This window comes from Streptomyces sp. NPDC048523 (assembly GCF_043199815.1).
In the GTDB taxonomy this organism is placed as follows: Bacteria; Actinomycetota; Actinomycetes; order Streptomycetales; family Streptomycetaceae; genus Streptomyces.
In genome coordinates, this window is sequence record NZ_JBICWQ010000003.1 from 42,550 (window position 1) to 98,686 (window position 56,137).

At 70.6% G+C, this 56,137-nt stretch carries 51 protein-coding genes (1 of these 51 cut by a window edge); 33 read left to right on the forward strand and 18 right to left on the reverse strand.

Annotated features, from left to right (window positions below):
* Positions 1-73: 73 nt before the first annotated feature.
* Positions 74-1,417 carry an MFS transporter gene (locus ACGFWE_RS15965; RefSeq protein WP_393600243.1) on the reverse strand — a complete coding sequence of 448 codons (1,344 nt, stop codon included), beginning with the start codon at positions 1,415-1,417 and terminating at the stop codon, positions 74-76.
* A 149-nt stretch (positions 1,418-1,566) separates the two neighbouring features.
* Here ACGFWE_RS15965 and ACGFWE_RS15970 point away from each other — a divergent pair, with 149 nt between their 5' ends.
* A complete protein-coding gene (locus tag ACGFWE_RS15970; protein ID WP_393600244.1) occupies positions 1,567-2,214 on the forward strand; it encodes an RNA polymerase sigma factor in 648 nt (215 codons plus the stop codon).
* Positions 2,211-3,257: a CU044_5270 family protein gene (locus ACGFWE_RS15975; RefSeq protein ID WP_352390753.1), complete on the forward strand. Its 1,047-nt coding sequence runs from the start codon at positions 2,211-2,213 to the stop codon at positions 3,255-3,257. The genes ACGFWE_RS15970 and ACGFWE_RS15975 overlap by 4 nt, the downstream gene beginning before the upstream one ends.
* 4 nt (positions 3,258-3,261) lie before the next feature.
* On the opposite strand, the gene ACGFWE_RS15980 is transcribed toward ACGFWE_RS15975, so the two are convergent.
* From ACGFWE_RS15980 to ACGFWE_RS15995, 4 genes are all read right to left on the reverse strand, one after another.
* Complete coding sequence (locus ACGFWE_RS15980; protein WP_352390752.1) at positions 3,262-4,293, reverse strand: LacI family DNA-binding transcriptional regulator; 1,032 nt, start codon at positions 4,291-4,293, stop codon at positions 3,262-3,264.
* A 76-nt stretch (positions 4,294-4,369) separates the two neighbouring features.
* A complete protein-coding gene (locus ACGFWE_RS15985; protein WP_352390751.1) occupies positions 4,370-5,206 on the reverse strand; it encodes an ATP-binding cassette domain-containing protein in 837 nt (278 codons plus the stop codon).
* Complete coding sequence (locus tag ACGFWE_RS15990) at positions 5,203-6,216, reverse strand: ABC transporter permease (RefSeq protein WP_393600245.1); 1,014 nt, start codon at positions 6,214-6,216, stop codon at positions 5,203-5,205. The genes ACGFWE_RS15985 and ACGFWE_RS15990 overlap by 4 nt, the downstream gene beginning before the upstream one ends.
* Positions 6,217-6,520: 304 nt before the next feature.
* Positions 6,521-7,537 (reverse strand): sugar ABC transporter substrate-binding protein, encoded by a 1,017-nt coding sequence (locus tag ACGFWE_RS15995; protein WP_352390749.1) that lies wholly within the window; start codon positions 7,535-7,537, stop codon positions 6,521-6,523.
* Positions 7,538-7,852: 315 nt separating this feature from the next.
* On the opposite strand from ACGFWE_RS15995, the gene ACGFWE_RS16000 reads away from it, so the two are divergent.
* Entirely contained in the window at positions 7,853-10,414 is a 2,562-nt protein-coding gene (locus tag ACGFWE_RS16000) for a GH32 C-terminal domain-containing protein (RefSeq protein WP_393600246.1), read from the forward strand.
* Positions 10,415-10,429: 15 nt separating this feature from the next.
* Positions 10,430-10,723, forward strand: coding sequence for a putative quinol monooxygenase (locus tag ACGFWE_RS16005; RefSeq protein WP_352390747.1), 294 nt, complete (start codon positions 10,430-10,432; stop codon positions 10,721-10,723).
* Positions 10,724-10,760: 37 nt separating this feature from the next.
* Here ACGFWE_RS16005 and ACGFWE_RS16010 read toward each other — a convergent pair whose 3' ends face one another.
* A complete protein-coding gene (locus ACGFWE_RS16010) occupies positions 10,761-11,996 on the reverse strand; it encodes an ROK family transcriptional regulator (RefSeq protein WP_352390746.1) in 1,236 nt (411 codons plus the stop codon).
* A 160-nt stretch (positions 11,997-12,156) separates the two neighbouring features.
* On the opposite strand from ACGFWE_RS16010, the gene ACGFWE_RS16015 reads away from it, so the two are divergent.
* From ACGFWE_RS16015 to ACGFWE_RS16030, 4 genes are read left to right on the forward strand one after another with little or no spacing between them, the layout of a single operon-like run.
* The gene (locus tag ACGFWE_RS16015) at positions 12,157-13,473 is read left to right on the forward strand and encodes an extracellular solute-binding protein (protein ID WP_352390745.1); all 1,317 of its coding nucleotides are present in this window, start codon (positions 12,157-12,159) and stop codon (positions 13,471-13,473) included.
* A 5-nt stretch (positions 13,474-13,478) separates the two neighbouring features.
* The gene (locus ACGFWE_RS16020; protein ID WP_393600247.1) at positions 13,479-14,498 is read left to right on the forward strand and encodes a carbohydrate ABC transporter permease; all 1,020 of its coding nucleotides are present in this window, start codon (positions 13,479-13,481) and stop codon (positions 14,496-14,498) included.
* A 13-nt stretch (positions 14,499-14,511) separates the two neighbouring features.
* Positions 14,512-15,351, forward strand: coding sequence for a carbohydrate ABC transporter permease (locus ACGFWE_RS16025; RefSeq protein WP_352390804.1), 840 nt, complete (start codon positions 14,512-14,514; stop codon positions 15,349-15,351).
* Between the two features lie 20 nt (positions 15,352-15,371).
* A complete protein-coding gene (locus ACGFWE_RS16030; protein WP_393600248.1) occupies positions 15,372-16,730 on the forward strand; it encodes a GH1 family beta-glucosidase in 1,359 nt (452 codons plus the stop codon).
* A gap of 16 nt (positions 16,731-16,746) precedes the next feature.
* Here ACGFWE_RS16030 and ACGFWE_RS16035 read toward each other — a convergent pair whose 3' ends face one another.
* Positions 16,747-17,352, reverse strand: coding sequence for a dihydrofolate reductase family protein (locus ACGFWE_RS16035; RefSeq protein ID WP_393600249.1), 606 nt, complete (start codon positions 17,350-17,352; stop codon positions 16,747-16,749).
* Between the two features lie 78 nt (positions 17,353-17,430).
* Positions 17,431-18,000 carry a TetR/AcrR family transcriptional regulator gene (locus tag ACGFWE_RS16040; RefSeq protein WP_352390742.1) on the reverse strand — a complete coding sequence of 190 codons (570 nt, stop codon included), beginning with the start codon at positions 17,998-18,000 and terminating at the stop codon, positions 17,431-17,433.
* A 104-nt stretch (positions 18,001-18,104) separates the two neighbouring features.
* Between ACGFWE_RS16040 and ACGFWE_RS16045 the strand changes: the two genes are divergently transcribed.
* Positions 18,105-19,505 carry an MFS transporter gene (locus tag ACGFWE_RS16045; protein WP_393600250.1) on the forward strand — a complete coding sequence of 467 codons (1,401 nt, stop codon included), beginning with the start codon at positions 18,105-18,107 and terminating at the stop codon, positions 19,503-19,505.
* Positions 19,506-19,762: 257 nt separating this feature from the next.
* Positions 19,763-20,056, forward strand: a complete 294-nt coding sequence (locus ACGFWE_RS16050; protein WP_352390740.1) for a hypothetical protein — start codon at positions 19,763-19,765, stop codon at positions 20,054-20,056.
* Positions 20,057-20,120: 64 nt separating this feature from the next.
* On the opposite strand, the gene ACGFWE_RS16055 is transcribed toward ACGFWE_RS16050, so the two are convergent.
* The gene (locus tag ACGFWE_RS16055; RefSeq protein ID WP_352390739.1) at positions 20,121-20,768 is read right to left on the reverse strand and encodes a hypothetical protein; all 648 of its coding nucleotides are present in this window, start codon (positions 20,766-20,768) and stop codon (positions 20,121-20,123) included.
* Between the two features lie 270 nt (positions 20,769-21,038).
* Here ACGFWE_RS16055 and hemL point away from each other — a divergent pair, with 270 nt between their 5' ends.
* From hemL to ccsB, 7 genes are all read left to right on the forward strand, one after another.
* Complete coding sequence (hemL, locus tag ACGFWE_RS16060) at positions 21,039-22,358, forward strand: glutamate-1-semialdehyde 2,1-aminomutase (protein ID WP_352390738.1); 1,320 nt, start codon at positions 21,039-21,041, stop codon at positions 22,356-22,358.
* The gene (locus ACGFWE_RS16065) at positions 22,355-23,044 is read left to right on the forward strand and encodes a histidine phosphatase family protein (protein WP_352390737.1); all 690 of its coding nucleotides are present in this window, start codon (positions 22,355-22,357) and stop codon (positions 23,042-23,044) included. Before hemL ends, ACGFWE_RS16065 begins: the two co-directional genes overlap by 4 nt.
* A gap of 212 nt (positions 23,045-23,256) precedes the next feature.
* Entirely contained in the window at positions 23,257-24,543 is a 1,287-nt protein-coding gene (locus tag ACGFWE_RS16070) for a hypothetical protein (protein WP_393600251.1), read from the forward strand.
* A 66-nt stretch (positions 24,544-24,609) separates the two neighbouring features.
* Entirely contained in the window at positions 24,610-25,218 is a 609-nt protein-coding gene (locus ACGFWE_RS16075) for a TlpA disulfide reductase family protein (RefSeq protein ID WP_352390735.1), read from the forward strand.
* Between the two features lies 1 nt (position 25,219).
* Positions 25,220-25,993 (forward strand): cytochrome c biogenesis CcdA family protein, encoded by a 774-nt coding sequence (locus ACGFWE_RS16080; protein WP_393600252.1) that lies wholly within the window; start codon positions 25,220-25,222, stop codon positions 25,991-25,993.
* A gap of 3 nt (positions 25,994-25,996) precedes the next feature.
* Complete coding sequence (locus tag ACGFWE_RS16085) at positions 25,997-27,736, forward strand: cytochrome c biogenesis protein ResB (RefSeq protein ID WP_393600253.1); 1,740 nt, start codon at positions 25,997-25,999, stop codon at positions 27,734-27,736.
* A 186-nt stretch (positions 27,737-27,922) separates the two neighbouring features.
* Positions 27,923-29,020 (forward strand): c-type cytochrome biogenesis protein CcsB, encoded by a 1,098-nt coding sequence (gene ccsB, locus ACGFWE_RS16090; RefSeq protein ID WP_352390732.1) that lies wholly within the window; start codon positions 27,923-27,925, stop codon positions 29,018-29,020.
* Positions 29,021-29,046: 26 nt separating this feature from the next.
* On the opposite strand, the gene ACGFWE_RS16095 is transcribed toward ccsB, so the two are convergent.
* Together ACGFWE_RS16095 and ACGFWE_RS16100 are read right to left on the reverse strand one after the other, a co-directional pair.
* Positions 29,047-30,609 carry a hypothetical protein gene (locus tag ACGFWE_RS16095; protein WP_393600254.1) on the reverse strand — a complete coding sequence of 521 codons (1,563 nt, stop codon included), beginning with the start codon at positions 30,607-30,609 and terminating at the stop codon, positions 29,047-29,049.
* Positions 30,609-32,705, reverse strand: coding sequence for a hypothetical protein (locus tag ACGFWE_RS16100; RefSeq protein ID WP_393600767.1), 2,097 nt, complete (start codon positions 32,703-32,705; stop codon positions 30,609-30,611). The genes ACGFWE_RS16095 and ACGFWE_RS16100 overlap by 1 nt, the downstream gene beginning before the upstream one ends.
* Positions 32,706-32,918: 213 nt before the next feature.
* Here ACGFWE_RS16100 and ACGFWE_RS16105 point away from each other — a divergent pair, with 213 nt between their 5' ends.
* A complete protein-coding gene (locus tag ACGFWE_RS16105) occupies positions 32,919-33,824 on the forward strand; it encodes a transglutaminase-like domain-containing protein (protein ID WP_393600255.1) in 906 nt (301 codons plus the stop codon).
* Here the strand turns inward: ACGFWE_RS16105 and ACGFWE_RS16110 are convergent.
* Entirely contained in the window at positions 33,782-35,071 is a 1,290-nt protein-coding gene (locus ACGFWE_RS16110) for a PucR family transcriptional regulator (protein WP_352390730.1), read from the reverse strand. The genes ACGFWE_RS16105 and ACGFWE_RS16110 overlap by 43 nt on opposite strands.
* A 93-nt stretch (positions 35,072-35,164) precedes the next feature.
* Between ACGFWE_RS16110 and ACGFWE_RS16115 the strand changes: the two genes are divergently transcribed.
* Together ACGFWE_RS16115 and ACGFWE_RS16120 are read left to right on the forward strand one after the other, a co-directional pair.
* Positions 35,165-35,614, forward strand: coding sequence for a nucleoside deaminase (locus ACGFWE_RS16115; RefSeq protein ID WP_352390729.1), 450 nt, complete (start codon positions 35,165-35,167; stop codon positions 35,612-35,614).
* On the forward strand, positions 35,607-36,581 hold the full coding sequence (locus ACGFWE_RS16120) for an isopenicillin N synthase family dioxygenase (protein WP_393600256.1): 975 nt from the start codon (positions 35,607-35,609) through the stop codon (positions 36,579-36,581). Before ACGFWE_RS16115 ends, ACGFWE_RS16120 begins: the two co-directional genes overlap by 8 nt.
* A 222-nt stretch (positions 36,582-36,803) precedes the next feature.
* Here ACGFWE_RS16120 and ACGFWE_RS16125 read toward each other — a convergent pair whose 3' ends face one another.
* Complete coding sequence (locus ACGFWE_RS16125) at positions 36,804-38,195, reverse strand: purine-cytosine permease family protein (protein ID WP_393600257.1); 1,392 nt, start codon at positions 38,193-38,195, stop codon at positions 36,804-36,806.
* Between the two features lie 81 nt (positions 38,196-38,276).
* A complete protein-coding gene (locus ACGFWE_RS16130) occupies positions 38,277-38,669 on the reverse strand; it encodes a PLD nuclease N-terminal domain-containing protein (RefSeq protein WP_352390726.1) in 393 nt (130 codons plus the stop codon).
* Between the two features lie 87 nt (positions 38,670-38,756).
* Between ACGFWE_RS16130 and ACGFWE_RS16135 the strand changes: the two genes are divergently transcribed.
* The 3 genes from ACGFWE_RS16135 to mqnP are packed head-to-tail and all read left to right on the forward strand — an operon-like array spanning position 38,757 to position 41,601.
* A complete protein-coding gene (locus ACGFWE_RS16135) occupies positions 38,757-40,214 on the forward strand; it encodes a menaquinone biosynthesis decarboxylase (RefSeq protein WP_352390725.1) in 1,458 nt (485 codons plus the stop codon).
* Positions 40,211-40,681, forward strand: coding sequence for a hypothetical protein (locus tag ACGFWE_RS16140; RefSeq protein WP_393600258.1), 471 nt, complete (start codon positions 40,211-40,213; stop codon positions 40,679-40,681). The genes ACGFWE_RS16135 and ACGFWE_RS16140 overlap by 4 nt, the downstream gene beginning before the upstream one ends.
* The gene (mqnP, locus tag ACGFWE_RS16145; protein ID WP_393600259.1) at positions 40,678-41,601 is read left to right on the forward strand and encodes a menaquinone biosynthesis prenyltransferase MqnP; all 924 of its coding nucleotides are present in this window, start codon (positions 40,678-40,680) and stop codon (positions 41,599-41,601) included. Before ACGFWE_RS16140 ends, mqnP begins: the two co-directional genes overlap by 4 nt.
* A 50-nt stretch (positions 41,602-41,651) precedes the next feature.
* On the opposite strand, the gene ACGFWE_RS16150 is transcribed toward mqnP, so the two are convergent.
* Positions 41,652-42,254, reverse strand: coding sequence for a rhomboid family intramembrane serine protease (locus ACGFWE_RS16150; protein ID WP_352390723.1), 603 nt, complete (start codon positions 42,252-42,254; stop codon positions 41,652-41,654).
* A gap of 81 nt (positions 42,255-42,335) precedes the next feature.
* Here ACGFWE_RS16150 and ACGFWE_RS16155 point away from each other — a divergent pair, with 81 nt between their 5' ends.
* From ACGFWE_RS16155 to ACGFWE_RS16185, 7 genes are all read left to right on the forward strand, one after another.
* Positions 42,336-43,019, forward strand: a complete 684-nt coding sequence (locus ACGFWE_RS16155) for a UbiX family flavin prenyltransferase (RefSeq protein WP_352390722.1) — start codon at positions 42,336-42,338, stop codon at positions 43,017-43,019.
* 90 nt (positions 43,020-43,109) lie between these two features.
* Positions 43,110-43,565 carry an Lrp/AsnC family transcriptional regulator gene (locus tag ACGFWE_RS16160; protein WP_352390721.1) on the forward strand — a complete coding sequence of 152 codons (456 nt, stop codon included), beginning with the start codon at positions 43,110-43,112 and terminating at the stop codon, positions 43,563-43,565.
* Positions 43,566-43,614: 49 nt separating this feature from the next.
* Positions 43,615-44,778 carry an aminofutalosine synthase MqnE gene (gene mqnE / locus ACGFWE_RS16165; protein WP_352390720.1) on the forward strand — a complete coding sequence of 388 codons (1,164 nt, stop codon included), beginning with the start codon at positions 43,615-43,617 and terminating at the stop codon, positions 44,776-44,778.
* 269 nt (positions 44,779-45,047) lie between these two features.
* Positions 45,048-45,698, forward strand: a complete 651-nt coding sequence (locus ACGFWE_RS16170) for a UdgX family uracil-DNA binding protein (RefSeq protein WP_352390719.1) — start codon at positions 45,048-45,050, stop codon at positions 45,696-45,698.
* A 58-nt stretch (positions 45,699-45,756) separates the two neighbouring features.
* A complete protein-coding gene (locus ACGFWE_RS16175; protein WP_393600260.1) occupies positions 45,757-46,281 on the forward strand; it encodes a GNAT family N-acetyltransferase in 525 nt (174 codons plus the stop codon).
* Between the two features lie 96 nt (positions 46,282-46,377).
* On the forward strand, positions 46,378-46,707 hold the full coding sequence (locus ACGFWE_RS16180; protein WP_352390717.1) for a DUF4229 domain-containing protein: 330 nt from the start codon (positions 46,378-46,380) through the stop codon (positions 46,705-46,707).
* Positions 46,708-46,753: 46 nt separating this feature from the next.
* Positions 46,754-47,431: a TetR/AcrR family transcriptional regulator gene (locus tag ACGFWE_RS16185; protein WP_352390716.1), complete on the forward strand. Its 678-nt coding sequence runs from the start codon at positions 46,754-46,756 to the stop codon at positions 47,429-47,431.
* On the opposite strand, the gene ACGFWE_RS16190 is transcribed toward ACGFWE_RS16185, so the two are convergent.
* Positions 47,416-48,345, reverse strand: a complete 930-nt coding sequence (locus ACGFWE_RS16190; protein ID WP_393600261.1) for a MaoC family dehydratase — start codon at positions 48,343-48,345, stop codon at positions 47,416-47,418. The genes ACGFWE_RS16185 and ACGFWE_RS16190 overlap by 16 nt on opposite strands.
* On the reverse strand, positions 48,345-49,643 hold the full coding sequence (locus tag ACGFWE_RS16195) for a 3-oxoacyl-ACP reductase (protein ID WP_393600262.1): 1,299 nt from the start codon (positions 49,641-49,643) through the stop codon (positions 48,345-48,347). Before ACGFWE_RS16195 ends, ACGFWE_RS16190 begins: the two co-directional genes overlap by 1 nt.
* A gap of 86 nt (positions 49,644-49,729) precedes the next feature.
* Here ACGFWE_RS16195 and ACGFWE_RS16200 point away from each other — a divergent pair, with 86 nt between their 5' ends.
* On the forward strand, positions 49,730-51,016 hold the full coding sequence (locus tag ACGFWE_RS16200) for an acetyl-CoA C-acetyltransferase (protein WP_393600263.1): 1,287 nt from the start codon (positions 49,730-49,732) through the stop codon (positions 51,014-51,016).
* Between the two features lie 221 nt (positions 51,017-51,237).
* Entirely contained in the window at positions 51,238-53,154 is a 1,917-nt protein-coding gene (locus ACGFWE_RS16205; protein WP_352390712.1) for an AMP-dependent synthetase/ligase, read from the forward strand.
* 4 nt (positions 53,155-53,158) lie between these two features.
* Here ACGFWE_RS16205 and ACGFWE_RS16210 read toward each other — a convergent pair whose 3' ends face one another.
* A complete protein-coding gene (locus ACGFWE_RS16210; protein WP_352390711.1) occupies positions 53,159-54,751 on the reverse strand; it encodes a peptide-N4-asparagine amidase in 1,593 nt (530 codons plus the stop codon).
* A gap of 166 nt (positions 54,752-54,917) precedes the next feature.
* On the opposite strand from ACGFWE_RS16210, the gene ACGFWE_RS16215 reads away from it, so the two are divergent.
* Positions 54,918-56,137: the 5' portion of an FG-GAP and VCBS repeat-containing protein gene (locus ACGFWE_RS16215; protein WP_393600264.1), read on the forward strand. Its footprint extends 166 nt past the window's final position; 1,220 of the gene's 1,386 nt are visible here — the first part of the coding sequence; the start codon lies at positions 54,918-54,920; its stop codon lies off the right edge, out of view.

Here is a 56,137-nt window from a genome sequence, read left to right on the forward strand (position 1 = left end):
GACGCCGTCGCGGCGGGTGCGGTGGTGAGGGTGAGCAGGAGGGCTGCCGTGCAGGCGATGCGGGTGCCGTGCTTCATGCGGTGATCTCCTCCGTGTGGGGGGTGGTGGGGAGTTCGGGGGCGGGTTCGTCGCCGAGTGAGGTACGGCTGGTCTCGCGGACGAACCACACCGTCAGCGCGGTGATCAGCGAGCCGCCGCACAGCAGGAGGGCGACGGGGGTGCCGTTGCCGCTGCTCGCGACCAGGCTGCCGGCGATCATCGGGGAGAACCCGGCGCCGACCAGGGTGGCGCCCTGGTAGCCCAGGGAGGCGCCGGTGTAGCGGACCTTGGTGCCGAACATCTCGCTGAACAGGGCGCCGAGGGGGCCGTACATCAGCGACTGGGAGATGCCGTGGCCGATGACGACGGCCAGGATCAGGGCCCCCGACGACTTGGAGTCGACCAGAGCGAGGACGGGGAACGCGGTGGCGGCGGACAGGATCGCGCCGGTGAGGACGACCGGGCGGCGGCCGAACCGGTCGGAGAGCGCGGAGCCGCAGGGCAGCACGACCAGGGCGACCGCGGCGGAGACGGTGAGCGCGGTGAGCACCTGCGGCCGGGGATAGCCGATGCCGGTGGCGTACGCGATCAGGTAACTGGTCAGCAGGGACTGGGCGGTGAAGGCGCCGATGCCGACGCAGCAGGCCAGCAGCACGGGCTTCGGGTGGCGCAGGACGTCGAGGACGGGGAGCCTCGACTCGGCGCGGTCCTTCTTCACCTCGGCGAACAGCGGGCTCTCGACCACCTTGAGGCGGACGAACAGGCCGACGCCGAGCAGTAGGACGCTCAGCAGGAACGGCACGCGCCAGCCCCAGGCCGCGAACTGGTCCTTGGGGAGGGTGGAGACCAGGGCGACCACGGCGGCGGAGATCAGGGAGCCGAGCGGGGCTCCCATCTGGGTGGAGCTCGACCACAGACCGCGGCGGCGCTCGCCGGCGTGCTCCACGACCATCAGGGTCGCGCCGCCCCACTCACCGCCGATGGCGATGCCCTGGACCACGCGCAGGGTGATCAGCAGGACCGGGGCCCACACGCCGATGGTGTCGTACGTGGGCAGCAGGCCGATGAGGAAGCTGGCGCCGCCCATCAGGCCCATGGTGAGCAGCAGCATGTTCTTGCGGCCGAGGCGGTCGCCGAAGTGGCCGAAGACGACGCCGCCGATCGGGCGGGCCACATATCCGGCGGCGAAGGTGCCGAACGCGGCGATCGTGCCCACGGCGGGGTCGGCGCCGGGGAAGAACAGTTCGCCGAAGGCGAGGGCGGCGACGGTGCCGTAGACGAGGAAGTCGTAGAACTCGACGGCGGTGCCGAGCAGTCCGGAGAGGGCGACTCGGCGGAGTTGGCGGGTGCGTTCTGCTGCGGTGGGGGACGGGGACATCGCGGTCTCCCTTGAGCGGGGGAAGGACACCGTGAAATTAGGCTGTCTGGTGACTGCCGTCAATAAAGTGCACAACATTGACAGGGAAGCGATGGGGGAGTGTGACGTGCATCACTGGAACCCGTTGATCCGCCCGGGCAGTTGAGTGCGTGACCACAGATATGCGAACCCGGATACGGGCCGGGGATCCGGACGCCTTCGCGGAGCTCTACGACCAGTACGCCCGCTCGGTGTACAACCACGCCTTCCGGCTGACCGCCGACTGGTCCGTGGCCGAGGACGTCATGGCGGCGACGTTCATGGAGGCCTGGCGGCGCCGGGCGTCGGTCGAGGCCGACGGGGGCTCGCTGCGGCCCTGGTTGCTCGGCATCGCCACGAACGTCTCCCGGTCCCATTACCGCAGCAACCGCCGCTACCGGGCCGCGGCCGGCGCGGCGGCCGCGGCAGGGGTACCCGAGGTCGCCGACCATGCCGAGGAGACCGCCGGGCGGGTCGACGACCGGCGCCGGATCGCCGCCACCCTGACCGCGCTCGGCTCCCTGAGACGCCCCGAACGCGAGGTCCTGGTGCTGTGCCTGTGGGAGGGGCTGGAGTACGCCGACGCCGCCCGCGCCCTCGGTATCCCCGTCGGCACCGTCCGCTCCCGGCTGTCCCGGGCGCGCGGCAGGCTGCGCAAGCTCGCCGAGGCCGAACTGGCCCGACCGGCACGAAGAAACAGGGAACTCACCCGAACGAACCGGCAGACAACAGGTGATCGCGACTACGTGATCCGGTCCGCACAGGAAGGAAACCGATGAACGCCAGCCCCTCCCAGCCGCACCCGGCCGAGTGGACGGAGACCCAGGGTCTTCTGCCCTCCGTGGAGCGGGATCTGCCGGCGGGCCGCCACCAGTTCCACAAGGAGCAGATGATGGCCCAGATCCGCGAAGACCTCCGCACCACCGATGTCGCCCCCGTACGCCGCAACCCGTTCCTGCGCCGGGCGATCCTGCTGCCGGCGATGGCCTGCGCCCTGGCCGGTGCGGTCGTGGGCGGACTCGCCCTGACCGGTGGCGGTGACCCGAACGCCTCCCTGGCCACCGGGCCCGCCCTGACGACCCGGATCGGCGCCGCCGACGCCCAGGGCGCCGACCGCCTGCTCGACCACATCTCCCTGGCCGCCGCCGACACCACCGAACCCACCGTGCGCGACGACCAGTTCCTCTACATCGCGTCCAAGGTCGCCAACACCTACCCGAAGACGGTCGACGACAAGACCACGGTGGTCAGCGAGAAGCTGCACTCCCGCCAGGTCTGGCAGTCCCCCGACGGCAGGAACGGCTGGCTGATCGAGCCGGGCAACACGAGCGAGGACGGCACCACCCTGGCCGGACCGAACCCGCTCAGCTCGGCCTACAACCGGCTCACCCAGCTGCCCACCGAACCCCGGGCCCTGCTGCGGAAGATCTACCAGGAGTCGGACGCCAACCGGGATCCCGAAGTCCCCCGCGACCAGGCCGCCTTCGTCGCCATCGGCGACCTGCTGATCGAGAGCTACCCGCCCGCGCGCCTCACCGCCGCGCTCTACAAGGCCGCCGCCGAGATCCCCGGCGTCGTCGCGGTGGACGACGCCGTCGACGCGGTGGGGCGCCACGGGGTCGCGATCGCGCGGCTCGACGAGCAGAACGGGGAGCGCACCGAGTGGATCTTCGACAAGAAGACGTACGCGTTCCTCGGTGAGCGCACTGTGCAGGTCGAGCCGAGCGAGACCTTCAAGAAGGGGACCGTGACCTTCACCATCGCCATCACCCAGCGGGCGGTCGTGAACGAGATGAAGCAGGTGCCGGGGCAGGCGGGCTGACGGATCAGGCCCGTTGCAACCGGGGGGCGGGCCGCTCGCCCGAGCCGCGCACGATCAGCCGGGTCGGCACGGTGATGGTCCGGGCCCGGGTGCGGTCGCCGTCGAGGCGGGACAGCGCCGTGGTCGCCGCCGTACTGCCGATCTCCTCGGGGACCTGGGCGACGACGGTCAGGGCCGGTTCCAGCGCCTCGGCGAGCGGGACGTCGTCGAAGGAGACGACGGCGACGTCCTTGCGTCTGCTGCGGGCGAGTTCGGCCACTATCCCCAGGGCGACGATGTTGTTGCCGGCGAACAGGGCCGTGGGGGGATCGGCCAGGCCGAGGAGCCGGGAGGTCGCGGCCGAAGCCCCCTGCTGGTCATGGGCGTTGGTGACCAGGGAACGGTCGTACGGCAGACCGGCCCGCTCAAGTGCCTCCCGGTACCCGGCGAAGCGCTCACGGCGGGTGTAGAGCTTGACCGGCAGGTCGCCGACGAAACCGATGCGCCGGTGACCGTGGGCGATCAGGTGGGCGACACCGTCGTGGGCGCCGGTGCGGTTGGAGCTGACGACGCTATCGGCGGCCAGGCCCGCTCCGGGACGGTCGATGAACACGACGGGCAGCCCCGTGGCGCGGTGCGTCTTGAGGTGGGAGTGGTCGGCGCCCACGGACGGCACGACCAGCAGGATGCTGACGCGGCGGGAGAGGAACTTGTCCGTCAGGGCGCGTTCCCGGTCCGGGTCGTCGGCCGAGGAGCCCATGAGCAGGGTCAGTCCGCGGTCGCGGACCGTGTCCTCGATACTGCGGGCCACCGCTCCGAAGAACGGGTTGCCGAGGTCGGGGACGACCAGACCGATGGTGGTGTCGGGCCCGCCGACGCGGATGTTGCGTGCCATGAGGTTCGGCTGGAAGCCGAGTTTGGCCACGGCGGCCAGCACTTGCTCCCTGGTCTCGGCCGACGCGGGCCCGTCCTCGTTGAGAACGCGGGAGACCGTCTTGGCGCTGACGCCCACTTCGCGGGCGACGTCGGCCAGGGTCGGGCGGCGGTTCGCTGCCATGGAGGAAACCGTCTCCTGTGCTCGTCGGGTTCCGGCCGCGGCCTCGGCCGGATGCCGTCGAGTGTCGATGCTGTGGTCAGGTGGCCTGGACGCCCGCGGCCTTCGCGGCCTCGGAATCCGCTACGACAGTACCTCCGGCGTCATCGACGGTGAGCGCGCCCGTCATGATGGCGACGACCTCCGCCATGGAGTAGTCGGAGGGCTTGATCAGGGCGGCCCGCCGGCCCAGCCGGTGTACGTGGATCCGGTCGGCGATCTCGAAGACGTGCGGCATGTTGTGGCTGATCAGGACGACCGGCATGCCCTTGTCCCGGACTCGCCGGATGAGGTCGAGGACCTGTCCGGACTCCTTGACGCCGAGCGCGGCGGTGGGTTCGTCCATGACGACCACGCTGCGGGCCCAGGCGACGGAACGGGCGACCGCCACGGCCTGCCGCTGGCCCCCGGAGAGGGTCTCGACCGACTGGGTCAGCGAGCGCAGTCCGATCTTCAGGTCGGCCATGTGCTCGGCGGCCTCCTGGCGCATGCGCTTCTTGTCGAGCATGCGGAAGACACTGCCGAGGACACCGGGCCGGCGCAGCTCGCGGCCGAGGAACACGTTCGACGCGATGTCCATCGAGGCGGCCACGGCCAGGTCCTGATAGACCGTCTCGATGCCGTGGGCGCGGGCACTTTGCGGTCCGGAGAAGTGGATGGGTTCGCCGTTGAGGCGGATCTCGCCAGCGTCGGGCGTCACCGCACCGGTAAGTGCCTTGATGAGGCTGGTCTTTCCGGCGCCGTTGTCGCCGATCACGGCGAGCACCTCGCCGGGCAGCAGGTCGAAGTCGGCGCCGTCGATGGCGGTGACCTGGCCGTAGCGCTTGACGAGACCGCGGGCCTGGAGGATCGGGGCGGGGGAGTCGAGGGCGGTCATCGGGCCTTCTTCCGGGACATCTGGTCGACGGTCACCGCGAGGATGACCAGGACTCCGGTGATCAGGGTCTGGTAGATCGAGGCGACGCCCATCAGTTGGAGCCCGTTGCGGAAGACCCCGACGATCAGGACGCCGATGAAGGTGCCGAGGACCGAACCGCGGCCGCCGAAGAGGCTGGTGCCGCCGAGGACCACGGCCGTGATGCTGTCGAGGTTGTCGGTCTGTCCGGCCTGCGGGTCGCCGACTCCGGTGCGGGAGATGAGGAGCAGGGCGGCGACGCCGTAGAGGAGACCGGCGACGGTGTAGACGCCGATGGTCAGGCGGGAGGTGCGGATGCCGTTCAGCCGCGCGGCTTCCGGGCTGTTGCCCAGGGCGTAGACGTGCCGGCCCCAGCCGGTGCTGCTCAACGCGTAGGCGAGCAGCAGGAACAGGGCGATGGTGACCAGGGAGCCGTAGGTGATGTCGGTGTGGCCCATCGGGAAGGTCTGCCCCAGGGCCGTCAGCGGGCCGGGCAGGTTGGTGACCGTCTGCTCCTCGGAGTAGATGTGGGTCAGCGCGAACGCCACGTTGAGCATGCCGAGGGTGACGATGAACGGCGGCAGCGGGATCTTCTGCACCAGCAGCCCGTTCACCAGACCGAAGCCGCCGCAGACGACCAGGCCCAGCGCGATGGCGACCAGCGGGGGCAGTGAGCCCTCGGCGGCCATCTTGGCGATCACGATGCTGCCGAACGCCATCACCGCGCCGCACGACAGGTCGATGCCCGCGGTGAGGATGATCAGGGTCTGGCCGATGGCGAGGGTGCCGACGACCATGACCTGCTGCACGATCAGCGAGAAGTTCCCGCCGGTGAGGAACTGGTCGGAGGAGACGGCGAAGAAGACACAGGCGAGAAGGAGGGCTGCGAGCGGGCCGGTGGTCGGTGCCGTGAGCAGCCTGCGGGCCGCGGTCGGCGCTTTGAGCTCGGCGTACGGCGATGAGGTGCTCGGAGGCGTGGACGTGGCGGTCATGCGAAGTCCTTGTCGGAAGACAGAAGTCCTGGCGGGACACGGGGGCGGCCGTCCCCGGGTCGGGGAGGTGCGGGGCCGGCCGCCCCGCTTAGGCCCTGTCGTCACATTCCCGTCGTCCGCCCGGAGGGCGGGCCGCACGGCGTCTGGTGCGTGCGATCGCAAGGCGCCGGAGCGCCGTCGTGGCGGAGCCACGTCGGCGGTTCGGCAACGCGGCGAGCGCGCGTGCCAGGCGTCGCGCGGCAGGCGGGAATGTGACGACAGGGCCTGGGGGAGAGGCGAAGTCGTACGTCCGCTGGGGCCTGACTCAGCCCCAGCAGTTCTCCAGGCCGAAGGCGGTGTCCTTGGACGCGACGCCCGTCTGGGCCTTGTCGGTGATCAGCGTGACGCCGGTGTCGGTGTAACCGGACGCCTTCTTGCCGTCCTTGGCGTACGACACGACGGCCTTGACGCCCTCGGCGGCCATCTTCAGCGGGTACTGCTGCGACGTGGCCGCGATCTTGCCGTCCTTGACGGCCTGGGTGCCGGTGCAGCCGCCGTCGACGGAGACGATCAGGACGTCCTTCTCCCGGCCCTTGGCCTTCAGCGCGGTGTACGCGCCCAGGGCGGCCGGCTCGTTGATGGTGTAGACGAGGTTGATGCCGGGTTCCTTCTGGAGGCAGTTCTCCATCGCCGTCTGGCCCTTGGCCTGGTCGCCGCCCGTGTCCTGGGCGCACGCCACGTCCTTCTCGGTGGCGCCGAAGCCCTTGAGGAACCCGTTGTGCCGCTGGACGCCGACGGAGACGCCGGGCGCGAGGTCGAGGGCGGCGATCTTCGCCGTCTTGCCCTTCATCGCCGCCTTGGCGTACTCGCCGATCAGCTCGCCGGCCTTGAGGTTGTCGGTGGCGAAGAGGGCGTCGACCGCGCTCTCCGGCTCGGTCGGCGTGTCCAGGGCGATGACCAGCACGCCCTTGGCCTTGGCCTTCGCTATCGCGGGCACGATCGCCTTGGAGTCGCTCGGGGTGATCAGGATGCCCTTCACACCGGCGGCGACCATGTTCTCGATGGCGGTGACCTGACCGGCGTTGTCCCCGTCGAACTTGCCCGCCGCGGTCATGAGCTGGACGCCGTCCTGCTTGGCGGCCTTCTCCGCGCCCTCCTTCATCTTCACGAAGAACGGGTTGGTGTCGGTCTTGGTGATCAGCCCGACCTTCACCGTGCCCGATCCGGAGCTCGTGGAGCCCGATCCGGAGCCGGAACCGCAGGCCGTCAGGGCGAGGGCCGCGACCGACGTGCACGCGGCGACTCTGAGCAGGGAGGAAGGCAGTCGAGGGGTGCGAGACATGAACGACTCCAGCGGGATTGCGGGCGAGCGGCGGCATCGGAGCATGCCGTCCCTAGGTGTCATCGTTGACTTATGTCATCGTTGACACTGCCGAGGATGATGACCCCGTCTCCCGGCAACGTCAATGCCCCGCGCCTGTCACAAGTCCGCAACGATGAATCAGCCGCCCGCTTCGTGCCCGAACCGTTGACGAGCCGTGCGGATTGCATTCATCATCAGGCCGGTGTCAACGATGACATAAGTCAACGCTGACATTCCTTGCCGGCGCCGCGGAGGACAGCGCCGGTCCCAGGGCGTCACCACCACAGGAGACCCATGACTTCTGGACGTGTATCCCGGCATGCCCGCATACGGATGATCGCGGCGGCGGCGACCGTCTGCGCCCTGTCCGCGACCCTGCTCGCCCCGCAGGCCGCCGCGGCCGGCACCCGGCCGTACACCGAGACGTACCGGCCCCAGTTCCACTACACACCGCAGAAGAACTGGATGAACGACCCCAACGGCCTCGTGTACTACCAGGGCGAATACCACCTCTTCTACCAGTACAACCCGAGCGGCAACTCCTGGGGAGACATGTCCTGGGGGCACGCGGTCAGCAAGGACCTCGTGCACTGGAAGGAGCTGCCGCTCGCCCTGTCGCACGACGACAAGGAGATGGTGTTCTCCGGCAGCGCGGTCGTCGACCGGAACAACACGACCGGGTTCGGCACCAGGAAGAACCCGCCCATGGTGGCGATCTACACCAGCCACGACAAGAGCACGGGCACGCAGGCCCAGTCGCTCGCCTACAGCACCGACCGCGGCCGTACCTGGACCAAGTACCGGGGCAATCCGGTCATCGACATCGGCTCGAAGGACTTCCGCGACCCGAAGGTGCAGTGGTACGCGCCGACCAGGAGCTGGCTGATGACGGTGTCGCTGTCCGCCGAGCACAAGGTGCGGTTCTACTCGTCCAGGAACCTCAAGGACTGGGAGCAGCTCAGCGAGTTCGGTCCGGCGGGTGCGACCGGCGGGGTGTGGGAGTGCCCCGACCTGTTCCCCCTCGCGGTCGACGGGGACCCGAAGAAGATCAAGTGGGTCCTCGTCGTCAACATCAACCCCGGTGGTATCGCGGGTGGTTCGGGCGCCCAGTACTTCGTGGGCGACTTCGACGGCAAGAAGTTCACCGCCGACGACAAGGGCGGCTACACCCCGCCCGCCGGCACGGTCGTCCAGGACTTCGAGGGCACCGGATTCGACCCGTGGACGACCACCGGGACGGCGTTCGGCGAGACAGCGGCGACCGGTGCGCTGGACGGGCAGGGAGCGGTCACCGGATACGACGGCAAGGGCTTCGCCGACAGCTTCCACGGCGGTGACTCCACGACCGGAACCCTCACCTCGCAGCCCTTCACGGTCGCGAGCCGCTATCTGAACTTCAAGGTCGGCGGCGGCAACCACCCGCACCAGGACGGGACCGTGCCGGAACGGGAAGCCGCACCGCAGGGAACGGTCCTCGCCGACTTCGAGAACGGCACCTACGGCGACTGGACGACGACCGGCGACGCCTTCGGCACCGCACCGGCCACCGGCACCCTCCCCGGCCAGCAGGAGGTCACCGGCTGGCTGGGCGACGGCCTGGTCAACAGCTACCTGAACGGCGACGCCACGACCGGCACCCTCACCTCACCCGAGTTCACCCTCGACAAGGACTACGTCGACTTCCTCATCGGCGGCGGCAACCACCCGGCCGGCTCGGACCAGCCGACCGCTATGGAGCTCCTCGTCGACGGGCAGGTCGTGCGCAGCGCCACCGGAAGCGACGCCGAGGCGCTGAACTGGGCCTCCTGGGACGTGCGCGACCTCGCCGGGAAGAAGGCGCGGATCAGAATCGTCGACGACAACACCGGCGGCTGGGGGCACCTCAACGTCGACCACGTCGTGCTGTCCGACACCCGGGCCCGGCCCGTCTCCCGGGAGACCTCCGTCAACCTGCTCGTCGACGGTGAGGTCGTGCGCAGCGCCACCGGTTCCGACAGCGAGACCCTGGACTGGGCCTCCTTCGACCTGCGCCCCTACGCGGGCAGGCAGGCCCGGATCCAGATCGTCGACAACAACACCGGCGGCTGGGGCCACATCATGGCCGACCGGTTCACCACCGCGGCCGCTCCCGCGAAGTCCGTCGTGCAGCGCGCCGACTGGGCCGACTACGGCAAGGACTACTACGCGGCCGTGTCCTGGGAGGACGCCCCGGGGGACGAGCGGTACATGATCGGCTGGATGAACGACTGGGAGTACGGCGGCTCCATCCCGACCTCGCCCTGGCGCGGCGCACAGAGCGTCCCGCGCCGGATGGCACTGCGCACCGTGGACGGCCGTGTGCGACTGACCAGCGAACCGGTGGCCGGCCTGGCGTCCCTGCGCGAGGGGCCCGCGGCGACGGCGACCGGAGTCACTGTCACCAGCGCCTCACAGCCGCTGACCGGCCCGGACGCGCGGGGCAAGGCACTCGACATCGAGGCCACTTTCTCCCTCCGGGACGCCGAACGCTTCGGCCTCAAGGTGCGCACCGGCGCCGGGGGAGAGGAGACCGCCATCGGCTACGACACCACGACCGAGGAGTTGTACGTCGACCGGACCCGCTCCGGCGCCGCGGACTTCAGCAGCGCCTTCCCCGGCGTCCAGCGGGCGCCGCTCAAGGCCGAGAACGGCAAGGTCACGCTGCGGATCCTCGTCGACTGGTCCTCCGTCGAGGTCTTCGGCGGCAGCGGCGAGGCCGTGATCACCGACCAGATCTTCCCCGACCCCGACAGCCAGGGGGTGCAGGTCTTCGCCGAGAACGGCTCGGTGAGGCTGGACCGCGCACGCGTCCGGCACCTCGGCTCCTACCGCGACTGACAAGGACACGAAACCGTGAAGAAGACCCTGCTCGCCGAGTTCACCGCCCGTGAGGGAGCGCAGGACGAGGTGGCCCGCATGATCGTGGAGTACGCGGGCAAGGTGCGTGCGGAGGAGGGCAACCTCGCCTTCGACGTCTACACCAAGGCCTCGCACCCCCGCGCCTTCTGGATCTTCGAGGTGTACCGGGACGAGGACGCCTTCCAGGCGCACCTGAACGCCCCGTACGGCGGCCCCTTCAACGCCGCGCTCACCCCGCTGATCGAGGAGCCCGCCTCCGTACTGACGTTCCTCGACCCGGTGGCCTGACGGGGCCGGGCCGGGAGGGGCCCCCGTTCCGGCCGGGTCAGCCGGTCGCGCTCTCGCGGTCACGGCCGCGTGCTGCGGGCCGCCCGCCCCGGGCGAAGAGGTCGGCCAGGGGCAGGCTTGCCGCGCCGACCGTGACCGCGTCCGGGCCGAGTCGGCCGAGGTCGATGGAGACGCGGTCGGCGGGGTGGCGCAGGGCGTAGGCGTCGGCGTACCGGCGTACGGCGGGCAGGAGGCGGGGGCCGAGCTGGAGGCCCGCCCAGCCGCCGATGAGGATGCGTTCGGGCTGGAAGAGGTTGACCAGGTCGGACAGGCCGGCGCCGACGTACTCGGCCGTCTCCTCCAGGACGGCGAGGGCCGCCGGGTCGTCGGCGGCGAGCAGCGCGGCCAGCGCGGTCTCCTCGTCGGTGCCCTCGGGCGGGTGGCCGCCCGCCTCGCGCCAGCGGTCGACGAGCGCCCCCGCTCCCGCGTACGCCTCCAGACAGCCCAGCGCGCCGCAGCGGCAGCGGCGCCCCCGGACCCGCACGGTCACATGGCCCCACTCCAGGGGGCGGCCGTACTCCACCCCCTCGGTGACGAGACAGGCTCCGATGCCCGAGCCGAAGAGGACGACGACCGCGTTGCGGGAGCCCCGCCCGGCTCCGAACCACAGCTCGGCCTGGCCCAGTGTGCGGGCGCCGTTGTCGATGAAGTACGGGACGGAGTCGGGGAGTTCACAGGTCGAACGCAGCAGGGACTCCAGCGGGACGGCGTCCCAGCCGATCGTCTGGCCGTGAACGACCGCGCCCTGCTCCGGGGTGCGGGCCACGATGCCGGGGACGCCGATGCCCACGCCCAGCAGTTGTCCGGGGGCGATGTCGGTGTCGGCGAGGACCTCCGCTATGCCGTCGCGGATGTGGCCGACGATCACCTCGACGTCGTAGCCGTGATGCTCCAGGGGCCGTTCGGTGCGGGCGAGTTCGGTGAGGGTGAGGTCGAAGAGCTCGACGCGGACGCGGGTCTCGCCGACGTCGACGCCGATCATGTGGCCGCCGGTGGGGGCGACGCGCAGCAGGGTGCGGGGGCGGCCGCCGTCGGACTCGACGGTGCCGGCCTCCTCGACCAGGCCGTCCTCCACCAGTTCCGCGACCACGTTGCTGATGGAGCCGCCGCTCAGACCGGTGGCCGGCGCCAGCTCGAAGCGGCTCATGGGCCCGTCGAAATACAACCGTTGCAGTACGGCCGTCCGATTGCCCCGTCGCAGGTCACGCACCGTCCGCCCGTTCCGCCCCGCCATGTGGATCCCTTCCGACGCCGCCTCGACCTGCAAGATACCGCTGCGCCGACTCTTGACGCGACTTTCCTTCGCGTCTTAAATCACGCCATAAATTAACTCCGGGGTGGTGTTCGGGAAGCGAACGCACCCGGGGTCTCTCCCTGGAAGGGACTCCAGAGCCATGCGCAGAACCCGAGCCGCGGCCGCCGGTGCGGTCACCGTTTCCCTCCTGACTCTCGTGACCGCCTGTGGCGGCGGCTCGTCGACGAGCGGCGGGTCCAACGACTCACCGAAGACCCTGACCTACTGGGCCTCCAACCAGGGCGCCAGCATCGAGGTCGACAAGAAGGTCCTCCAGCCCGAACTCGACAAGTTCGAGAAGCAGACCGGCATCAAGGTCAAGGTCGAGGTCGTGCCCTGGTCCGACCTGCTCAACCGGATCCTCACCGCGACCACCTCGGGCCAGGGCCCCGACGTCCTCAACATCGGCAACACCTGGAGCGCCTCCCTCCAGGCCACCGGCGCGCTGCTGCCCTGGAACGCCAAGAACTTCGCCGCGATCGGCGGCAGGGACCGCTTCGTCGACTCCGCGCTCGGCTCCACCGGCGCCCAGGGCCAGGACCCGGCCGCGGTCCCGCTCTACTCGATGTCCTACGCCCTCTACTACAACAAGGAGATCTTCGCCGACGCCGGCATCACCGCACCCCCGGCCACCTGGGCCGAACTGATCGCCGACGGCAAGAAGATCCAGGCCAAGGGCAAGTCCGCGCTCGGCGCGGAGGGCGCGAACCTCTCGGAGAACATCCACCACGTCTTCGTCTTCGCCAAGCAGCACGGCGGCGACTTCTTCACCTCCGACGGCAAGCCCGACTTCACGAACGACAACGTGGTGGCCGCGGTCAAGCAGTACGTCGACCTCATGGCCAAGGACAAGGTCATCCCTACCGGCGACGCCGAGTACGCCCAGAACCAGTCGGTGAGCGACTTCGCCAAGGGCAAGCAGGCCATGCTGCTGTGGCAGTCCGCGTCCTCCAACCTCGAGTCCCAGGGCATGAGCGCGGACAAGTACGGCATCGCCCCCGTGCCCGTGCAGTCCGGAACCCCGGGCGCCGGCACCCAGGTCAACTCGGCCGTCATGGGCATCAACCTGGCCGTCTTCAAGAACACCGACAACATCGACGGCGCCAAGAAGTTCGTGAAGTTCATGACCGGCGACGCCGAGCAGAAGATCCTCAACACCGCCTACAGCTCCATCCCGCCGGTGAAGAGCGTCCAGGAGGACTCCACCTTCAGCTCGGGCCCCAACGCGGTCCTCAAGAACACCCTCGCCACCAGCGCGGCCGCCCTGCCGCAGGTCGCCGACGAGTCGCAGTTCGAGACGGCCGTGGGAACCGCCGTCAAGGACCTGTTCGCCGACGCGGCCGCGGGGCGCGCGGTCACCACGGAATCGGTGAAGGCGGCGCTGGAGAAGGCCCAGCAGCAGATGCCGGCGAAGTGAGCACGATGACCACCACCGCGCCCGCGGAGGCCGCCGTGCACGAGAACTCTTCCGGGGCTTCCGGGGCTTCCGGGGCTTCCGGGGCGGCGAAGCCCGGTCCCCGCCGCCGCCCCGGAAGGATCCGCCGCATCGGCCTGCCGTACCTGCTCCTGCTGCCGGCCCTGCTCCTCGAACTCCTGGTCCACCTGGTGCCGATGGTGATCGGCATCGTGATGAGCTTCAAGGAGCTCACGCAGTTCTACATCCGCGACTGGGGCGCCGCGCCCTGGTCCGGCCTCGACAACTACCAGGTCTCGGTGGACTTCGACGCCCCGGTCGGCGAGGCGCTGCTGCACTCGTTCCTCGTCACCGTGGCCTTCACCCTGCTGTCGGTCGGCCTGTGCTGGCTGCTCGGCACCGCGGCGGCGGTCTACCTGCAGGACACCTTCCGCGGCCGGGGCCTGCTGCGCGCCCTGTTCCTGATCCCGTACGCCCTGCCGGTCTACGCGGCCGTCATCACCTGGGTGTTCATGTTCCAGCACGACAACGGCCTGGTGAACCACGTCCTGCACGGCCAGCTCCACCTCACCGACAAGCCGTCCTTCTGGCTCATCGGCGACAACAGCTTCTGGGCGCTGCTGACCGTCTCGGTGTGGAAGGGCTGGCCGTTCGCCTTCCTCATCGTCATGGCCGGCCTGCAGAACATCCCCGGCGAGCTGTACGAGGCGGCGGCCCTGGACGGGGCCGGGCTGTGGCAGCAGATCCGCCGGATCACGCTCCCGTCCCTGCGGCCCGTCAACCAGGTGCTGGTCCTGGTGCTGTTCCTGTGGACGTTCAACGACTTCAACACGCCGTTCGTCCTGTTCGGCAGGTCGGCCCCGGAGGCCGCGGACCTGATCTCGGTCCACATCTACCAGGCGTCCTTCGTGACCTGGAACTTCGGCACCGGCTCCGCGATGTCCGTACTCCTGCTGCTGTTCCTGCTCGTGGTGACGGGCGTCTACCTCCTGCTGACCTCCCGGGGAAGGAAGCCGGCCGATGTCTAGCCCCCGTTCGCCCATGGCGCCGCCGCGTTCGTTCTTCTGGTCCCGGCGGATCTTCCTCACCCTGCTCACCGGCTTCGTCCTGCTGCCGGTCTACGTCATGGTCTCCAGCTCGCTGAAGCCGCTCGCGGACGTCACGGGCGAGTTCCACTGGCTGCCGAGCCGGCTGACCGTCCGGCCGTACATCGACATCTGGTCGACGATCCCGCTCGCGCGGTACTTCGTGAACTCGCTGATCGTGGCGGGCGCGGCGACCGTCTGCTCGGTGGTGATCGCGGTGTTCGCCGCCTACGCGGTCAGCCGCTACGAGTTCCGCGGCAAGCGCGTCTTCACGGTCACCGTGCTGTCCACGCAGATGTTTCCCGGGATCCTCTTCCTCCTCCCGCTCTTCCTGATCTACGTCAACATCGGCAACGCCACCGGGATCGCCCTGTTCGGCTCGCGGGGCGGGCTGATCCTGACGTATCTGACCTTCTCCCTGCCGTTCTCGATCTGGATGCTGATCGGGTACTTCGACTCGGTGCCGCGCGATCTGGACGAGGCCGCGCTGGTGGACGGCTGCGGGCCCCTCGGCGCGCTGTTCCGGGTCGTCGTGCCGGCCGCGATCCCCGGGATCGTCGCGGTCGCCGTCTACGCCTTCATGACCGCCTGGGGCGAGGTGCTCTTCGCGTCGGTGATGACCAACGACACCACCCGCACCCTCGCCGTCGGCCTTCAGGGCTACTCCACGCTCAACAACGTGTACTGGAACCAGATCATGGCCGCCTCGCTGGTCGTCAGCGTCCCCGTGGTCGCCGGGTTCCTGCTGCTCCAGCGCTATCTCGTCGCCGGGCTGACGGCGGGCGCCGTCAAGTGACCGACCGTGAAAGGACTTTCGTGACCATCGACCTCGCCGCACTCCCGCACGACTTCCTGTGGGGCACGGCCACGGCGGCCTACCAGATCGAGGGAGCCGTGTCGGAGGACGGCCGCTCGCCGTCGATCTGGGACACCTTCTCGCACACCCCGGGCAAGGTCGCGGGCGGCGACACCGGCGACGTCGCCTGCGACCACTATCACCGCTGGCGCGAGGACATCGACCTGATGCGCAGGCTCGGCACCAACGCCTACCGCCTGTCCGTCGCCTGGCCGCGCGTGATCCCGGGCGGCGACGGCCCGGTCAACCCCAAGGGCTTCGACTTCTACGACCGGTTGATCGACGCCCTGCTGGCCGCCGGCATCACCCCGTCCGTCACCCTCTACCACTGGGACCTGCCCCAGGTGCTCCAGGACCGCGGCGGCTGGCCCGCCCGCGAGACCGCCGAGCACTTCGCGGCGTACGCCTCGGTCGTGGCCGGGCGGCTGGGGGACCGGGTCGACCACTGGACCACCCTCAACGAACCCCTGTGCTCGGCCTGGATCGGCCACCTGGAGGGGAAGATGGCCCCCGGCCTGACCGACCTCACGGCCGCCGTCCGCGCCTCCTACCACCTGCTCCTCGGCCACGGCCTCGCCACACAGGCGATCCGCGCCGCGGCCCCGGCCGCGCAGGTCGGCCTCGTCACCAACCTCTCCACGGTCCACGCGGCCACCGACCGCCCGGAGGACCTCGACGCCGCCCGCCGCATGGACGGCCACACCAACCGCTGGTGGCTCGACCCGGTCCACGGCCGCGGCTTCCCGGCGGACATGCGCGAGGTCTACGGCGTCGAACTGCCGGAACAGGAAGGTGACTTGTCGGTGATCGCCGCCCCCCTGGACTGGCTCGGCCTCAACTACTACATGCCGGTCACGGTCGCCGACGACCCCACCGGACCGGCGCCACGGGCCCGTCAGGTCGCCCGCCCCGGCGTGCCCCGCACCGGCATGGACTGGGAGATCGACGCGCACGGCATCGAGACCCTCCTGCTCCGCCTCACGAACGAGTACGGCGCCCGCAAGCTCTACGTCACCGAGAACGGTTCCGCCTACCCCGACGTCGTACGCCCCGACGGCACGGTCGACGACCCGGAACGCCAGCAGTACCTGATCGACCACCTCGCCGCCTGCGCGTCCGCCGCCCGCAAGGGCGCCCCGCTGGCCGGCTACTTCGCCTGGTCCCTGCTGGACAACTTCGAGTGGGCCTACGGCTACGACAAGCGCTTCGGCCTGGTCCACGTCGACTACGAGACGCAGCGGCGCACGATCAAGGGCACGGGGTACCGGTACGCGGACGTCATCCGGGCGCACGAGGAGAGGGGGCGCAAGGCTGCTTGAACCGGGCTCCGGCCCCTCAGTAGCTGTCGTAGCCGGGCTCACCATTGACCCGGTAGACGCCGACGACGGTGCCGCCCTTCGTCGTAGAGACGCTGACCGGCTCCAGCGCGGTGGGGATCGCTCCGTCGGCGAACAGCCGTTTGCCGGTGCCGATGATCACCGGGTGGATGGTCAGCCGGTACTCGTCGACGAGGCCGTGCCGCATGAGGGTCTGGGCGAGGTCGCCGCTGCCGACGACGTTGATGTTGCCGCCGTCGGAGGCCTTCAGCTCGCGTACGGCATCGGCGATGTCGCCCTCCAGCAGCGTGGAGTTCTGCCACTCGACGGACGTCAGGGTCCGGGACGCCACGTACTTGTCCATGCCGTTCATCCGGTCGGTGAACGGGTTGCCGGGATCGGCGGTCGGCCAGTACGAGGCGAAGATCTCGTACGTCTTGCGGCCGAGCAGCATCGCGTCGGAGTGCTCGTACCAACCGGCGATGGCCGCGCCCACCTCGTCGTCGGGCACCGGCTTCTGCCAGCCGCCGTGCTCGAAGCCGCTCTCGGCGTCCTCGTCCGGGCCGCCCGGCGCCTGCATGACGCCGTCCAGCGACAGGAACGTGCAAACGGTGATCTTGCGCATGGTGCGCTCCCTTCGTCGAGGGGTAGACGGCACGACCGCCGGAAACTCATCGGCACCGGCTACTCGGCCGCCCGGCCGTCACCGGAGCAGACGGTCGACCAGGCCCTCCACGTACTCCGAGGTGAGCGGGCCCGCGCCGAACAGGACGCGGATGTACATCGGGGCCATGACGTGGTCGACGACGGTCAACGCGTCGGGGGCCCGCTCCCCGCGCTCGCGCGCCCGGTCGAGCATGGACTGCAACTGCCGGGCTCGTTCGGCGAGGAAGTCGTCGCGCAGGCGCAGGCCCTCGGGTCCGGAGGCGGACAGGGCGACGGCCAGCCGGAGCACGGCCAGACCGTCGGGTCCGGTGATCTCGCGGGCCACGGCGGCGGCGTAGGTGCGCAGGTCGCTGACCAGGTCCCCGGTGTCGGGCATCGGTGAGCGCGCATTGAGGCGGGTCAGCGTCACGTCGGTGAGCAGTGCTTCGAGGCTGCCCCAACGCCGGTAGACGGTGGTGTCGGCGACTCCCGCGCGGGCCGCGACCTCGCTGACGGTGAATCCGCCGTACCCGCGTTCGCCCACCAGGTCGGTCACGGCCTGATGCACCGCCGCGCGGACGCGGGCGCTGCGTCCGCCGGGCCGCCGGGTGGGCTGTTGCTCGTCCATGCCTCCCACCTTAAAGCAGCCAGTACTTGCGTTTGCGTGCGGAGTCGCTCTACCGTGCGCTTAATGCAGCTGACGGCTGCTTTAGCTGAGGGGGAGGGGACGTCATGCTCGTGGTGACCTGCCTGGGGCAGTTCATGGTGCTGCTCGACAACACGATCGTCGGCGCGGCACTGCCGGACATGCAGCACCGCCTGGACACCGGACTGACCGGCCTGCAATGGATCGTCGACGCCTACGTCCTGCTGGTCGCCATGCTGCTGCTGTCCGGCGGAGTCTTCGCCGACCGCTTCGGCCGCAAGCGCGTGTACCTGAGCGGTGTCGCGGTGTTCACCGCCGCGTCCGTGCTGTGCAGCGTCGCCCCCTCGGTCGGCTGGCTGGTGGCCGGGCGGGTGCTGCAGGGGGTCGGGGCCGCGGCCCTGAGCCCCGCCTCGCTCGCACTCCTGGTGGCCGCGCATCCCGCCCCGCGGGAACGGGTCAGGGCGATCGGGCTGTGGGCAGGGCTCAGCGGCATCGGCCTGGCCGCCGGGCCCGTCGCCGGAGGCGTCCTGTCGCAGGCGTTCGGCTGGCCCGCGATCTTCCTGGTCAACGTGCCCATCGGCGTGGTCCTGCTGGTGGCCGGCCGGCGCGTCCTTGCGGAGTCCCGCAACCCGGACGCCCGCGCCCTCGACATCCCGGGCACGATCCTGTCCGTCCTCGGGGTCGGCACCCTGGCCTACGCCCTGATCGAAGGCGGCTCACGCGGCTGGACCTCACCGGTGATCCTCGGTGGCTTCGCCGCGGCGGCCGCTCTCCTCGCCGCGTTCGTCGCCGTGGAACGGCGGCACCCCGCGCCGATGCTGCCGCCGGGCCTGTTCCGCCGGCGGCTGTTCACCGTCTCCAACTCCGCCATGACCGTGGTCGGGTTCGCGCTCATGGGCTCGTCGTTCTTCTTCTCGCAGTTCTTCGTGTACGTCCAGGGCAGCTCGATCCTGCGGGCCGGACTCCAGACCCTGCCCACCACCCTCGCCATGGTCGTCGTCAGCCCCTTCGCGGGCCGCCTCGCCGGCAGGTACGGCTACCGGTCCGTGGTCACCGGCGGTCTGGCGCTGGCCGGGCTGGGGCTCCTCGCGCTGGGCGGGGTGCACGCGGACACCGGCTACGCGAACGTGTCGTGGCGGCTCGCCACGGTCGGCGTCGGCTTCGCCCTGACCATGTCCCCGCTGACCGGCGCCGCCATCCAGGCGGTCGACCCGCAGGAGGGCGGTCTCGCGTCGGGCATCAGCAGCACCACGCGGCAGATCGGCGCGGTGCTCGGCGTGGCGGTGCTCGGGGCCGTGGTGCGCGCCCGGCAGTCCGGTGGCGCCTCCTTCGAGGCCGGTCTCGACAGCGCCTTCGCCGTGGCCGGAGCCGTCACCCTGGCCGCCGCGGTGTGCACCGGCCTGTGGCTGGCAGGGTCCCGGCCGACGCCCGCGCCCGCGCCTGCGTCGCAGCAGCGCCCGGACCTCGGCGCGCGGCGCACTCCGTGAACTTCCTCCGGGCGTCCCATGGTCCGCCGTCTGACGCGGGGTGAACCTGCGGTGACGCGCGGACCGCCAGTACCGTGCCGCTGTGACCAGTGACAAGGCCGGCCGCCGCGGGCTCTGGGACGGCGCCGCGGTCCGTGCCCGTGTCGCCGCCATGACCCAAGGAGACCCTGAGCGACAGCGTTTCGGGTCCTCACACCACGGATATCGACTTCGACCTCCTCTGACAGAGGACACGATCCGGCTGCCTTACCGAGGAAGTGGACGACGAAGAGGCCCTGCACGATCTTCGAGAAGAGGGCCGACGCGCGGGCTTCCTGTCCACGCCGTTTCCGCACACCACCGAGTGGCCGGGGCCGGGCAGGAACGGTGACGCCGACTACTCGGTCGCAGGGAGTCTGGTCATCGGGGAGTGCGGTTGCGGCACCTTCCACCGGCTGGTCGTCACAGGGAGGAACGCCGGCCAGGTCTGGCTCGACGACCCTGACTGGGGCGGCCTGACACCGGGGCCGGACTTCCGGGACTGGTACCTGGCATGGCTGGCTACGACCTGATCGGTGTGAGCACATGAAAAAGGCGAGGCCCGAAGACCCCGCCCGATCCGCAAGAAACCCCAGGTCAGGGCCACACCAAGCAATACGGCTGATGCCCCGCCTCATGCAACCGGTGGCTGAAGTCCTGCCACTCGTGCAGGAGTTGGTACACGTTGAACGCGTCCCGCGGGCCGCCCCGGTCCGGGACCGTCGACCAGATGAACGCCGCCGCGCCGACCGCTTCCTCGCCTATGCCGCGCAGCGGGTCCACGACCGTCATGGGGAGCTTGACCACCGCGTAGTCGGGGTGCAGGACGACCAGTTCGAGCGGGGGGACCTTGTTCAGGGGGACGCCCTCTATGCCGGTGAGGACCATCGCCGCCATGGTCTCCGGCTTGATCTTGGTGAACATGCCGTTCATGCCGAGCTCGTCGCCGCCGAGTTCCTCGGGGCGCATCGAGATCGGGACGCGGGCCGCGGTCGCGCCGTCGGGCGCGCCGAAGTACTTGTACGTCACCCCCACCCGACCACCATTCCTGCTTCCCGCCCTCAACGGATCGATCCGACGTTCGATACGTCGCTCGTCGCGTTCCGACTCATCCGGGGTGCCCGAGGTGCTGCGTCCCTGACGTGTCTCGGCCGCTTCCTCCGCCTCGCGCCGGTGCCTTCCCCGCCGGGCACGTCGAGGACCCAGGTCATCGGTCCCCTCGCCCAGTCCGCCACCGCGATGCATATCTCCACCCGACTGCTTTTCTAGGACGCGCGACCCCCGCCGCGCAACCCGATCATCGTGTCAGTGACCTCCCCCACGGCCGCCCGCCGAAACGTGCGTTGAAACACCTGTCCGCAGGATCTTCGCAGCCCCTCTGTGTGTATCTGCATCCAGTTTCGCAGATCGTGGGGCGCCGGGGCGTTCCGAGGGCTGGCCTACCCTGAGGTAGTCACCGGCAACGGAGTCCGAGAAAGCCGAACACACCGGAAAAGGTCGGAGTAGTCGCAAGACATGAGTGAATTGCCCTATTCGTACGATGCGCCTGTCTCGCAGGCCCTGTTCGACCGCGCGTCCGCCGTCACGCCCGGCGGCGTGAACTCCCCGGTCCGCGCCTTCCGTGCCGTGGGCGGCACCCCCCGTTTCATGGTGTCCGGCACCGGCCCCTACCTGACCGACGCCGACGGACGCGAGTACGTCGACCTCGTCTGCTCCTGGGGACCCATGATCCTCGGGCACTCGCACCCCGAGGTCATCGCCGCCGTCCAGGAGGCGGTGTCGAAGGGCACCTCCTTCGGCACCCCCGGTGAGGGCGAGGTCGCGCTCGCCGAGGAGATGGTCGCCCGCGTCGAGCCGCTGGAGCAGGTGCGGCTCGTCTCCAGCGGGACCGAGGCCACCATGTCGGCGATCCGGCTCGCCCGCGGCTTCACCCGGCGCACCAAGGTCATCAAGTTCGCCGGGTGTTACCACGGTCACGTCGACTCGCTGCTGGCCGCGGCGGGCAGCGGTGTGGCCACCTTCGCGCTTCCCGACACCCCGGGCGTCACCGGTGCCCAGGCCGGCGACACGATCGTGCTGCCGTACAACGACCTCGAAGCCGTCCATGAGGCCTTCCACCGGCACCCCGGCGAGATCGCCTGCGTGATCACCGAGGCCTCGCCCGGCAACATGGGCGTCGTGCCGCCGCTGCCCGGGTTCAACCAGGGACTGAAGGACGCCTGCGCGCAGAACGGCGCCCTCTACATCTCCGACGAGGTCATGACCGGCTTCCGGACCAGCCGCAGCGGTTGGTACGGCATCGACGGCGTCCGCCCCGATCTGCTGACCTTCGGCAAGGTCATGGGTGGCGGCTTCCCCGCCGCCGCCTTCGGAGGCCGGGCCGATGTCATGGCCCACCTCGCCCCCGCCGGGCCCGTCTACCAGGCCGGCACCCTCTCCGGGAACCCCGTCGCCACCGCCGCCGGCCTCGCCCAGCTGCGGCTGCTCGACGACGCGGCCTACGTCACGATCGACGCCGTCTCCGGGCAGATCCAGTCGCTGGTCTCCGAGGCGCTCACCAAGGAAGGCGTCGCGCACACCGTGCAGAGCGCCTCCAACATGTTCTCGGTGTTCTTCACCGACCGGGCGGTGCGCAGCTACGAGGACGCCAAGGCGCAGGAGTCCTTCCGGTACACGGCGTTCTTCCACTCCCTTCTGGAGAACGGCGTCTACCTGCCGCCGTCCTCCTTCGAGTCGTGGTTCGTCTCCACGGCCCACGACGAGCAGGCGGTTCAGCGGATCGCCGACGCCCTTCCGGCGGCGGCCCGAGCGGCGGCGGAGGCCACGGCAGCATGAGCACCCCGACCAACAGCGACATCACCGTCGTCCACCTCATGCGCCACGGCGAGGTCGCCAACCCCGACGGTGTTCTCTACGGCCGTCTCGCGGGCTACCACCTCTCCGAGCTCGGGCGACAGATGGCCGACCGGGTCGCCGAGCACCTCGCCCCCCGGGACGTCACGTACGTCTGCGCCTCCCCGCTGGAGCGGGCGCAGGAGACCGCCACGCCGATCGCCAAGGCGCACGGCCTCGACCTCGCGACCGACGAGCGGCTCATCGAGGCCGAGAACGTCTTCCAGGGCAAGACCTTCGGCGTCGGCGACGGCGCGCTGAAGAACCCCGAGAACTGGAAGCACCTCGTCAACCCCTTCAAGCCGTCCTGGGGAGAGCCGTACATCGACCAGGTCGTCCGGATGAAGGGCGCGCTGGACGCGGCCAGGGACCGGGCGCGCGGCCATGAGGCGGTGCTGGTCAGCCACCAGCTGCCGATCTGGATCGTGCGGTCCTACGTCGAGAAGCGGCGGCTGTGGCACGACCCGCGCAAGCGGCAGTGCACGCTCGCCTCCCTCACCTCCTTCACCTACCAGGGCGACAGGATCGTCTCCGTCGGCTACAGCGAGCCCGCGATCGATCTTGTGCCGGTCCATCTCCGGGCGGGTGCGAAGCCGGTGAAGGGCGGGAGCAAGGGGTTCGGGGCGTAGCGCTCCGCGGGAAACCGGGCATGAAGGCCGTGGGGAGCTGCGGGTCCGTCGTGGCTGGGCGCGCCCGCGCGGCGGAGCCGCATAGTGATACGGCCTCGCGCCCCTTTTGGGGCGCGTTCCTGTTACCGAATCCGGAAATAGTGCCGGAACCTTTCCCCTCCTCGTCTCCTCTGACTGGGTGACCACCAGAGAACGTGACGAATCGGGGAAACATGCCCACTCTCAGCCGAAGGGGAGCAATAGGCCTCGGTGCGGGCGCCGCGGCCGCCGTGGGGCTCTCGGGGTGCGGAACCCTCACCGGGTCGGACGGGGTGAGCCACCCTGGCGGGTCCACGCCCAGCAAGAAGCCGGCCCCCACGGCCCGCCCCATCGGTGACGGCTCCACCTCCTTCACCGGCAAGCAGCCCCACCAGCCCGGCAAGCCGGTGCCGCTGGAGCCCGGTCAGACCCCGCCGCAGTTCGTCGTCTTCTCCTGGGACGGCGCCGGCGAGGTCGGCAACGGCCTGTTCCCGCGCTTCCTCGACCTCGCCAGGAAGCACGACGCGCACATGACCTTCTTCCTCTCCGGGCTGTATCTGCTGCCCGAGTCGAAGAAGCGGCTCTACGACCCCCCGAACAACCCCCGCGGCGCCTCCGACATCGGCTACCTCACCGACGCGCACGTCAAGGCGACCCTCACCAACGTCCGCCGGGCCTGGCTCGAGGGGCACGAGATCGGCACCCACTTCAACGGCCACTTCTGCTCCGGCCACGGCACCGTCGGCAACTGGACGCCCCAGCAGTGGAAGAGCGAGATCGAGCAGGCGAAGTCCTTCGTCAAGCAGTGGCGCACCAACACCGGCTGGACCGACCTGCCGGCACTGCCCTTCGACTACGACAAGGAACTCGTCGGCGGCCGCACCCCCTGCCTCCTCGGCCAGGACAACCTGCTGCCCACCGCCCGCGAACTCGGCTGGCGCTACGACGCCTCCTCGCCCGGCGGCCGCCAGATCTGGCCCGAGAAGAAGAACGGCCTCTGGGACCTGCCGCTCCAGGCGATACCTTTCCCCGGCCGCAGCTTCGAGGTCCTGTCCATGGACTACAACATGCTCGCCAACCAGTCGATCAACTCGACCAACGCGCCCGCGTACAACTACCCGGCCTGGCGCGAGCAGTCCGCCGGTGCCTACATCGCCGGCTTCAAGCGGGCCTACGAGACCAACCGCGCCCCCTTCTTCGTCGGCAACCACTTCGAGCACTGGAACGGCGGCCTCTACATGGACGCCGTCGAGCGGGCCTTCACGTACATCGCGCGGGAGAAGGAGAAGGGCGCCGACGTCCGCATGGTCTCCTTCCGGCAGTTCGTCGACTGGATGGACGTACAGAAGCCGGAGGTGCTCGCCAAGCTCCGCACGCTCGACGTCGGACAGGAGCCGGCGGGCGGCTGGAGGACGTTCCTCAAGGGGGCCCCGACAACGACCTCGTCACCGTCCTCGACAGCCTCCTCGAACGCTGCCTGAAATGCGGGTTTCCGCCCACAAGGGGGGTGCGCAAGATCCCCGGAACGGGCATGCGAAACTTTTCACATGAGTGCCGCCAGCCGTAGCCGCTCCCGAATCCGTACCACCCTCCTCAGCGCGGGTGCCGCAGTCGCGGCGCTGACCCTGTCCGCCTGCGGCTCGGGCGGCACCTCGGGCGGAGGCGGCAACACCAACTTCATCATGGGCGCGGACGGCATCTCGACCGCCGAGCAGGGAGACCGGGGCACCGCCCCCGACCTGTCCGGCAAGACCGTCGACGGGGGCCGGCTCGACGTCGCCGACTACAAGGGCAAGGTCGTCGTCCTGAACATGTGGGGCTCCTGGTGCGCCCCCTGCCGGGCCGAGGCACCCAACCTGGAAGCGGTCCACAAGGAGCTCAAGGGCAAGGACGTCCAGTTCGTCGGCGTCAACACCCGCGACACCAGCGTCCAGAACGCCCGCGCCTTCGAGAAGGACATGGGCATCACCTTCCCCAGCCTGTACGACCCGACGGGCAAGCTGATGCTCCGCTTCGCGAAGGGCACCCTCAACCCGCAGGCCGTGCCCTCCACGCTCGTCATCGACCGGGACGGGAAGATCGCCGCCCGCTCGCTGGCCGCGCTCAGCGAGAGCAAGCTGCGCAAGATGATCGACCCCGTCCTCGCGGAGAAGTGACGTGAGCGCAGTCGTCACGCTCGCCGCCGAGACGGGCTACAACGGCACCGTCCTCAACGGCGCCCTGCTGCTCGCCCTGCCCCTCGCGGTCCTCGGCGGCCTCGTCTCCTTCTTCTCCCCGTGCGTCCTGCCCCTGGTCCCCGGCTATCTGTCGTACGTCACCGGCGTCACCGGCACCGATCTGGCCGAGGCGCGCCGGGGCCGGATGATCGCGGGCGCCTCCCTGTTCGTGCTCGGCTTCACCGCGGTGTTCGTCTCCAGCGGGGCGCTGTTCGGCTACTTCGGCCAGACGCTCCAGGAGAACCAGAGCGTGCTGTCCAAGGTGCTGGGCGTGCTCATGATCCTCATGGGCGTCTTCTTCATGGGTCTGATGCCCTGGATGACCCAGCGGGAGTTCCGCTTCCACAACAGGCCCACCACGGGCCTGGTCGGTGCCCCGCTGCTGGGCGCGCTGTTCGGCATCGGCTGGACCCCCTGCATCGGCCCGACCCTGGCCTCCGTGCTGACCCTCTCCGCCCAGCAGGGCAGCGCGGGCCGCGGTGCCATACTGACCGTCGCCTACTGCCTGGGCCTCGGCCTGCCCTTCGTGCTCGCCGCGGTCGCCTTCCGCAAGGCGCTCGGCGCCTTCGGCTGGGTCAAGCGCCACTACGTCTGGGTCATGCGCATCGGCGGCATCATGATGATCGTGACCGGACTGCTGCTGCTGACCGGCGTGTGGGACCGTCTCGTGCAGGACCTCCAGTCCTGGTCCGCCGGCTTCACTGTGGGGATCTGATCCATGAGCAAGACCACACCCGCCACCGAACCCGCCACCCCCGGCGCCCCCGAGTCTTCCGTCGGCGACCAGGACCTCGGCGCCGCGGGCGCCCAGCTGTCCACCGCGCCCGCCGAGAGCCTGAACATGCCCGCCCTGGGTGTCGTCGGCTGGGCCCGCTGGTTCTGGCGCCAGCTGACCTCCATGCGGGTCGCGCTGCTGCTGCTCCTGCTGGTGGCGCTCGGCTCGATCCCCGGCTCGCTGATCCCGCAGTCCGGGACCGACGCCACGAAGGTCGCCGACTTCGTCAAGAACAACCCCACCCTCGGGGACGTCTACGAAAAGCTCGGCCTCTTCCACGTCTACAGCTCGGTGTGGTTCTCCGCCGTCTACATCCTGCTGTTCGTCTCGCTCATCGGCTGCATCATCCCCCGCACCTGGCAGTTCGTCGGGCAGCTGCGCGGCCGGCCGCCGGGCGCCCCGAAGCGGTTGACCCGGCTGCCCGCCCACACCACCTGGCGCACCGAGGCCGAGCCCGAGCAGGTCCGCGAGGCCGCGCTCGCCCTGCTGAAGAAGAAGCGCTTCCGCGCCCACCTCGCCGGTGACAACGTCGCCGCGGAGAAGGGCTATCTGCGCGAGGTCGGCAACCTCGCCTTCCACATCGCGCTGATCGTGATGCTGACCGCCTTCGCCTGGGGCCAGCTCTTCAAGTCCGAGGGCAACAAGCTGGTCGTCGAGGGCGACGGCGACGGGTTCTCCAACACCCTCACCCAGTACGACGACTTCAAGTCCGGGAACCTCTTCGACACCGGTGACCTGGTCCCCTTCAGCTTCAGGCTGGACAAGTTCACCGGCACCTACGAGACCAGCGGCCCCACCAAGGGCACCCCGCGCCTCTTCCAGGCCGCCATCACCTACAGCGAGGGCGCCTACGGCAAGGACCGCAAGACCCTCGTCAAGGTCAACGAGCCGCTGGAGATCGGCGACGCGAAGGTCTACCTCACCGCCCACGGCTACGCGCCCGTGGTCACCGTCCGGGACGGCAAGGGCGACGTCGTCTACCGCGACGCCGTGCCGATGCTGCCGCTGGACTCCAACGTCACCTCGACCGGTGTGGTCAAGGTCCTCGACGGCTACAAGAACGCCAAGGGCGTCAGCGAGCAGCTGGGCATCTCGGCCTTCTTCCTGCCGACCTACACCAAGGGCAGCGAGACGGCCTCCACCTTCCCCGCGCTGAACAACCCGGTGCTCAACCTCACGCCGTACCACGGCGACCTCGGGGTCGACTCGGGTATCCCGCAGAGCGTCTACCAGCTCGACAAGTCCCATATGAAGGACTTCAAGGACGCCAAGGGCCAGGAGCTCAGGGAGAACCTGAAGCCCGGCCAGACCATGCAGCTCCCGAACGGGGCCGGCTCGGTCACCTACGACGGCACCAAGGAGTGGGCGAACTTCCAGGTCGTCCAGCAGCCCGCGAGCGGCTGGGCCCTCGCCGGCGCCCTCACCGCGATCTTCGGCCTCGCCGCGTCCCTGTTCATCCAGCGCCGCCGGGTCTGGGTGCGGGCGGTGCGCGGCGACGACGGCGTGACGGTCGTCGAGATGGCCGGCCTCGGCCGCAGCGAGTCGGCGAAGGTGCCGGAGGAGCTGGGCGAGCTGGCGGGAGTTCTTTTCGACCAGGCTCCCAGCCCGTCCGAGGCCACGGAGGCGGAGCCGGACGGTGTGTCCGACTCCGGCGCCGCGTCTACCGAAGGGGCTGAGAATTGAGTCCTCTCCCGCGCGGAACAGGGGAGATTCCTGGCTCTCGCCGCCCGATGGACCAGCGGCCCTCCGGGTCTTCCACGATCAACGCCAGCCGGGTTGAAACCAGCCCGGTAACACGACGCCAAGCTTCCCGCAGCCCTCACCGCCCGACAGCAGGTCGCCGGGACATTCACCCGAAGGAGTGTTGAGGTGACTTACGCCGCCGCAACCGAGTTGGCCACCGCCACCAACGAGCACCTCGCCAACATCAGCAACACGCTGATCTACTCTGCGATGGCCGTCTACACCCTGGCCTTCTTCGCCTACATCGCCGAATGGCTCCTCGGCAGCCGCAGCAAGGTCGGCCGGACCGCCGCCGCGCTCACCGGCACCGCCGGCAGGGCCAAGGCGCCGGCCGTCACCGTGAGCAAGGGCGGCAGCACCGCCGTACTGGAGCGGCCGCAGGTCGTGGTGCGGGCCGCGGCCGGGGCGCGGGACGTGCCCGACGGGCCCGGGGCGCACGGTGGGGACGCGCAGGGCGATCTCTACGGCCGTATCGCCGTGTCCCTGACCGTGGTCGCCTTCCTCGTCGAGCTCGCCGGGGTCGTCGCCCGGGCGGCCTCGGTGGAGCGGGCCCCGTGGGGCAACATGTACGAGTTCAACATCACCTTCTCCACGGTCGCCGTCGGCGTGTACCTCACGCTGCTCGCGCTGCGGAAGAACGTCCGCTGGCTCGGCCTGTTCCTGATCACGACGGTCCTCCTCGATCTCGGCATCGCCGTCACTGTCCTGTACACCGCCAGCGACCAGTTGGTTCCCGCCCTTCACTCGTACTGGCTGTACATCCACGTCTCGACCGCGATCCTGTGCGGCGCCGTCTTCTACGTGGGCGCCGTCGGCACGATCCTGTACCTGTTCAAGGACTCCTACGAGAGCAAGCTGGCGAGCGGTGGCACGCCGGGCCGGTTCGCCACCTCGTTCCTGGAGCGGCTGCCCGCCTCCGCGACCCTGGACAAGTTCTCCTACCGGGTCAACGCGGCCGTCTTCCCGCTGTGGACGTTCACGATCATCGCGGGCGCGATCTGGGCGGAGTCGGCCTGGGGCCGCTACTGGGGCTGGGACCCGAAGGAGACGTGGGCGTTCATCACCTGGGTCGCCTACGCCTGCTACCTGCACGCCCGTGCCACGGCCGGCTGGAAGGGCCGCAAGGCCGCCTACCTGGCGATGATCGCCTTCGGCTGCTGGCTGTTCAACTACTACGGCGTCAACATCTTCGTCTCCGGAAAGCACTCGTACGCGGGCGTCTGACCGCCGGCGTCCGACCCCTCGGCCGGTTACGACGGCGGCAGGCACTCCTTCGCCGGCGGCTTGCCCTCCGGCCAGGCGATCCGTACGAAACGGGCCGTGCCCTGTGGAGTCAGTTCCACGATGGGTACGGCCTTGTCGTACGGGTTGCCGTGGTTGTCGAGGCAGATCCAGCCGCTCGCGCCGTTGACGCGCTGCTGGGTGCCCTTGATGAGCCGCCACTCGTTGCGGACCTCTTCGAGGGTGGGGATGTCCTTGGTGCCCTTGGCGAACCGGATGCCCTGGTACGTCAGGCGCATCGCGTCGTAGGCGATGATCAGCTGCCCGTCCTCCAGGTCGACGTCGCCGATCGGCCCCACCTTGTCGCCCTGGCCCTCGCGCACCAGCTCCTGGAGGACCTGGGCGTCGGCGGCCGAACCGCCGGTCGGGGGCGGGGACTTCAGCCAGGCGTCCGGGTGGGCGAGGGCGGTGTAGCGGACGGTGAGGTTGCGGTTCAGGGCGTCGCGGTTCAGGTCCTTGTCGCCGGTGAGGTAGGACGCCTCGTCGCCGGTGAGCAGGGTGAACCTCCGCTTCTGGCAGCCGCGTTCGCCGAGCGCGTTGATGAACTGGCGCAGCTGGGTGTGGCGTCCGGCGAACAGGATGGTGTCGGTGCCGGCGTCCGTGTCGCAGACCAGGTGGGTGATCTGCTCGAAGTCGTTGGCGGTGGAGCCCTCCAGGCTGCGGTCGTCGGGCGGGTTGAACGACCAGGGGGCGTACGGCGATCCCTTGAGCAGTTTCTCGAAGGAGCGCTGGAGGGTCAGCGAGTAGGGGTCGCCGTTGTTCTGGTCGTCGGCCTTCTGGTCGTGGACCAGGACCGCCTTGTCGGCGGCGACCTGGGCGAAGGAGGTGAGCGCGCGGGCCTCGTCGGTGTTGGTGGGGGCGACCCGGGCGAGCCCGGGGAAGGGGTCCTTGCCGCCCTGGCCGTTGGCGAGGTTGTCGGCGGTGATGGAGGTGCCGATCACCGCGATGCCGCGGGCGGTGAGCGCGGTGACGGCCCGCTTGTTGTCGGCGGTGCTCAGCCCGACCCCGGCGACCGCCCGCAGCCGGTCCTTCCCGCCGGTCATGCCCGCCAGCTGGTCGACGGTGTGCTCCCAGTGGGCGCCGGTGGCACCGGGGTTGGCGAGCACGAGCCGGATCGCCGGAACGGTCCCGTTGGACCGGTGGTTGGCCTGGTACTGCGCGAGATACGCGCCCTGGAGCTCGTGCAGCACGTCACCGAGATTGTCCGCGTCGGTCGCGGTGAAGGGCTCGAAGAGGGCGACGGTGACGTACGGGCCCTTGATGGTCCTGTTCTCCCGGTCGATCGCCTTGACCACCGCGGTGAACGGGGCCCGTCCCCAGTCGTAGCCGGTCGCCGAGACGCCCACGCACTCGTCGCTGCCTTCCGGTCTGACGACCCCTTCGGCGCAGGCACGGTCGTCCTGGGCGAGTTTCCAGCCCCCGGCTCCGAGGCCGCCCAGCACCACGAGGGTCAGCAGCAGGGCGATGTACCGGCGCAGGGGGATCTCCCAGACGCCCTCCCGCAGCCATGTTCCGAAGCCTCGGCCGGCCATCACGCGTCCCCCTCGCCGTCGTTGTCGCCGTCGTCGTTGCCGTCGGGAACCCTGAGCGGGCGTCCCGCGAGCGCGTCCTCGGGCCAGTCCCGGGAGGCCCGCCACAGCAGGGCGTTGCCGGCCGGGCGCAGATTGGACAGCTGTTCCAGCTCGAAGCGCAGCCGGTCGCAGACCTTCGGATCGGGCAGTGCGAGCGGGTCCGTCAGCTGCCACACGGCGTGCAGCAGCCGCCGTATCCGCAGATGCAGTACGGGGTCCACGTCGTCCGGCACCTGGTGGACGGCGTCCGTGTGGCCGAGCGCGATCGCCGCGCGCCGGTCGTCGCGGGCGGCGAAGTCGTGGCCCTCGGCGTCGTGCGCGTGGAAGTAGGGCGCGGAGGCGACGAAGCGCAGGGTGCGCAGCCATGTGCGGGTGTCCAGGGCGGTGAAGGTGTCGCGCAGGTGGGCGACGGCCGACTCCGTGGTACCCAGGGCGAGTTCGTGATGCAGGCGGTAGCGGGCGTGGGCCTCGTCCTGGCCGGTGGGCGCGTAGTGCGCGATGAGGGTCTCGTGTGCCTCGCGCCAGCGCCCGTGGTCGACTGAGCGGTGGTGCAGCCGGAGCAGCAGCAGCGTCCGCACGAAGGGGTCGCCGACGAACCGGCCCGGCACCTCGGGCAGCCCCTCCTGGACGAGCCGGGTCTGCAGGGCCCGTACGTCGGCCGGGCCGAAGTCGTCCGGCAGGAGGGCCTCGGCCAGGGCGGTGGCGGAGTCGTGGTCGTGGGCTGCGGCCAGCACCGTGAGCTCCTCCAGCCGGTCGGCGGGCACGAGCCGGTCGAGGAGTTCCACGTAGGTGGGTCTGCCGTCGCGGTCCTCGTGCAGCCGAACGTCCGAGAGGAGCAGTTCGCCGAGAGAGGCCGTGCCGTTCTGCGCGGCGGACTCGGTGAGCAGGGTGATGCCGAGCGGGTTGCCGCCGGTCAGCCGGTGGACGGCGTGCGGGAGTTGGGGCGGCACCTGGTGCTCGTCGACGATGTGCAGGGTGTCGTCGGCGGTCAGCGGCGGCAGGGAGACCAGCAGGGCGCGGGAGGAGGGGGACGCGGGGTCGGGCGTCCAGTCGCTGCGCCGGGCGACCTCGGGGAGGGTGTGCCGTACGGCGTTGCGCAGGGCGGGGCGGCCGGTGCCGCGCAGCGCGGTGATGAAGACGACCTGGTCGGCGTGGCCCTCGGAGCGGTCGCGCAGGACGGGGTCGGTGAGGCCGGGGCCGGGTGCGGACTGCGCGTTGTCGACGAGGACGAGGGGCCGGCCCAGGCGCTGCATGCGCGGCAGTACGCCGGTGTAGGCGTCGGTGAGGTCGGCGAGCAGGGCCCGCACCAGATGGCGTTCGGCGTGTTCGCGTGAGGTGCCGCCGGCCCTGAAGTGCCCGGACAGCAGCATGAGTCCGCGTCGGGCGTTGCGGCTCGCGTTGGGGTAGTCCCGCCACCAGGTGGCCGCCCGCTGCTGACGTCGGTGCACGAAGCTGTCGGAGATGGACTCCAGGGTGGCCTCGATGGCGGAGGACAGCAGCGGCCCGGTCCCGGTGGCCGCCGCCGCCACGTTGGCGGCGACCCGCCCGGCCCAGCGCCCGGCGAACCCGGCGATCCACGACCCGCTCTCGTTGAGCAGCAGGATCCGCTCGACCTCGCGCCGGATCCGTTCCGAGTCGGCGTCCCGCCATCCTCCGGCGGCGACCGCGACCAGGCCCGACATCAGCCGCGGGAAGGTGATCCGCCCGGCTCCGGTCACCGGCTCCGCGAGCTGCTCGGCGATCATCAGCAGGGCCTGCGACACCGGTGACCAGGCCTCGGCGTCCCGGCCCGCGGGCGGCGCCGCGAACTCGGCCGCCTCGCAGTCGATCAGGGCGACCGGGGTGTGCCCCTTGTAGGCCTCCCGCAACTCGGCGAGCAGGGCGCTCTTGCCCATGCCGCGGGCGCCGGTGAGCACGACGAAGGGCAGTTCCTGCGGATGTTCCACCGTGAGGGCCCGGTGCTGGTGCGGCCGCAGCCCCACGAGCCGCGGTGCGAGCCCCGCCGGTTCCGCGTCGAACAGCGCCCCGCGCCCGTGCAGCTGTCTGTGCACCCGCATTCCCCCCATGCGCGCTGTCTATCAACATCAGAGTAAGGAGGGGGAGTTGGTTCGGACTAGATCGCGTCATGTCCGTTGGGTTACGAAAATGTCGTCGCGGGACCCGTCATGGCTGGTTCCTGACCATGGACAGGGGGCGGCGAATTTTGACACGGTGGAGTGCGCCGGCCCGTAATCGAACGCGTGGTCGATGACGCCTTCGGGAGGCCCCTCGTGCCCCTCTCCCTCTCCTTCTACGCCGAGCAGAGCACGTTCTCCGACCCGGGCGATCTCGTCTCCCGCTACGACCAACTGCCGCGCGACCCCGCCCAGCTGGCCCGTGTCGTACGCGATCTGATGATCCATCGTGTCGAAGGCGAGCTCTTCGGGCACACCCACCCGGCCGACCGCCTCCACAACGACGCGGAGTCCCGCTACATCGACGACGTCCTGCGGATCCTCGTCGAGCGGAACCACGCCCCGCTGACCGCGCGGCGCGAGCCGGGCGACCGGTTCGTCGGGATCTGCCGCGACTTCACGCTGCTGCACGTCTCGCTCCTGCGCCATGCCGGCGTCCCGGCCCGGCTGCGGTCCGGGTTCGCCGACTACTTCTCGCCGTCCGGCTTCCACGGGGACCACGTCGTCACCGAGTACTGGGACGCGGAACGGGGCTGGCTGCTGGCGGACGCGCAGCTGACCGACCCGGAGATCACCGCGAACTGGCCGGTGGACTTCGACCCGATGGACGTCCCCCGGTCACGTTTCCTTGTCGCCGGGGAGGCCTGGCGGGCGATCCGGGAGGGCCGGGCGGACGAGACGGAGTTCGGACTGCACCGGCCCGAGGACGGACCCTTCTTCGGCGAGCGGTTCGTGGCCGGGAACATCCGGCTCGACCTCGCCGCGCTGAACAAGGTGGAGACACTGCTGTGGGACGTCTGGGGTGAGGACGACGGGGAGCCGGGCACGCCGTTGCCCGAGGCGTCGCGGGAGTTCTACAACCGGGTGGCGCCCGTGGTGAGCGGGGACGTCTCCTTCGAGGCCGCGCGGAAGCTGTTCACCGAGGACGACGTGTTGCGGACGCCTCGGACGGTGACGTGCTACGCGCCGTTCAACGGGACGAGCCTGGTGACCCTGCGGTAGGCGGTTCGCTGGGACTCCGGGTGCCGCGCCGTCATGGCCACCCGGTGCGCGCAGGTCGCCGTCAGCAACTCGCCCAGCAGGTCCGGGTCGTTGATGTCCAGACCCAGCAACGACTCGATGCGGTCCAGGCGTTGGTACAGGGACTGGCGGCCTATGTGGAGCAGGGACGCCGTGCGGGTCGGGGAGCAGCCGTTGCGCAGGTGGACCTCCAGGGTGCGGACCAGGTCGCTCGGATGGGCCGCCTCCCAGGCCAGCAAGGGCCCCAGGGCGTGCTGGACCAGGGCCGCCAGGCGCTCGCGGTTGGCGTCCACCCCGCCCCGCGTCAGCTCCCGCTCCAGCGCGAGGGCCCGGGACGAGGTCACCAACGGGCCCTCGGGGACGCCCGGTTCGGCCGCGGGCACGGTCAGCGCCAGTTCCAGTGTCGTACGGGCCGTCCGCAGCGTGTCGCTCCAGCGCAGCCAGCCGCCACCTCCGGCGACAGCGTGCCCCACGGCCACGGTCAGGCCGGGAGCGGCCGTCGTGCGAAAGGCCTCCTGCACCGCCTTCACCGGGTCACCGGTGCGCGCCTCCGGCAGGGACAGCAGCGCCAGGACGTCCCCGGGGAACGCGGCCCGCATCACCCCCGCCCCGCCCAGCAGCCGTACCGCCCGGTCGACCGTCCCGACCTCCCGCGTGCCGTGCAGGGACACCCCGACCAGACGGGCACCGGGGCCGGGATGGAAGCCCGCGAGCGCGGCCCGCGCCTCCACCTCCGGCTGGTTCAGCGCCGCCCGGTCGGCGAGGTCGGCGAGCAGGGCCGCCGTATGGTCGTCGCCCCACGGCCGTACGACCGTACGGCCCGACAGTCCGCGGGCCACGATCGCCCGGTTGGCGGCCTCCGTGAGCCGGACGAAGGGCACGACCCGGTGCAGGGCCAGCAGGGGCAGGCCCAGGCGGCGGGCCTCGTCGGCCACCTCGGCGGGCATGACCGGCAGGGACCGGCCGACCTCCACCGCGAGCCCTGCGGCGCCCCGGGCGGCCAGCTCACGGACGTATCGCCGCCGGACCTCCTCGTCGGCGTCCGTCAGCCCGAAACCGTTGGTGAGCAGGAGCTCGCCGCCGTCCAGGAAGTTCGCGCCCTCGTACACCTCGCTGGAGTGCACCCAGCGCACCGGGCGGTCCAGCGCGGTGTGTCCGGCCAGCAGCTCGGGCTCGGCGGCGCGGACGGGATCGAGGGCGAGGATCTCGCGAAGGGTGAGTGCGGGCATGGACGCCTCCCGACAGTTCGTCCGGCTGTGGGCTGCCGGGAGAGTACTTTCCGCACGTTGCCCTCGTGTTTCGGCCACAGGAGAGTGAGAGACATGGATCAGGCACAGGCACACCAGTGGCTCGCCACCGCCGTCGAGGAGGCCCGCACCGGGCTCGCCGAGGGCGGCATCCCGATCGGCGCCGCGCTCTACGGCGCCGACGGCACCCTCCTCGGGCGCGGCCACAACCGGCGCGTCCAGGACGACGACCCCTCCATGCACGCGGAGACGGCCGCCTTCCGGGCCGCGGGACGGCAGCGGTCGTACCGCGGGACGACGATGGTGACCACCCTCTCGCCCTGCTGGTACTGCTCCGGACTGGTCCGCCAGTTCGGGATCGGACGGGTCGTGGTCGGGGAGGCCACCACCTTCCACGGCGGGCACGACTGGCTCGCCGAGCACGGCGTGGAGATCGTGCTCGTCGACGATCCCGAGTGCGTCCAGCTGATGCGCGACTTCATCGAGAAGAACCCGGCACTGTGGAACGAGGACATCGGTGAGTGACACCCCCCAGCCCCGCATCCCGACCATCGACCTCGGGCCCTGGCTCTCCGCGGACCCCGACGCCCGCGCCGCCATCGCCCGCACCCTGGACGAGGCCCTGCAGACCGCCGGGTTCTTCCTGGTCACCGGACACGGCGTCGACCCGGCCCTGCGCTCCCGGATCCGGGAGGCCGCGCGGACGTTCTTCCGGATGCCCGCGGACGTCAAGCAGCCGTACACCGCGAAGGTCGGCGGCCGCGGCTGGCTCGGTCCCGGCGCCGAGGCCAACGGCTACTCGGAGGGCACCGAGACCCCGCCGGACCTGAAGGAGTCGCTGACCTTCGCCACCCACGAGCCCTTCGAGGACCCGGTCGTCAACGCGGAGTGGTACGCGCCGAACGTCTGGCCCGCCGAGGTACCGGAGCTGCGGACGCTGTGCGAGGAGTACCTGGAGAAGATGGCCGAGCTGGAGAAGCGGCTGCTCTCCCTCCTCGGGGAGGCCCTCGGTCTCGGAGCCGACTTCTTCGCCCGGCACATGGACCATCCGACGTACGGCTTCAACATCAACTGGTATCCGGGCACGGAGGTGACCGGGGAGCCGCAGCCCGGCCAGTTCCGCATCGGCCCGCACACCGACTTCGGCACGGTCACGATCCTCGACCGGCAGGCCGGCAAGGGCGGACTCCAGGTCTTCACGGACGAGGGCGGCTGGGAGGACGCGCCCTTCGACCCGGCCGCCTTCACCATCAACATCGGTGACCTGATGGCCCGTTGGACGGGAGACCGGTGGCGGTCCGGGCGGCACCGGGTGCTGCCGCCCCCGGCCGACGCGCCCGCCGAGGAGCTGATGTCCCTCGTCTACTTCGGCGAGTGCACCCCGGGCACGACCGTCGAGTCCGTCCCGGCACCGGTCGGACGGGTGGCACACGAACCCGTCGACTCCCACGTGTACCTGAGGGCCAAGCTGGACTCGATCACGGTCGCCTGAGGGGGGCGGGGGTCCGCAGTGGGCCTTCCGCCCACTGCGGGGTGCTGCCGAGCGTCCGGCCCGTGGGCCTCTCCCACCGGGCCAAGGTGAGATTGGGCTGGTGTCGCCCAGCGGGACCACCTTCGCCTGTCCGGCCGGACGGGCGGCCGGCCGTCGGCTCTGACCACACCGCCGACGGCGTCACACGGTTCCTGAGCGACAAGGGCCTGGTCTCCGTCAAGGTCACCGTGTTGGTGACCGGCGCCGCAGCGCCGCGTACAGCAGCGCGCTCACCGCGAACCCGACCACGGGGGTGATGTCCCCGAACGACGGCCAGTGCTCCGGCACGTAGCCGACGTAGTCCTCCTGGTTGGAGAAGAGGGGGACGGAGACCGCCACGCCGATCAACAGGGCCGCAAGCCCCGGCCAGTTGGTGAAGGCGCGGTCGGTCAGGCGGGCCGCCAGCTGCTCGTGAGGCACCCGCGCCCGGAGCCACCGCTCCACCAGGACCACGCCCAGCCAGGGCGCCACCCAGTACGCGATCACCAGCAGGAACGCCTCGTAGGCCGCCCCCGCGTCGGAGAGCGAGGCCCACGCCGCCGCCGTGCCCGCGACACCGGACACCACGACCAGCACGCTCCGGCTCAGCCAGGCGGGGAGGTTCAGGCCGAAGGAGGCGATCGAGATCGCGCCGGAGTACACGTTGAGGGCGTTCGCCGAGATCCCGCCCAGGATGATCGCGAGCAGCACCAGGTCGCCGAGCCAGCCCGGGAGATGGCCGGTGAAGGCCGCCGTCGGGGTCGCGTCCTTCGGGGCCACGATGGTCGCCGAGGCCGCGCCGATCACCGCGACCACGGTGACCGAAAGGAACAGGCCGAGCGCCGGGTACAGGATCGTCCTGGCCTTGTTCGCCGTACGGGGGAGATAGCGCGAGTAGTCGGAGGCGTACGGGTTCCAGCCGGCCGCGTATCCCCAGGCCGCGCTGAACGCGAGCAGGAAGCCGCCGATGCCGCCGCCGGTGCCGCCCCCGCCGAGGTCGGCGTCCTTGAAGGTCCACACCCCGGCGAGCAGGAAGATCACCGCGAGGGCGGGGAAGGCGTACTTCTCGAAGACGTGGACGAAGTTGTGGCCGATGAAGCCGATGAGGATCTCGGCGGCCACCACGAGCAGGAGGGACGGCAACGGGCGCAGCCCGGTCAGGGTGTTGAGGGCGAAGGCCGCGCTGACGCTGTTCACCGCGAACCAGCCGACGCCCGCCACCAGGCCGTTGGCCGCGGCGGGCAGGATGTTGCCGCGGTGGCCGAAGGAGAGGCGGCCGATCACCATCTGCGGCACCCCGAAGAGGGGTCCGTCCAGGGACAGCACGCCCTGGGTGAGCGCGCCGAGGGCGGTGCCGAGCACGATGGCGGCCGTGGCCTGCCAGAAGCTCAGCCCGAAGAAGAGGACCGCGATCACCCCGATGAAGACCGTGGCGAACTCGATGTTGGGGGAGGCCCAGGTCCACAGGAGCTGGAGCGGGCCGCCGTGGCGTTCGGACTCGGGGATGGGTTCCGAGCCCGCCGACTCGACGGCGATGACCTTGTTACCGTATGCGGGAGCGAGGGTGCCGGTGGAGTCGGCGGGAGCTGTCGTCATGCGAGGTAAGTGTCCGGTCCGTACCGGCCTGCGCCCAGGGGCGCATTGTCCGTTTCGGGGGGCCCGCCGACGTACACCTTGTCAGGAGGCGTCCTTGGGGTCCTCGCCGGACTCGCGGCGCTTCAGCTCCTCCTCGCGGCGGCGCAGGTCGGCCTCCCAGTCCTTGAGGAGGGCCTCGTCCTTCTTGTTCTCCGCCTTGAGGGAGTTCAGGAACTCCGGGTTGTCGTCGGGAGCGACGTACTGCGTGCGGTGGTTGCGGTGCCACTCCGAGGGCGTACGGCCGTCCGCCGGCACCGTGCGCTGCTTGCCGGCCGCGAGCCACGCCACCGGGCCGACGATCCAGAACAGCAGGATGATGAAGACCCAGGCGATCTTGGGAAGGTGCTTCGCCTCGTCCTCGGGGGTGTTGAGGCAGTCGATGAACGCGTAGATCGTCAGCGCCAGCGGGATCAGGTACATCAGCAGCCGGAACATGTCTTTTGGCCCCCCAGGGAACGTGGTGTGGAGCCTGTGACAGGCCCCTGACGGGGTCAGGGTAGCGGCTCGGGGATACTGGACCCCATGGCTTACGACGATCTTCGCTCCCTGCTCAGGGCACTGGAACGCGAGGGAGACCTCAAGCGGATCAAGGCCGAGGTCGACCCCTACCTGGAGGTCGGGGAGATCGTCGACCGGGTCCAGAAGGCGGGCGGCCCCGCGCTGCTCTTCGAGAACGTGCGCGGGTCGGCCATGCCGCTCGCCATGAACGTCTTCGGGACCGACCGGCGCCTGCTGAAGGCCCTGGGCCTGAAGTCGTACGGCGAGATCTCCGAGAAGATCGGCGGGCTGCTGCGTCCCGAGCTGCCGCACGGCTTCGTGGGCGTGCGCGAGGCGTTCGGGAAGCTCGGCGCGATGGCGCACGTGCCGCCGAAGAAGGTGAAGTCCGACAACGCCCCGGTCCAGGAGGTCGTCCTCACCGGGGACGACGTCGATCTCGACCAGCTCCCGGCCCTCTTCACCTGGCCGCAGGACGGCGGGTCCTTCTTCAACCTTGGGCTCACCCACACCAAGGACCCGGAGAGCGGCATCCGCAACCTCGGTCTGTACCGCCTCCAGCGCCACGACAAGCGCACCATCGGCATGCACTGGCAGATCCACAAGGACAGCCGCAACCACTACCAGGTCGCGGCCCGCCGGGGCGAACGCCTCCCGGTGGCCATCGCCTTCGGCTGCCCGCCCGCCGTCACCTACGCCTCCACGGCCCCCCTCCCCGGAGACATCGACGAGTACCTCTTCGCCGGGTTCATCGCGGGCAAGCGGATCGAGATGGTGGACTGCAAGACGGTCCCGCTCCAGGTCCCGGCGCAGGCCGAGGTGGTCATCGAGGGGTGGCTGGAGCCGGGCGAGATGCTGCCGGAGGGGCCCTTCGGGGACCACACCGGGTTCTACACCCCGCAGGAGCCGTTCCCGGCCCTGAAGATCGACTGCGTGACGATGCGGAAGCGGCCGCTGCTCCAGTCGATCGTCGTGGGCCGCCCCCCGACGGAGGACGGACCGCTGGGCCGCGCCACGGAGCGGTTCTTCCTGCCCCTGCTGAAGATCATCGTGCCGGACATCGTGGACTACCACCTGCCCGAGGCGGGCGGCTTCCACAACTGCGCGATCGTCTCGATCGACAAGAAGTACCCGAAGCACGCGCAGAAGGTGATGCACGCGGTGTGGGGGGCACACATGATGTCCCTGACCAAGCTGATCGTGGTCGTCGACGCGGACTGCGACGTGCACGATCTGCACGAGGTCGCCTGGCGGGCGCTGGGCAACACCGACTACGCCCGTGACCTCTCGGTCGTCGAGGGACCGGTCGATCACCTCGACCATGCCTCCTACCAGCAGTTCTGGGGCGGCAAGGCGGGCATCGACGCGACGAAGAAGTGGCCCGAGGAGGGCTACACGCGGGACGGCGGCTGGCCGGAGATGGTGGAGTCCGACCCCGAGACGGCGGCGAAGGTCGACCGCCGGTGGAAGGAGTACGGCCTGTGAGTCCCCTTGCCGTGGGCGGTCCGGCCCTGTTCATCGGTACCGACACCGACTACGTGGCGCTCGTGCGGCCCGAGCTGGACCCGGCCGACCCGGGCATCCGGCTGGCCGCCGAGCAGGCGGGCGTCACGCCGGAGGAACTCGCCGGCCCCGGTGACACCTGGGCGGTCCTCTTCGAGCACGGCGGCGAGGGCGACGGCTTCGAGCTGCCCGGTGTGCGCGACGCCGAACCCGCCGACTTCGCCGAGCGGCTGCGCGCGGGGCTCGCCGCGGCGGACGGCCCGTTCACGGTCGACGGCGGGGCGGCGCTGCGGCTGGAAGCCCGTCCGGCCGGCGCGGACGGCTACGCCTTCACGGCGCACGTCGTCCCGCCCGACGACGACGCGACACCGCTGACCGTGGAGACGGGTCCGCTGCCCGCCGCCGCCCTCCTGACCGACCTCGACGCCTTCCTCGGGAGCCTCGCATGATGACCACCGCCGACGGGGTCGTGGGCCCGGGCCCGGCGTCGCAGCCGACCGGGAAGGTGAAGGGCTTCCTGCGCCTGGTGATGATCGAGCACTCGGTCTTCGCGCTGCCCTTCGCGTACATCGCCGCGCTGACCGCGATGTTCGAGTGGGACAGGAACATCCACTGGGGGCGGCTGCTCCTGGTGACGATCTGCATGGTGGGCCTGCGGACCTTCGCGATGGCGGTCAACCGGATCATCGACCGGGAGATCGACGCGCGGAACCCCCGGACGGCACAGCGGGAGCTGGTCACCGGGGCGATGTCGGTGAAGCACGCCTGGACCGGTGCGCTGGTCGCGGTCGTCGTCTTCCTCGGCTCGGCGGCGCTGCTGAACCCGCTGTGCCTGGCGCTGGCCCCGGTCGCCGTCATCCCGATGGTGGTCTACCCGTACGGCAAGCGGTTCACGAACTTCCCCCAGGCCATCCTGGGTCTCGCCCAGGCGATGGGACCGGTGGGCGGCTGGCTCGCGATCACGGGGGAGTGGTCCTGGGACGCGGTCATCCTGGGCCTCGCAGTCGGTATCTGGATCGGCGGGTTCGACCTCATCTACGCCTGCCAGGACGTCGAGACGGACCGGGAGGTCGGCGTCAGGTCGGTACCGGCCCGCTTCGGTATCCCCGCGGCGATCTGGGGTGCCCGGGCCTGCCACTTCGTGACGACGTCCCTCCTCATCTGGTACGCCGTCGCCACGGAGGCGGGGGGCTTCTTCTGGGTGGGCCTGATGATCGTCGCGGGTGCGTTCGTGTACGAGCACTCGATCGTGCGGCCGCACGACCTGTCCCGGCTGAACCGGGCGTTCTTCAGCGTCAACGGGTTCATCGGGATTGCCCTGTTCGTGTGCGCGCTGCTGGATCTCCTGGTTCGTGGCCTGACCGTGTAAGTGCGGTGCGCCTACCATGTGGAACCCAGGACCCGACCCGACGCCCGGCCTCAGACCTGAACCATTCCGCGCCCAGCCCGGCGCTTGAACAGGAACGCCGCCGCCACTCCCGCCACCAGCCCCAGCAGGTGCCCCTGCCAGCTGACGCCCGTCTGCGTCGGCGCCAGGCCCACCAGGATCGACGTGCCCCAGACCGCCGCCACCAGGAGACCGGCCAGCACGCCCAGCGGCCTGCGCTCCACGAACCCCGTGATCACCAGGTAGCCGAACAGCCCGAAGATCAGCCCCGAGGCGCCCGCCGTGTTGGTGTGCGCCGGGGCTATGAGCCACACACCCAGTCCGTCGGCCACGATGATGACGAGGGACAGCGCGGCGAACCGGCGCAGGCCCCCGAGCGCCGCGAGGAAGCCCATGACCAGCAGCGGGACGCTGTTCGCGGCCACGTGGGCGAAGCCGAAGTGGATGAAGGCGGCCGGGACGACGTCGACCAGCTCGGACGGGGTGCGGGGCGTGATGCCCAGGCCGTCCAGGGCGTGACCGCTCGCCACGTCCACCACTTCGAGCAGCCACAGCAGCGCGACCCAGCCCACCATCAGCTTGGCCGCGGCCTTCGCACGGTCACCGCGCGACCACTCGAGTTCTCCACCGGCCATGGCAACTCCCCTCCCCTTCAGAAGAACGCCCGACCCCCCTTGGCCGGTTCCCACCCTGCGACGCCGGATAGGCTCGGGGGTGTGAACCCAGTCAAGCCAGGAGAGACGCGGCGTACGCCTTGGATCGTAGGGGTGTCCGGCGCCTCCGGCACCCCGTATGCCGCGTCCGTGCTGCGCGCGCTGCTCGCCGCCGGTGAGAGCGTCGACCTGGTGGTCTCGCGTGCCTCGCGGCTCACCCTCCTCGACGAGACGGGCATCTCCTTCCGGGACGCGCACTGGCGCGAGGACCTGCGGGAATGGCTGGGCCGGGGGGCCGACGGCAAGCCGGGCACCTTCGAGGCGGACCTCGACGCCGTGCGGTACTGGAACGCCGGTGACCTGGCCGCGGGGCCGTCCTCGGGGTCGTATCCGAGCAAGGGGATGCTGATCGTCCCCGCCTCCACCGCCTGCGTCGCCGGAGTCGCCCTCGGCCTCTCCAAGGACCTGCTGCAGCGGGCGGCGAGCGTCACCCTCAAGGAGCGCCGCACGCTGGTCGTGGCCGTACGGGAGACCCCCCTCAACGGCCAGACCCTCAGGCATCTCGTCGCGCTCGACGACGCCGGCGCGAGCGTGGTCCCGGCCTCGCCGGGCTTCTACGCGGGCGCCACCCACATCCAGGACCTGGTGGACTTCGTCGCCGGGCGGGTGCTGGACGCGGCGGGCGTCGGGCACGACCTGTACCGGCGCTGGCAGGGCGAACTGGGCGGCGGCCCGTCGGGTCAGTAGGGCAGGCGGTCAGCAGGGCAAGCGGTCAGTACGGCACGTGGCAGTACCTCTCATCACTTCAGGCACTTTTCAGCGGAAGGCTTCGATCCCATGGACGCGGTGGACAGGCAGCTCATCCAGGCCCTGAGGGAGAACGGCCGGGCCTCCTACGCGGAGCTGGGGCGCCTCGTCGGTCTGTCGGGACCCAGCGTCACCGACCGCATCAACCGGCTGGAGGCGGCCGGTGTCATCACCGGTTACCGCGCCACCGTCGACTCCGCCTCCCTCGGCCTCGGCGTCACCGCGCTGATCGGTATCTCGCTCGGGGACGCGGTCGACCACGAGGATGTGGCACGCCGGCTGAGGGACCTCGGCGAGATCGAGGACTGCTGGTTCATCGCGGGTGACGACTCGTACATGCTGAAGGTCCGGGCGTCCGACGTCGACGGCCTGGAGAAGATCATCCGGCGGCTGTCCGGGACCGAGGGGGTCTCCCGGACCCGTACCACGATCGTGCTCTCCACGAAGTGGGAGAACCGGGTCGGAGAGCTGCCCGAAGAGGCGTAGAGGCATGGACGTACGGTTGTCGCAGTCGTCGGAGAAAGGTGTGACCCCCATGGATGTCGGGCTCAAGCGCGAGCTGGAGGAGAAGGTCAGGGCCGGTGAGCGGCTGACCCGTGAGGACGGCATCGCGCTGTACGAGTCGGACGACCTGGCCTGGCTGGGCGGCCTCGCGCACGAGGTGCGGACGCGGAAGAACGGTGACGTCGTCCACTTCAACGTCAACCGGCACCTCAACATGACCAACGTGTGCACGGCGTCGTGCGCGTACTGCTCCTTCCAGCGCAAGCCGGGGGAGAAGGACGCGTACACGATGCGCATCGAGGAGGCGGTGAAGCTCGCCAAGGCGATGGAGGGCGAGAACCTCACCGAGCTGCACATCGTCAACGGGCTGCACCCGAACCTGCCGTGGCGCTACTACCCGCGGTCGCTGCGCGAGCTGAAGGCGGCGCTTCCGGACGTCTCCCTGAAGGCGTTCACCGCGACGGAGATCCACCACTTCGAGACGATCAGCGGTCTCTCCGCCTCCGAGATCCTCGACGAACTGATCGACGCGGGCCTGGAGTCGCTGACCGGCGGCGGCGCGGAGATCTTCGACTGGGAGGTCCGTCAGCACATCGTGGACCACCGGACCCACTGGGAGGACTGGTCCCGGATCCACCGCCTGGCGCACGAGAAGGGTCTGAAGACCCCGAGCACCATGCTGTACGGCCACATCGAGGAGCACAGGCACCGCGTGGACCACGTCCTGCGCCTGCGCGAGCTCCAGGACGAGACCGGCGGCTTCCAGGTCTTCATCCCGCTGCGCTACCAGCACGACTTCGTGGACGTGCAGGACGGCAAGGTCAGGAACCGACTCCAGGCCCGCACCCAGATGGCCACGGGCGCGGAGGCCCTGAAGACCTTCGCGGTCTCCCGCCTCCTCTTCGACAACGTCCCCCACGTCAAGGTCTTCTGGGTCATGCACGGCGTCCAGACCGCCCAGCTCGCCCTCCAGCACGGCGCGGACGACATGGACGGCTCGGTCGTCGAGTACAAGATCACCCACGACGCCGACAACTACGGCACCCCGAACAAACTCACCCGCGAGGACCTCCTGGACCTCATCCGCGACGCAGGCTTCCGCCCGGTCGAGCGCAACACCCGCTACGAGATCATCCGCGAGTACGAGGGCCCGGACGCGGGTCGCCGAGAGGCACCGCAGTCGATGCGCTTCTGAAGGTTCCGGCGGTTCTTCGTCTGCGGCGCCGCGGGGGGCTGGTCGCGCAGTTCCCCGCGCCCCTGGGGGGTCCTCGGACCGCATGGTTGCCAAGGCACCCGGTTCGTTCTCCCGCCCACAGCGACGCGGACTCCTGGCGGACCGGCCGCTGCAGCCCCCTAGGGGCGCGGGGAACTGCGCGACCCGCCCTCACCGGCCCGCAGCCGCGCCGCCTCGCAAGTCGCCCCCTTCGTTCGCGTTCGTTTCCCCACCCCGGGTACTCGCCCCCCATGGTGAGCACCAAGTCACCCGAGGACGCCTACACCGCCGAACCCTTCGTTCCCGGTCGCGGTGGGCTCCCCGCTCTGCGGAAGGCCGCCGCCGGCTGCCGGGGCTGCCCGTTGTACCGGGACGCCACGCAGACGGTGTTCGGCACCGGGGACCCGCACGCGCGCGTGATGCTCGTCGGGGAGCAGCCCGGCGACCAGGAGGACCGGCAGGGGAAGCCGTTCGTCGGTCCCGCAGGCAAGCTGCTCGACCGTGCCCTCGCGGAGGCCGGTATCGAACCCGGGCACACCTACGTCACCAACGCCGTGAAGCACTTCAAGTTCACGCAGGCCGAGCCACGCAAACGCCGTATCCACAAGTCGCCCACCCTCCGGGAGATGACGGCCTGCGGCCCCTGGCTCGCACAAGAACTGGCACTCGTCGAACCGGAACTGATCGTCGTCCTCGGCGCCACCGCGGGCAAGGCGCTGCTCGGCTCCTCGTTCCGGGTGACGCAGGTGCGCGGGACCGTGCTGGAGGAGGAGATCCACGGCAGGCGGGAGCGGCTCGTGCCGACCGTGCACCCCTCGGCCGTACTGCGGGCCGACGACAGGGAGGCCGCGTACCGGGGCCTGGTGGCGGACCTGGAGGTGGCGGTCCGGGCGCTGGGGTGACGTACGTGACGCCGGAACCCGCTTGAGGCGACGCAGACGTAATGTCTAGCCTCGCCCCATGCCCCTTACCTTCACCCTCGACCCGGCCGTCACCCCCGCCCTCCGCGACGGAGTCCTCGACCTGTGGACGGACGTCTCGAACACGGGCGGAGCCGTCGGCTTCGTGGCGCCGGTCGAGCGGGAGACGATCCGCCCCGAGTTGGTGAAGCACTTCGTGGGGATGGCGGAGGGCCGGACACGGCTGCTCGCAGGACACGACGAGGACGGACAGGTCGCCGCCACCGCCTTCTTCGCCTTCAACACGCACCGGCTCATGACCCACTGGGTGTGGCTGTACACGGTGATGGTCCACCCCCGCCACCAGGGCCGCGGTTACGGCCGTGACCTCCTCGCGGCGGCGGCCGACGCGGCCCGCACCTTCGAGGGCGTCGAGGCGATACGGCTCACCTGCCGCGGCGGCCTCGGCCTGGAGCGCTTCTACGGCTCCTGCGGCTACAAGGAGGTCGGCCGCGTACCCGGCGCGATCCGGGTCGCACCCGGTGACGACCGGGACGACGTGATCATGCTGCTGCCGCTCGTCTGACCCCGTTCGAAGATCCGGTGCCCGGCGTGCTTCACTGGACAGTGCCTCTTTGGGGTGTTCAGGCCGTTCGATACGGATACGGAAGAGTGGATTGACATGCTCCGCTACACGCTGATGCGCCTCGGGATCCTGGTGGGCTGCCTCGTGGTCGTCTGGGGCCTCGTCTACTCCGGCCTCGCCCCGCGCGGCCTCGGCGACTCCAACGGCATGTGGATCGTTCTGCTCTCCCTGCTGCTCTCGGCCCCCATCAGCTTCGTGGTCCTGCGCAAGGAGCGCGACCGGGCCTCCATCCAGGTCGTCCAGCGGGTCGACCGCATGAAGGCCAACCTGGAGGCGAACCGCAGCCAGGAGGACGAGGCCGTCGACGAGGCGAGCCGTCCCCAGGGTCAGACCCCGCAGGCTCCGCAGGCCCCGCAGACCTCCTGAGCCCAACGCCTCCGCTGCCGTGCCCGCGTGACCGTAGGCTTTGCGCATGGGTGTCGTGAAGAGCAAGCGGATGCCGCGTGCCGTGCGGGAGCAGCAGATGCTGGACGCCGCTGTGGAGATCTTCGGGCAGCGCGGGTACATGACCGCCTCGATGGACGAGATCGCCGAACTCGCCGGTGTGTCCAAGCCGTTGGTCTACCTGTACCTGAACTCCAAGGAAGACCTCTTCACCGCGTGCATCCGCCGGGAGGCGGCCGCGCTCACCGAGGCCGTGCGGACGGGGGTGCGGACCGACCTGGCCGCCGACCGTCAGCTGTGGGACGGCCTGCTGGCGTTCTTCACGCACACCTCGCACCACCCGCACGGCTGGTCCGTGCTGCATCTCCAGGCCCGCATCCACGGTGAGGCGTTCGCCGCCGAGGTCACCGCGATGCGCGAGGAGATCGTGGCGTTCGTGACCCATCTGATCGTGGTCGCGGCCCGCGAGGCGCACCGGGACCCGGACCTGCCCGAGCGCGAGGTCGCCGGCCTCGCCGAGGCGCTCGTCGGCGCCGCCGAGTCGCTCGCCGCCTGGGCCAACGCCACCCCGGGCATGACGGCGCGGCAGTCGGCGGCGACCCTCATGAACTTCGCGTGGGCCGGCCTCGGGAACCTGATGGAGGGCCGGCCCTGGACCCTGCGGGACACGCCCGCCGGGGGCGCCCCCCTTCAGGTCAGCGGGTAGACGCCCCCGCTCACGTACACGCGGTGCACCCGCTCCCCGCCGCACAGCTCGAACCGCTCCCCGTCCGCCGCGTAGGTCACCGTCCCGGGCAGCAGCACCGGCGCCCTGAACTCGGCCCGCACCAGCACCGCTTGCGGTGTGCCGTGCGCGGCCAGGCAGCGGGCCGCCGTCCACATGCCGTGGGCGATGGCCCTCCTGAAGCCGAACAGGCGGGCCGTGAGCGGGTACAGGTGGATGGGGTTGCGGTCGCCGGACGCGGCGGCGTAACGCCGGCCGATGTCCCCGGCCAGCCGCCACTCGTCGACGCCGGGCAGCGGTCCGTGCTTCTCGCGCTCCGGCTCCGCGCCGGTCCTCGGTGTGCGGTGCCGCGCCAGATAGGTGCTCACCGACTCCCACACGACGTCCTCGCCCACCCGCAGCTCGGTGACGACCGAGACCTCCGTACCGCGTCGGTGCGGCGCCAACCCGTCGATGTACACGGTGAGTTCGTACTCGCCCGACGCGGGCAGCTCCCGGTACCGCGTGATCTCGATCGACGTGTGCACCAGCCCGAGCAAGGGCAGCGGGAAGTCCCGCCCGCTCATCAGGCTCATGGCCAGCGGGAAGCCCAGCACATGGGGATACGTCACGGGCAGCGCGTCCTCCCCGGTCGCGAACCCGCATACCCGCTCGTAGGCGGCCAGCCGCGCGAGGTCCACCCGCAGCCGGGGCAGCACCAGCCGGGTCCGCGGGAAGTCCGCGGTGGCGGAGGGCCGCTTGAAGGGGGAGCGCAGGGCGCCCAGGGCGAGGAGGGGCAGGAGGGCGGGGGGCCGGTCGAGGACCGTGGAAGGAGCCGCGCCGGGGCTGCCCGAGTCCTGGGCCCGGTCGCCCTCCCCGTACGGGTCGGCCTGTGTGTCGTCCGCGTGGGTTCCCACTACGCCCCCAGCAGGCTCTGGCCGCACACCCGTACGACCTGCCCGTTCACCGCGCCGGAGGCCGGATTCGCCAGCCAGGCCGTCGTCTCGGCCACGTCGACGGGGAGTCCGCCCTGTCCGAGGGAGTTCATCCGCCGTCCCGCCTCCCGGATGAACAGCGGGATCGCCGCCGTCATCTTCGTCTCGATGAACCCCGGGGCGACCGCGTTCACTGTGACCCCGTGCTCGGCCAGCGCCCGGGGCGCCAGGGAGCGCACCAGTCCGACGACACCGGCCTTGCTCGCGCCGTAGTTCGTCTGCCCGGCGTTGCCGGCGAGCCCCGCGATGGACGCGGTGGCCACGATCCGCCCGCCTCGCCGCAGCGTGCCCCGCTCCAGCAGCGCGTCCGTCGTGCGCAGCACACTCGCCAGGTTCACGTCGAGCACCGAACTCCAGCGCTCGGCGGGCATGTTGACCAGCCGCCGGTCCCGGGTGATGCCCGCGTTGTGGACCAGTACGTCCAGCCCGTCCGGCAGCGCCCGGGCGATCCGCTCGCCCGCGTCCGCGGCCGTGATGTCCAGCGCGAGGGCACTGCCCCCCAGGCGCGCGGCCAACTGCCCGGCATCCGCCGACGCCCCCGGCACGTCGAGTACGACGACCCGCGCCCCGTCCCTGGCCAGCGTCTCGGCGACCGCCGCACCGATGCCCCGCGCGCCGCCGGTGACCAGCGCCGTCCGCCCGGCGAGGGGCTGGGACCAGTCGACGTCGGCCTCCTGCGCCGGCCCGACCTCGATCACCTGACCGCTGATGTACGCCGACTTGGGGGAGAGCAGGAACCGCAGGGTCGATTCCGCAGCCGAAGCGGCCGACGCGTCCGAGAGGCGTACGAGGTTCACCGTCCGCCCCCGCCCGATCTCCTTGCCGAGCGAGCGCGTGAACCCCTCCAGTGCCTGCTGCGCGGCCGCCTGGTGGTGATCCTCCGCGGAGAGCGGCGCCCCGAGGACGACGATCCGCCCGCTCGCGGCGACCGACCGCACGACCGGGTGCAGCGCCGCGTGGACCTCCGCGAGCCCCTCGACGTCCCGCACGCCGGTGGCGTCGAGGACGACCGCCGCGGGAGCGTCCGACGCGGACGGGAACTTCAGCCCGGTCAGGCCGGAAAGCTCCGACTTCCCGGCCGTGAGGTGCAGCACCCCGCCCTCGAACTCCGGGGACGCCTGCGACCACCGCCGCAGCACCGCGGGCTGCGGCAGCCCGAGGCGGCGGGTGAGGAACCGGCCCGGGGCGGTACCGGTGAAGCTCAGATAGCGGTCGGCCATGTCCATCTCCCGGGTCGGTCGCAGATTCCTTACTCTGGAGTAAGGTTACCGCAGGTAAGTCGATTTTCGAGGTGAGGAGCCGGGAGATGAGCCCCCTGAAGCCGCCGGTAGCCCGACGCGTGGCGATCGTCGCCGGTACCCGCGTCCCCTTCGCGCGCTCGGACGGCCCGTACGCCACCGCCTCGAACCAGGACATGCTCACCGCCGCCCTCGACGCCCTCGTGGAGCGCCACGGGCTCCAGGGGCCGGGCACCGTGGGCGAGTTCGTCGCGGGTGCCGTCCTCAAGCACAGCCGGGACTTCAACCTCGCCCGCGAGACGGTCCTCGGCTCGAGGCTGGACCCGCGCACCCCGGCGTACGACATCCAGCAGGCGTGCGGGACCGGTCTGCAGGCCGTCGTCGCCGCCGCCAACAAGATCACCCTCGGCCAGACGGAGTCCGCGATCGCGGGCGGCGCGGACACCGCGAGCGACGCGCCCCTCGGCGTCAACGACGAGCTGCGGCGCATCCTGCTGGAGGCCCGGCGCGCGAAGTCGGCCGGCGCCCGCCTCAAGGCGCTCGCCCGCATCCGCCCTTCCCACCTCGTCCCCGACATCCCGCGCAACGCCGAACCCCGCACCGGCCTGTCGATGGGCGAGCACGCGGCCGTCACCGCCCGCGCCTGGGGCGTGAGCCGCGAGGCCCAGGACGAGCTGGCGGCGACCAGTCACCAGCGACTGGCGGCGGCGTACGAGCGGGGTTTCTTCCAGGACCTCGTGGTCCCCTTCCGGGGCCTGGAGCGCGATCAGAACCTCCGCCCCGACTCGACGGCCGAGAAACTGGCCGGGCTCAAGCCGGTGTTCGGCGTCAAGGACCCCGACCCGACCATGACGGCCGGGAACTCGACCCCGCTGACGGACGGCGCGGCGCTCGTGCTGCTCGCGTCGGAGGAGTGGGCGAAGGCGCGCGGCCTTCAGGTGCTGGCGTATCTCACGGCGTACGAGACGGCGGCCGTGGACTTCGTACAAGGGGATGTCGCCCAGGGAGAGGACGGTCTGCTCATGGCCCCCGCGTACGCCGTCCCCCGCATGCTGGAGCGGGCCGGACTCGGCATGGCGGACTTCGACCTGGTCGAGGTCCACGAGGCCTTCGCCTCCCAGGTCCTGGCGACCCTCGCCGCCTGGGAGAAGCAGGGCCTGGCCCCGGTGGACCGGGACCGGCTCAACGTCACCGGATCCTCCCTGGCCACCGGGCATCCCTTCGCCGCGACCGGCGCGAGGATCGTGGCCACGCTCGCGAAGCTGCTGGCCGAGCGGGAGGGGCCGGGCCGCGGGCTGATCTCGGTGTGCGCGGCGGGAGGACAGGGGGTGACGGCGATTCTGGAGCGGCCGTAAGCGCCGATAGCTGACAAAGTCTCACTTTGCGGTCGAGGTTGCACAGTCCCGGCTCCGGACCATCAACGAACCCGCACAGACTCGCCACTTGGGACACTTAGGATCACCGTCCTAACCCCTGGTAACCCTTCCCGGCGCACTCGCGGGTGAACGCCCCGGTACGTCCCCTGCGTACCTCATGCAGCGGAACGCCACCGAGCTGCACGTCCCAGGAGCTGACCATGTCCCTCTCGTACGTGTCCGGCCACGACTACGACGGCGCGCCCGTTCTCGTGGAACCAGAGATCGTGCGGCTGGACGGTGAGGTCCGCGAGGTCTCGGTGCCGCCGCTGGTCCCGCCGGTGACGCACGGCTCGCTCGCCGACCTGCCCTTCGACAACGCGGAGGCCGCCCCGGAGCAGCGGGTGATGAGCCGCCGCACGGACGACGGCCGCTGGATCGACATCACGGCGGCGGAGTTCGCGCGGCAGGTGCTGGCGGTCGCGAAGGGCCTGATCTCGGAGGGCCTGATGCCGGGCGACCGGGTCGCGATCATGGCCCGTACGACGTACGAGTGGACGCTGCTGGACTTCGCCTCCTGGGCCGCGGGCCTGGTCACGGTCCCCATCTACCCCACGTCCTCCGTCTTCCAGACCCGGTTCATCCTCCAGGACTCCGGCGCCGTCGCCCTGGTGACGGAGACGGCCGCCCAGGCCGCCGCCCTCGGCCCGGAGCTCAGCCGCCTGCCCGACCTGCGCCACATGTGGATCATGGAGAAGGGCCATGTGGAGCGCCTCGGGGAACTCGGCCAGGCCGTCCCCGAGCAGGAGATCGGCGTCCGGCGGGGCATGCTGGGCCCGGGCACGGTCGCCACCGTCGTCTACACCTCGGGCACCACCGGCCGCCCCAAGGGCTGTGTGCTCAGCCACGGCAACTTCCTCACCGAGGTCGACAACGCGGTCGAGCTCCTCTACCCCGTGTTCAAGTCGAAGTCGGACGACGACCTCGCGACCCTGCTCTTCCTGCCCATCTCGCACGTCTTCGGCCGCATGGTCGCCGTCGCCTGCGTCCGCGCCCGGGTCCGCCTCGGCCACGCGCCGAGCCTGAAGGCCGAGGACCTGATGGCCGACCTGGCCAGCTTCAGACCGACCTTCCTCCTCGTGATCCCGTACATGCTGGAGAAGGTCTTCAACAACGCCCGCGCCAAGGCGGAGAGCGGCGGCCGGGTCTCCGTCTTCGACCGCGCGACCAACGTCGCCGTGCGCTACGGCGAGGCGATGGAGTCCCGCCTCGCAGGCACCGGCTCCGGTCCGGGCGCGGCCCTGAAGGCGTCCCGCACCTTCTACGACTCGCTGGTGTACCGCCGTATCCGCAACGCCATGGGCGGCAGGATCCGGCACATCATCTCCGGCGGCTCCCCGCTCGGCCGCCGCCTCGCCGCCTTCTACGCGGGCGCCGGCATGGAGATCTACGAGGGCTACGGCCTCACGGAGTCGACGGGCGCGGCGACGGTGACGCCCCCGCTCAAGTCCCGCCTGGGCACGGTCGGCTGGCCCCTGCCCGGCACCCGGGTCCGCATCGCGGCGGACGGCGAGATCCTGCTCAACGGCGGTCAGGTGTTCCGGGGTTACTGGGACCCGTTCGGCGACGGGGTGGCCCCCGCCTCCACCGACGGCTGGTTCCCGACCGGTGACATCGGACAGCTCGACGACGAGGGCTATCTGACGATCACGGGCCGCAAGAAGGAGATCCTGATCACGGCCGGCGGCAAGAACGTCGCCCCGGCCCCGCTGGAGAACTGGCTGCGCTCCCACCCCCTGATCTCGCAGTGCATGGTCCTCGGCGACCGCCGCCCCTACATCTCGGCCCTGATCAGCCTCGACATGGACGGCGTCAACCACTGGCGCCAGATGAACGGCAAGCACCCCGTCCCCGCCGAACTCCTCGTCGACGACGAGGAGTTGCGGCAGGTCCTGCAGCGGGCCGTGGACGAGGCGAACAAGATGGTCTCCCGCCCCGAGTCCATCCGCCGCTTCACCGTCCTGCCGACCGACCTCACCGAGTCGGCCGGCCATCTGACGCCGTCGATGAAACTACGCCGGGAGGCGGTCATGCGGGACTTCGCGGGGGAGATCGAGGGCCTGTACGTGCGGGAGTGACCCCTCAGCAGCGGCGTGCGTCCTTCGTCAGCACCCCCTGCTCGGTGGCGAGCGTGTGGTCGTAGCACGTGCCGGGCCCGCTCAGCCGGTACCGCTCACTCGTCGTGGCCACCGCGTGCCGGTCCTCGCGGGCCACGCCGAGCGTGAAGGTGGCGTCACCCTGGTACGTGTCGTCGATGCGGGTGGCGCCGAGGCGGGCGCGGTCGGCGAGGGTCATGACGACCCGGAGCCGGTTCGCGCTGTCGATGGTGGAGCGGCCGTCGAGGCTGTAGGTGCGGTCGGCGCGGGTCAAGTGGCCGTTGGACGTGACGAGTTGGTGATCGGTCCAGGTGCCGGTCTGGTTGTCCGTGTTCTCGTCGGGCGTCCACTGGTGGTCGATCGCCGTGGTCAGGGTCCGCTCCACGGTGGTGGTGACCCGGCCGTGCGAGGTGTTCAGATACCCGCTGACCTTCAGGTGGTCCCTGCCGGAGGTCACCAGGTGCCGCAGCGAGCCGTCGGTGAAGGTGTTGCCGACGGCGGGAGCGTCCTTCTTGTACGACGTCACGGCCCCCGTCACCACCGACTTGTGGGCGTCCTGCCACACCAGGACGTTGGTCGGCGCACTCCACCCGGTCTGCCCGGCCGGCACTCCGACCACCTTGACGTCCACGGTGTGCGCCTTGCCGTCGTTGAGGAGGCCCGCGAACGGGGTGAGGTCGAAGGTGAGCGGACGTACGTCGAAGGCGGTCGGGGAGGGAATCACCGACCACAGGTAGGGCGACCAGCCGCCGGTCCACACGTTCGGGTAGGGCGAGGCGATCCCCGCGACCTTCCCGTCCACGCTCACCTGCACCTCACGGTACGGCCCGGCGTCCCCGCCCTGGCAGGAGTACGACGCGTCCGGGGTCGTGGCCGAGTACCAGAACTCCTCACAGCCGCCGCCCGAGCCGGTGGCGTACACCTCGGCGAGGACGCGCTCGGAGTTGCGGGGGACGGTGAGGGAGGCGCCCGTGGTGACGCTGTCGCCGTCGCTGAGCGGGATGACCTGGTCGGGAGCGTCCGCGCTGCGGTGGTGCACCGGGGCGTAGAAGGTGAGCGTCACCTTGACGTCGAGGATGCCGGTGTACGTGTCGTTGACGACGTTGCCGATGAGCATGTCGACGGACTGCGCACTGCTCAGCGTCTTCTCGTACTCGGTGACGTCCTTCTGGACGGACCAGTTGATCCCGTCCTGCGAGGGCTCGGGCGTCGAGGTCCGGAAGACCTGCACCCCGCCGATGTCCAGGTAGCCGAGCCGGTCGTACTGCCGCCCCTTCACGCTGCCGTCCATCCGCAGCACGACCTTCGACCAGCGGCCGGGCGTCCCGCAGCCGGTCGGGGGCGCGTACGTCCCCGTGTACGGCGTGAAGTCCTTGAACTGCGCCTGCGCGACGGTGACTTCGCAGGCCTTGGTGTGCGGGGTGCTGATCGGCGGGGCGGCGATGACGGGGTCGTGGTAGTCGGTGCCGAACTCGACGGGGACCGTGGTGGCGGACGCCGTGCCCAGCGACAGGGCGAGAGCGGCGAGTGCGCCGGTCAGCGTGGCCGCCACTCTGGCCGGACGTATCGGGGATCTCATGGGTCTCATAGGGCGCAGTGAACACATGGATTCCGACCGCGGCCAAGGGGGCTTGGAGAGGTCTTGACCAATTCCGGCCATTTCACTGACCGGCGTCCGTCCTACAACCATGCCCCGGTGCCGTGAGTCTTCTCCCCGCCAGACTCATGATCACCGCAGGAGACTCATGTCCACCCGAAGAACCTTCCGCCTGGCACTGGCCACGGCCACGGCCGTGTCCCTGACCGGCGGACTGCTCACCCTCTCCGTGAGCACGGCGAGCGCGGCGACCCCGGCGAAGTACGGCGACGACTTCAACGGCGACGGGTTCCGCGACTTCGCCAGCCACAACTTCAGCGACGGTGTCGTCGTGACCTACGGGACGGCGACCGGCCCCGGCACCACGTCCAAGACCTTCACGCAGTCCACCGCGGGCATACCCGGAACGGCCGGGGACGCGGGCGGCTACGCCGACGGGTTCGGCGAGGACCTGGCCACCGCCGACCTCAACCGGGACGGATACGCCGACCTGGCCGTCGCCGACAACAGCGAGAAGGTCGGGGGCAAGGCCGGCTCGGGCGCGGTCACCATCCTGTGGGGCTCGAAGACCGGCCTCTCGGGCGCCCAGGCCGTGCGCCTCAAGGTCACCGCCCGCTCCGACCAGGGCTTCGGCAACGAGCTGGAGACCGGAGACTTCAACGGCGACGGCAAGGCCGACCTGGCCGTCGCCGACGGCTCCGAGCACATCTACATCTACCGGGGCGGTTTCGGGAAGTCCGGTACGACGGGTCAGGTCACCCGGCACGCGCCGAGCATCACCAGTGACTACGTCCTCGAATACACCGGCCTGGTCGCCGGCAAGGTCACCAAGGACAAGGCGACCGACCTCTACGTCCTCGGCCAGGGCTACCACAACGACAAGATGACCCAGGACGCCTGGTTCCTGCGCGGCGGCTCCACCATCAAGCCCGGCAAGGCCACGGTCATCAACGGCTCACAGCCCGACTACGACCCGACCGGCGTCGTCGCCGACTTCGACAAGGACGGCTACGGCGACCTCGCGGTCAGCGACGTCCCGTACGGCGGCGGCGCCGGTTCCGTGGTCGTCTGGCGCGGCGGCAGTACCGGCCCGACCACGAAGTCCCGGCTCTCCCAGTCCACTTCGGGCGTGGCCACCGCCGCCACCAAGAACGACGGCTTCGGCTCCGACCTCTCCGCGGGTGACACCGACGGCGACGGCTATCCGGACCTCGCGGTCAGCGTGCCCGAGGAGAAGGTCGGCGCCGTGAAGTACGCGGGCGGAGTCCACGTGCTGCGCGGCGGCAGGTCCGGCCTCACCGGCACGAAGTCCCAGTGGTTCAGCCGGGCGACGGCGGGCGTGCCCGGCAGTCCCGCCGAGTACGAGAT

Bases quoted from the DNA above. Each gene is read 5' to 3' on its own strand.
- ACGFWE_RS15965 (WP_393600243.1), bottom strand. From the start codon at position 1,417: ATGTCCCCGTCCCCCACCGCAGCAGAACGCACCCGCCAACTCCGCCGA.
- ACGFWE_RS15975 (WP_352390753.1), top strand. From the start codon at position 2,211: ATGAACGCCAGCCCCTCCCAGCCGCACCCGGCCGAGTGGACGGAGACC.
- ACGFWE_RS15980 (WP_352390752.1), bottom strand. From the start codon at position 4,293: ATGGCAGCGAACCGCCGCCCGACCCTGGCCGACGTCGCCCGCGAAGTG.
- ACGFWE_RS15985 (WP_352390751.1), bottom strand. From the start codon at position 5,206: ATGACCGCCCTCGACTCCCCCGCCCCGATCCTCCAGGCCCGCGGTCTC.
- ACGFWE_RS15990 (WP_393600245.1), bottom strand. From the start codon at position 6,216: ATGACCGCCACGTCCACGCCTCCGAGCACCTCATCGCCGTACGCCGAG.
- ACGFWE_RS15995 (WP_352390749.1), bottom strand. From the start codon at position 7,537: ATGTCTCGCACCCCTCGACTGCCTTCCTCCCTGCTCAGAGTCGCCGCG.
- ACGFWE_RS16000 (WP_393600246.1), top strand. From the start codon at position 7,853: ATGACTTCTGGACGTGTATCCCGGCATGCCCGCATACGGATGATCGCG.
- ACGFWE_RS16010 (WP_352390746.1), bottom strand. From the start codon at position 11,996: ATGGCGGGGCGGAACGGGCGGACGGTGCGTGACCTGCGACGGGGCAAT.
- ACGFWE_RS16015 (WP_352390745.1), top strand. From the start codon at position 12,157: ATGCGCAGAACCCGAGCCGCGGCCGCCGGTGCGGTCACCGTTTCCCTC.
- ACGFWE_RS16020 (WP_393600247.1), top strand. From the start codon at position 13,479: ATGACCACCACCGCGCCCGCGGAGGCCGCCGTGCACGAGAACTCTTCC.
- ACGFWE_RS16025 (WP_352390804.1), top strand. From the start codon at position 14,512: ATGGCGCCGCCGCGTTCGTTCTTCTGGTCCCGGCGGATCTTCCTCACC.
- ACGFWE_RS16035 (WP_393600249.1), bottom strand. From the start codon at position 17,352: ATGCGCAAGATCACCGTTTGCACGTTCCTGTCGCTGGACGGCGTCATG.
- ACGFWE_RS16040 (WP_352390742.1), bottom strand. From the start codon at position 18,000: ATGGACGAGCAACAGCCCACCCGGCGGCCCGGCGGACGCAGCGCCCGC.
- ACGFWE_RS16045 (WP_393600250.1), top strand. From the start codon at position 18,105: ATGCTCGTGGTGACCTGCCTGGGGCAGTTCATGGTGCTGCTCGACAAC.
- ACGFWE_RS16055 (WP_352390739.1), bottom strand. From the start codon at position 20,768: ATGCATCGCGGTGGCGGACTGGGCGAGGGGACCGATGACCTGGGTCCT.
- hemL (WP_352390738.1), top strand. From the start codon at position 21,039: ATGAGTGAATTGCCCTATTCGTACGATGCGCCTGTCTCGCAGGCCCTG.
- ACGFWE_RS16065 (WP_352390737.1), top strand. From the start codon at position 22,355: ATGAGCACCCCGACCAACAGCGACATCACCGTCGTCCACCTCATGCGC.
- ACGFWE_RS16070 (WP_393600251.1), top strand. From the start codon at position 23,257: ATGCCCACTCTCAGCCGAAGGGGAGCAATAGGCCTCGGTGCGGGCGCC.
- ACGFWE_RS16075 (WP_352390735.1), top strand. From the start codon at position 24,610: ATGAGTGCCGCCAGCCGTAGCCGCTCCCGAATCCGTACCACCCTCCTC.
- ACGFWE_RS16085 (WP_393600253.1), top strand. From the start codon at position 25,997: ATGAGCAAGACCACACCCGCCACCGAACCCGCCACCCCCGGCGCCCCC.
- ACGFWE_RS16095 (WP_393600254.1), bottom strand. From the start codon at position 30,609: ATGGCCGGCCGAGGCTTCGGAACATGGCTGCGGGAGGGCGTCTGGGAG.
- ACGFWE_RS16100 (WP_393600767.1), bottom strand. From the start codon at position 32,705: ATGCGGGTGCACAGACAGCTGCACGGGCGCGGGGCGCTGTTCGACGCG.
- ACGFWE_RS16110 (WP_352390730.1), bottom strand. From the start codon at position 35,071: ATGCCCGCACTCACCCTTCGCGAGATCCTCGCCCTCGATCCCGTCCGC.
- ACGFWE_RS16115 (WP_352390729.1), top strand. From the start codon at position 35,165: ATGGATCAGGCACAGGCACACCAGTGGCTCGCCACCGCCGTCGAGGAG.
- ACGFWE_RS16125 (WP_393600257.1), bottom strand. From the start codon at position 38,195: ATGACGACAGCTCCCGCCGACTCCACCGGCACCCTCGCTCCCGCATAC.
- ACGFWE_RS16130 (WP_352390726.1), bottom strand. From the start codon at position 38,669: ATGTTCCGGCTGCTGATGTACCTGATCCCGCTGGCGCTGACGATCTAC.
- ACGFWE_RS16135 (WP_352390725.1), top strand. From the start codon at position 38,757: ATGGCTTACGACGATCTTCGCTCCCTGCTCAGGGCACTGGAACGCGAG.
- mqnP (WP_393600259.1), top strand. From the start codon at position 40,678: ATGATGACCACCGCCGACGGGGTCGTGGGCCCGGGCCCGGCGTCGCAG.
- ACGFWE_RS16150 (WP_352390723.1), bottom strand. From the start codon at position 42,254: ATGGCCGGTGGAGAACTCGAGTGGTCGCGCGGTGACCGTGCGAAGGCC.
- ACGFWE_RS16160 (WP_352390721.1), top strand. From the start codon at position 43,110: ATGGACGCGGTGGACAGGCAGCTCATCCAGGCCCTGAGGGAGAACGGC.
- mqnE (WP_352390720.1), top strand. From the start codon at position 43,615: ATGGATGTCGGGCTCAAGCGCGAGCTGGAGGAGAAGGTCAGGGCCGGT.
- ACGFWE_RS16170 (WP_352390719.1), top strand. From the start codon at position 45,048: ATGGTGAGCACCAAGTCACCCGAGGACGCCTACACCGCCGAACCCTTC.
- ACGFWE_RS16175 (WP_393600260.1), top strand. From the start codon at position 45,757: ATGCCCCTTACCTTCACCCTCGACCCGGCCGTCACCCCCGCCCTCCGC.
- ACGFWE_RS16180 (WP_352390717.1), top strand. From the start codon at position 46,378: ATGCTCCGCTACACGCTGATGCGCCTCGGGATCCTGGTGGGCTGCCTC.
- ACGFWE_RS16185 (WP_352390716.1), top strand. From the start codon at position 46,754: ATGGGTGTCGTGAAGAGCAAGCGGATGCCGCGTGCCGTGCGGGAGCAG.
- ACGFWE_RS16195 (WP_393600262.1), bottom strand. From the start codon at position 49,643: ATGGCCGACCGCTATCTGAGCTTCACCGGTACCGCCCCGGGCCGGTTC.
- ACGFWE_RS16200 (WP_393600263.1), top strand. From the start codon at position 49,730: ATGAGCCCCCTGAAGCCGCCGGTAGCCCGACGCGTGGCGATCGTCGCC.
- ACGFWE_RS16205 (WP_352390712.1), top strand. From the start codon at position 51,238: ATGTCCCTCTCGTACGTGTCCGGCCACGACTACGACGGCGCGCCCGTT.
- ACGFWE_RS16210 (WP_352390711.1), bottom strand. From the start codon at position 54,751: ATGAGATCCCCGATACGTCCGGCCAGAGTGGCGGCCACGCTGACCGGC.